This is a genomic window from Clostridioides sp. GD02404 (assembly GCF_045898275.1).
GTDB classification, from domain to species: domain Bacteria; phylum Bacillota; class Clostridia; order Peptostreptococcales; family Peptostreptococcaceae; genus Clostridioides; species Clostridioides difficile_A.
Genome location: NZ_JBJOCA010000006.1, coordinates 1 through 57,671, shown reverse-complemented (window position 1 = coordinate 57,671; position 57,671 = coordinate 1). Strand labels below are relative to the sequence as shown.

The window sequence follows — 57,671 nt, the reverse complement described above, 5'->3', positions numbered from 1 at the left end:
ATTAAATTATAAATCAAACAAGATAGCACATCAAGTAACATATAAAATACTTATATTATGTAATATTATAAAAAATTTGGATAAAAGTTAATTTTTACTCTTATCCAAATTCATCTAACTTAAATTAAGTACTTATCTTTTCTTCATATAATAATAAACTGGCAAACCTAATAGTGTTATAAATATTCCACCTAAAGATATTACTGTTGAAGTCAACAATTGATTTATTATTACAAACATACCTCCCAGTATAGCTATGATTGGTATTATTGGATATAAAGGAACTCTATATGGTCTGTGTAAATCAGGTTTTTCTCTTCTAAGCCTCATAACTCCTATAAAAGTCAGTACATAAAATACCCATATTGAAAATATAGTTAAATCTGTAAGAAGATTAAATTGGCCAGATAAGGCATATACACAGGCTAATACAGTTATAAGTAATATTGAATTTACAGGAGAACCTCCAGAATTTACTTTTAAAAGAGCTTTAGATGCTGGTAAAGTTCCCATTTCAGCTAATGTATATGGTATTCTTGAACCTGTCAATAAGTACCCATTCAATGTACCAAATACTGATATTAATATACCAACAGTTATTACTTTTCCACCTAAGTTTCCAAATAATCTTGTTGCTACTAATGTAGCTGGGGAAGTAACTGTTGCTAATTCACTTGCTGGCACTACCCAAAGGTAAGCTATATTTATTATAATATAAACTGCCATAACTAACGATAAGCCACCAACTATTGCTCTTGGCAAATCTTTCTCTGGAGACTTCATTTCTCCTGATATAGCCCCAACATTTATCCATCCATCATATGCAAATAACGTTGCTATTAGGACTTGTCCAAGTGCGTTTGATACACTAACACCATCACCTACAAATGGACTTAACACTTCACTACTTTGACCTTTAATAAACCCAAAAATTATTATTAAAATTAAAGGTATCATTTTTCCAACAGTTGCTACTGTCTGAACTTTCCCTCCTAAGGATGAGCCTATTATATTTAGTACTGCTAAAAATAGTATAACTCCAATTGCTATAGGAAGTACATTAGCCATATTATTTGGACTCATGCCCAAAAGTTCAGATGCTTGTTGAGCAAAGATTACTCCTAGCGCCGCTGATGTTCCTGGGAAAAATAATACAGTTTGCATCCATCCAGTTAAAAAACCTAACTTTTCTCCATATATCTCTTCAATATAAATCATCATACCACCAGTTTTTGGTATAGCAGCTGAGATTTCTGTAGCTGTAAGACCTGCAGTTATTGTTATAAATCCACCTAAAAGCCATGCTATAATACCTAGACCTGGAGCTCCATTAGTTGTAGTGTATATTGCTTGTGGCTTAAAAAAAACTCCCGAACCTATAACCATACCTACAACAGTAGAAAGAGCTGCTGAAAGACCAATAGTCTTTTGTAGTTGAGTACGCATACTGTCCCTCCTCACTGTTTTATAGTGCATAAAATATTAATTTTATAAATTATGGTTTTAGTATTCCCAAAGTTTTTTTTTATATTAATCTGCTAATTTTAGATTAAGTTTCTATACATTTAAAAAAGATACTATCTCAATGTTTAAAACAATCTCTAAAAATCATTTATTTTTCTAAATAAGTACTCTATTTTCAGCTTTTTAAATTAATTAAACTAAAATTTTTATACTCTATTCTAAAATGTATATATATTTAATACTTCTTCTTTCAGTATTTCTTTTTCATTTAGTTCTGGATTATTTATAACTATTTCAAGCATCTTATTTAATATATGTCCCATATCTTTACCTGGTTTTACACCTATAGATATCAAATCTCTTCCATTAATAGCTAAATCCTTAATATTGAAGCATTCATTTTGATTTATTATATGTCTAAATTCTTTTTCACACTCAATAAGGTTTAATATCTTTCTTTTTGCATATTTTGGATTTTTAGCAAGTGTATCTGCCCAATTAACCTTTATTAAATCTTCAAATAGTTCAACATCCTCAAGTTTATTTAATAACTTTTTAATTATTTTCCGTTTTGGCTCTATTCTATAATCATGATATTGTATTAATAACAAAACTTTATTAATAGTATAATTATCGTACTTGAGTCTCTTTAAAATCCTCTTTGCAATCTTCACAGATTCTCTACTATGATTATAAAAGTGGTCAATTCCATTTTTATCAGTCGTTTTAGTTACTTTTTTTCCTAAATCATGAAACAACATTGTAAGTTTTAAATATAATTCATCCTCAATTACTTCTGTGGCCATTAAAGTATGTTTTTGTACATCATAAATATGATATGGATTATGTTGTGTAATCTCTTCTAATTCACATATTTCAGGGATTATAAATTTCAACAAACCTGTTGAATTTAATAATTCTAATTTAGATGAATCAGATACTAGTATTTTGTTTAATTCTGTTTGGATTCTTTCTATAGAAACATTTTTAATCAAGTCTGCTTTTTTGTAGATACTTTGCTTAGTCCCCTCAGCTATTTTAAAACTTAGTTGTGCTGAAAACCTAACTGCTCTAAGCATTCTAAGTGCATCTTCTTCAAATCTATCTACTGGATTTCCAACACAACGTATATACTTATTTCGTATATCTTCATACCCATTAAATGGGTCAACCAATCCATTCTTTGCATTGTATGCAATTGCATTGATAGTAAAATCCCTTCTCGATAGGTCCTTAATTATGTTATTTGTAAATTCTATTGAATCTGGATGTCTACCATCACTATAATTTCCATCTATTCTGTAAGTTGTCACTTCAAATGGTTCATGCTCAATAATAACTGTTACAGTGCCATGTTGTATACCAGTTGGAATTGTTTTTTTAAATAGCTCTACTACTTCTTCTGGTCTAGCACTAGTTGTTATGTCCCAGTCATTTGGAATCCTTTCTAACAAACAATCTCTGACACATCCTCCAACTACATATGCTTCATGACCATGTTTTTCTAATTCTTTAATTATACAATCTACTTTTTTAGGAATTTCTATATTAATCATAAATATCACCTTTTTATTTTTCTCTAATATACTCTTGTTTATATTTTCTATGAGTTTACTTAAAATATACCACAAAAAAGCTAGATTAATTTAGAAATAATTCTAAAATCACTCTAGCTTTTAAATATCCTTATCTAAATTTATAAAAATTTACTCATCTAATTTAAGTACAGACATAAATGCTTTTTGAGGAACTTCAACAGAACCAATTTGTCTCATACGCTTCTTACCTTCTTTTTGTTTTTCAAGAAGTTTCTTCTTACGAGATATATCCCCACCATAACATTTAGCAAGTACATCTTTTCTTAACGCACTTATTGTCTCTCTTGCTATAACCTTATTACCAACAGCAGCTTGTATAGGTATAGCAAATTGATGTCTTGGAATTTCACCTTTTAGTTTCTCACACATTGCCTTTCCTCTAGGGAATGCTCGAGTTTCATGAACAATAAAACTAAGTGCGTCAACTTGCTCTTTATTAATTAATACGTCAAGTTTTACAAGTGTAGATGCCACATAACCTTTAACTTCATAATCAAGAGAACCATAACCTCTAGTTCTTGATTTCAAAGCATCAAAGAAATCGTAAACAACCTCATTAAGAGGAAGGTCATAGTGAAGCATTACTCTTCTCTCATCTATATATTCCATATTTAACATGTTTCCACGTCTCTCTTGACAAAGTTCCATAACTACACCTACATAGTCTTTAGGAACTATTATATCTCCTTTTACTATAGGTTCTTCTATCATCTTTATCTCAGATGGCTCTGGCAGGTTTGCAGGATTTTGTATCATTACAACTTCTCCATCAATTTTTGTAACTCTGTATATAACTGATGGTGCTGTTGTAATTATATCAAGATTAAATTCTCTCTCAAGTCTTTCTTGCATTATCTCCATATGTAAAAGACCTAAGAAACCACATCTAAAACCAAATCCTAATGCTGCTGAAGTCTCAGCTTCATACTCAAGTGCAGCATCATTTACTTGAAGCTTTTCAAGAGCATCTCTTACATTTTCATATTTTTCTCCTTCTCCTGGATATATACCACAGTATACCATTGGAGTAGCTTTTTTATATCCTGGTAAAGGTTCATCTGTAGGATTGTTTGAATCTGTTATTGTATCTCCCACACGACAACTTCTTATATCTTTTATACTGGCTGCAATATAACCAACATCACCTGCTGATAATTCACTAAGCTCAGTTTGACCTGGAGCCATAACACCAACTTCAGTTACTTCAAACTTTTTATTAGTGTTCATCATTTTTATTGTCATGCCTTTTTTTGCAGTTCCTTCAAATACCCTAACATAAGCTACAACACCTTTATAAGCATCATAGTAAGAATCGAATATCAATGCCTTTAATGGTGCTTCATTATCTCCTTTAGGTGGCGGAACATTTTTTACAATATCTTCTAAAACATCTTCTATGTTTAAACCAGTCTTAGCAGAAATAAGAGGTGCTTCACTTGAGTCAAGTCCTATTAAATCTTCTATTTCATGTTTTACTTCCTCTGGTCTTGCACTTGGTAAATCTATTTTATTTATTATTGGTAATATTTCTAAATCTTGGTCTATAGCAAGATAAACATTAGCTAAGGTTTGTGCCTCAACACCTTGAGCTGCATCAACTACCAGTAATGCCCCTTCGCATGCAGCCAAACTTCTTGATACCTCATAGTTAAAGTCTACATGTCCAGGAGTATCTATAAGATTTAAATAATATTCATTTCCATCCTTCGCTTTATACATTAATCTTATGTTTTGAAGCTTTATAGTAATTCCTCTTTCTCTTTCAAGGTCCATATTGTCAAGCAATTGACTTTTCATGTCCCTTTCACTAACAAGCCCCGTTTGTTGTATTAATCTATCAGCTAAGGTAGACTTTCCATGGTCTATATGTGCAATTATACTAAAATTTCTAGTTCTACTTTGTTTATTGTCCACCTTAAAATTCCCTCCTCTTAATTATTCTTATAGTTATTATTTTACATTATATAAAAACTCTTTATATATCAAATTTAAAATTTTTGAATATAAACTAATTGGCATTAAACAAAATTATCCACATTATATGTGGATTATCAAGTCTAACACTAAATATTATATAATATCATAAACTTAAAGTAAATCCTATAAGACACAGTTAATGCATTTTTATTTTCTACACTAGGAACATATAACTAAAATAAGGCTTATTTTAATCAATAAACCTTATTCACTTATTACTACTTATTAAATTTTTTGAGGATTCCATCTATATCAAAGTTTGTTATATCAAAATTCAAATTTGTTATATCAAAATTAATACTTGGAAAATCATATTGTTTCATACCTAACATACTTTTTGCATTACTATCTACTATAAAGACACAAACTGATGTCCCTATAATCATAGTAATCAAAAACACAATTTTCATAATATACTTATATTTTCTTAATTTACTTTTACTTTCTATATTTTTTTCTAATCGGCTCATTTAACATGCTCCTAATTATACCTGACAATCTAATTTTTTTGTTTAAAATATTCATCTAAAATCTCAGCTAGATACTTTGTAGTAGCTTTCGATTCTTCTATACTTGTTGCATTATTTCCTATTTCTACTAGCATATGATTCTTAACTGCAAATTGATTAAATCTAGCATAGTCTTTTTCTACTATTGGAGACACCAAACCAGGGTATTTCTTTTCAGCAAAAGCAGTTATATCATCTGCTAAAGCTCTAAGTTGTGTTCTATTTGTATTTTTACCTCCTACAACAAAGAAAAACTTTGCTACTCTCTCTCCATTTATCATAGTTGTATATTTTAAATGGTCTTTTTCTTTAGTGGCTGGATTAGTTAAATCCCTAGCATCTCTATGTAAATCTATTGCTATGTCCACTGAATTATATTTAGGGAGTATACTTTTTATTGTTTTTAAGCTACTTGCATAAGAATTATTATAAGATGGATAGTCATGGTACTTAGTTGTATGCACTACACCCCACCCCTTACTATCTAAAGCACTAGTCAATGCACTTCCTACTTCCATTACTGAATTTTTCTTATCTCTTGAATGATAATTTCCATCAGGTGAATTTGAATAAGTTTCACATCCATGAGTATGATATATTAAAATCCTTGGATTTTCTTTAGTTACTCTTAAATCATCCTTGTATTCTGAACTAGATGTAGTGTTAGTTTCAGTTGTATCAGAATTTTTTGATTCAATATCTGGTACATTCTCTTTACCAACATAAAGTTTTATATATTCTTTTTCACTTTCTTTTTTATTATCAATTTTACTTACATCTTCAGATTTTTCATTTTCGTTTTTGCTTTCTTTATTTACTTCTTTATTTTTATTATTCTTTTTATCTTCTGTATTATTTCCTTCGACTTTAGCTTCTGGATAAGATGAATTTACTAGAAACTTTAAAAAATCATCTTGATTCAAAGCCAATGATTTTCCTGGTAAAATGCATGCTAATATAAAAGTCAAGGTTACTACTTTAATGCATTTTTTAAACATAATTGTTCCTCCTTATTTTATACCAATCTACCTGGATGTAAAGACCTATTTAAGCCTTCGCTTATTATTATAGATAGATTTTCGATTGTATCATCTATATCCTTTGGTGTTACTATTAAATTTTTGTCATATGGGTCTAATGAATCTTTTATTAGATGATATTTTTCTTCTTCTTTAAGTTTTTTTAACATTTCATAAAAACTTTCTGTTTCTTCTGATTGAGCTATTAAATTGTCTATTGCCATATCTAAAACATCTATAGTAAGAGTTGCTGCATCAACCACAGTTGGTACACCTATTGCAATAACTTCTACTCCTAAAGTTTCCTTAGTTAGAGATTTTCTAGTATTTCCAACACCTCCACCAGGTGATATTCCTGCTGTTGATATTTGTATAGTAGAATTTACTCTTTCCATTTTTCTTGAAGCCAATGCATCTATTGCTACTACTCTATCTGGCTTAACCTTCTCAACCAATGACTTTACTACTTCACTAGTCTCTATTCCAGTAACACCCATAACTCCTGGGCTTAAAGCTGATACTTCAGTGAAATCATCATCATAGTCTTTATTATAATTTTTAAAAAGATGTCTAGTTACAAGTGTTTTTGATACACTCTTTGGTCCTAACGCATCAGAAGTAATATTTCTATTCCCAAGACCAATTACCAATGTTTTTTTATTTTTGTCTTGTCCAAATATATCTACTAACTCTTCTTTTAAATAATTTATCATTTCTTCTCTTGACTCATCATCATCAAACTTCATAAGATTACTTTCCAGAGTTATATACTTTCCTATATCTTTATTCATTATCTCTGCGCCTTGCCTGTCTATTACTTCAACTTTTGTTACAATACAATTTTCTAATTCTTTCGTTTCTATTTTTACACCAGGAATACTACTTCCTTCTTGAGACTTTTCACACATTTCACTAGCTTCTAAAGCTAAATCTGTTCTTACGCTAATCATATAAACCTCCAGTATAAATTAAATGCTAATTATAATTGTTAACAAAATTTAGTATTTTATAACAAAAAACTATAAATTTATTTAAAACAAGTAAAATTAAGGCTTTCAATGTAAGAAAATTGAGATTGGTCAGTAATTTGTCAGTAAACATTCTTATCTATCATTTATTTACAAATGTAAAAAGGTAGCAACTATTTATATAGGCGCTACCTTTTCATCTATTTATCATTTTCCTATTAAGTTTTCATTCGTTATATAGATTACCCTATAACCACCTTACTCCTTTATTCTTGTTGAAAAAATGGTTCAGCAATTTCCAACCATTCATTTGGAAGATAAAGAGATAAATATCCATGATTATAATCCTTAGCTTCATAAATTTGGCAAGTACTAACAAAAGACTTAAACATCTTTGCAGAGTTTTTAACACATTTCATTTCTTTTTCTCCATACCAGTACATTACTTCTGCTTTGGTGGTTTTTATACTCTCTTTAAGCGTATATTTCATCATATAAGTACGATATATATTGTAAAATGTTTCTTTTCTGACATGTGGCATATCTTGCATATAATATTTTTTAATTTTCTCTGGATACTGCATATTTTTAGGTAACAATTTTGGCATCATAGCAATTTGAAAACGACAAGCTTTCTCACTGAATAAAAGTCCTCCAAAAAATCGAATACCAGCAATACAAAATCGTGCCATAGTAGGTCTTGGGTAGCAGATACTTCCATCAATAATTGCTTTTTTAGCAATATCAGGTTTTCTAGATAAAAGCTCCATTACAATTTGACCACCCAGTGATACCCCACACAGAGCAAAAAGGTGTCCATCACACTTTTCATCTATATATACCATCAACTTGTCTGCTGTATCCTCAGTGGAAATGTATGTTGTTTCATATTCTTCTCCATGACCATCCAATGTAGGAAGTATCACATAATAATTTTTGGACAAAATTTCTGCTTGTCGTAAATAGTTCCACCAAGCATTCCCTCCTCCATGAATCAACATAATATGTGGTTTGTTTTCATTTCCAAATTCATGAAATTTCATACGTAACCTCCTTCTATAAAGATGAGATGTATACTATTTTGTCTTATCATTATCAACTGGTGGAGAAGATATAATTGAAAGTTTTCTAAGTTTTAGATTTGACTTAGGCTTCTGCTCTACATATGGCTTCAATAAATCAGCCATACTTTTAAGAAGATTTTCATATTCGTCATCACTCATATATAGTAATGCTGAAGTAAAAAATACATTATCTTTTTTATGTTCTTGCTCTTTTCTACTAAAATACTCATTCATTTCCTGCATCAATCCTACATGAAATGCTGTTGAAAGTGCAACAAATGTTTCTCCTTCCATATCTGCTGTATATTCTTTTAGTGCATAAACTTTTTCAATAGTGCCACGCACACGATTTTCTTTTACCACTTCAATCATGTTGTTCTCTTCTAAAATTTTTACATGATGATAAACTGTTGCACGAGGTATATCATTTAGATACTTTACAATGTCAGATGTTCGAACACTACCATGAAGTCTAATATACTGTAAAATACGAAGTCTAACAGGATTTAAAATCAATTTTGCTATGTCCATCTTATCATCCCTTTCTTTAGTCTATAAAAATATTATAGTCTAATTTTTTAGATTATTCAAGTATATGATATAAATAGTAATTATAACTTAAATTGTATTTTTATTAATCCATTTTATAGATATAAAAATATCAAATAATCTATTTATATAGGAGTATAGAAAAGAGTTGTCACACTAAAAAAAGTAATTTTTAGTGCAACAACCCTTTGTGGATTTAAATAATTTATTCTACTATTCTTTTTGAGTTTTAAGAGCTTCACTTAGAGATATTTTATCAATTTTTCTAGCACACATAAATTTGGATACTTCAAATGTAAGAATTATTATAACAAAACCAATTATCACATAAGATAAATTGAGTCTTGCTTCTAAAGCTATATCTAATGATTCAAATATCTTAAATATTACTTTTATTATAGAGTAACCTATAGGAACTCCTATAATATATCCAAGGACTACATATATTCTTGAGCCGTTAAACATCATTGAGTTTATTTCTTTCTTTTTATATCCAAACACCTTCATAAGGGCTATATGATTTTTATTTTCATCTATACTTATAGATGCAACTACATATATGATAATTACACCTATAATAAATGCTACAAATGCTATTCCATATATAAAGGCTGACATTAATTGCATATAGTCTTCTAACATATTAGTTATATTGTTTGGTGTATTTATCATATATACCATATCTTTGTTAATTTCAATTGGTGTTTTTGACATAATCGCATTATATGAACCTTTTTCCAATCCCATCATCTGATTAAAGCTATTTAATGAAGTAAATACATAATCTCCTGAATTGGTCTGAGCGATATCAGTGATTTTTATAGAATACTCCTTATCATCAACTATATTAATAAAAGATAACTTATCTCCAATACTAAGGTTATATTTTTTTGCCATTATAGATGTAATAATAAACTTGTTATCATCTATACTTATTTCATTTCCCTTTTTATCCTTTAAACTAATCATCTGTGAATTTTTATTTCCACCTATTAACTCAAAGTCATTATTCATTTCACTATCAAGTACGAACTTAACTCCTGATACTCCTTCTCCACCTATAGGTGGTTTATCTGTACTTAATTGCTTTAGTATATACTCATACTTATAACTAATTACATCATTTCTTTCTTGATTTATCATATAATCCATAGAACATTTAGCAATAAACCCATACATTAAAAATACTGTAGCTATAGAAACTCCAATTACCAAAAATGCTAAACGAGATATTGACCGTAATTGTTCTCTTATAGCAAATTTATTTTTAAATTTTAAATTATTCAAAGTCAACTTTCTTTCAATTATATTTACCTTTTGTCTCTTATTTTCATTTTTCATTAGCAACACTGGTGACAATTTTAATACTTTATTAATTGATAAATAACTTCCAATAATTGAAAACACCATACATAAAACTATACCCAGTATAAAATAAATAGGACTATATGACATTTTTTCTATTGGTATTGGGAAAAACGTAAGGAATAAATCAAATAGATACTTCTGTACTATAATACCAATTATCCCACCAATTACTCCTGAGATGCTTGAAAGTATTATAGGATAGTTCATGTAATGAATCATTATTTCTTTTTTTCTATAACCTAAGGCATATAAAGTACCTATGTTTGCCATCTCATTTTTCATCATTCTACCTAAAACAATACTTATTAATACAACTGTTATTAGTAATATGACTGTAGGTAAAATAACTGAATAAACACTTATTGCTGTTACTTCGATATCTAACATTGATATTTTCATATTATTCTTAGCATAAGTCCAATCAATTATATTTACTTCATTACTGTTCAGGTAGTTTTTAAGATTTTTTGACTGTGTATATATCTCTCTATTTTTATTATATTTTACTGAATATAAATAATCTCCACTTACCATATCTTCTTTATTTAAAATACCTATACCAAAATTCTTTGGATTATTAATCACATCTCCATCTTTTTCAAGTATATAAGCATAATTTGGTACACCAATATATCCTGATATTCTATAAGAAGTATTTCCAATATGATATTCATCCCCAATATTTAATTTATTAGATTTAGCAAATTGAGGGTCTAGTGCTATTTCTCCAACTCTTGGCATAGCACCTTCTAATACTGCTGTAATATTCACTTTTTTATTTGGTGTAAATAATCTTAATGCTTTATCACCATATTTATATTCTTTTACAAGCGTCTCTTGAAACTTTAAATCAAACGTATCTTCTATTTCTCTTATATTATCAATTTTGTTACTAGTATAAAATTCCAAATCTTCTTGAACATTATTTTTTACATACATGTCCTTATTATGCTTTAAGTTTTGAGCTGTAATAGTTAAAGCAACAAACAGAAATACTGATAATATCAACATATATAACATACCTATGTATTGCCCTCTATTTTCTTTCATTGCACGTAATATACTTTTATTTAGCTTCATTACCACTCCACTCCCTTTGCATCAATAGGGTCATTATTAATAATATAGTCTTTAACTTCTCCACTTCTAAATTTGTATATTCTATTTGCCATTTCACCTATTGCTGCATTGTGTGTAATTATTAAAATTGTAGTATTAAACTTTCTATTTATTTCTTGTACAAGAGAAAGTACATCAATAGCAGACTCATAATCTAGGGCTCCTGTCAATTCGTCACAAAGTAATATTGCTGGATTTTTTATTATAGCTCTTGCTACTGCTACACGTTGTTGTTGTCCACCAGATAATTCTCTTGGAAATCTATTTTTCTTATCTATTAATCCTACTGATTCTAATACTTCATTAATATCAAGTGGTAATTTACTAATATTTTGTATTATTTCTATATTTTCTAGTACTGTTAAATGTGGAATAAGATTGTATGACTGAAATATAAAACCTGTCTTTTCTCGTCTGTATTCAACTAATTCATCATCTGATAATTTAACAATATCAATACCATCTACAATCACTTCACCGCTATCAGCACTGTCTAATCCTCCAAGAATATTCATCAAGGTAGATTTACCACTTCCTGAAGGTCCTAATATTACACCTATCTCCCCTTTATTTAACGAAATATTCGCATTTTTTAATGCTATGGTTTCTATATCCTCACTCTTATATGATTTACATAAGTTATTGATTTCAATAAACATTATTTTACTCCTTATAGTATAATTTTTTATAAAAATTTATATAACCTTCAACTTCATCAAATAAACTCTTCAAATCATTTTCATAATTCTCATATGATAGTTTTTCTATCCATTTCATTGATAGTCCATCAAAAGTAAGTTCAATCGCTTTTATTGCCATATCAATATCTATATCATCTCTAAATTTTGTCTTATCATAATCCCCCATAAAACTTAATACTAATTGATTTTTGTTCATAGATATATCATTTAACCATTTTTTTGCTATTTTTGAATCATCTAAGTATAAGGTTTTAAAGAATTTAAAAACATATGGATTTTTCTTAAGTATTTTAAACTTAGTATGCACTGCATATCTGTACAGTTCAAAAAAATCAGTTTCATTAATTTCTTTTTGATTCAATATCTCGTCTTTAATGATGTTTATTTGATAATTACAAAGGTATATGTATAGACTTTCTTTATTTTTAAAATATTGAAATATAGAGCCTTTTGATATACCTGCTTTTGATACTATATTATCTATCGTTGCACTTTTATATCCTTTGCTTGCAAATTCTTCTATTGCAGAATTTACTATTCGTCGTTTTTTTTCCTTGTTGAGATTTTCAAACGTCTTATTCAATTTGATACCTCCTTATCCAGTAATATGACTATATTAGTCATATTATAATTATATTGTTTATGACTGAATTAGTCAATAATATGAATACACTTGATACTATTGAGAAAATAGAAATTACTAGTGACAACGAAATTTCCACAGTTAATAATTCTTTTTATATTTTAATAATATAAATCTTTCTTATATATTATTTTTCTCCCTAAATAATGGGCTATAAAATAAAAAATCATCTTAATCAATGGAAAATTTATCATAATAGGCTATATAACTTTATATTTTTATAAATTTTTTTACTAAATCTATAAAAATGAGCAATTTCTTGTATTATCTTATAATAATTGGAAATACTATCAAAATGTATGTTAATAGTTTGTGTTATCTCAAAATATTTGTTGCAAAAATGAAGTATTAATTTATATACATTAAAATATTTAAAACACAACATAACCCAACCTAAAAACAAGATATTGCAAATTATTTATACACAATCTACAATCTAAAAAATCAAAATAAAAAACATTATTAAAATATATAAATAATAATCCTTGATTTTTAGATTTATTTCTGTTAAAATCTAATATGTTGACGATGAATATGATAAAAAAATACAGGGAGGTGAACACGGTGGCAAATATAAAATCAGCTAAGAAAAGAATAGGTGTTATCGAAAAGAAAACTGCTTTAAATAGAGTTAGAAAATCTCAAATAAAAACTGCAATAAGAAGATTCGAAGATGCTGTTGCAGCTGGAAACAGAGAGGATGCTGTTGCTAAGTTCCAATACGCTCAAAAAAGAATATACCAAGTAGCTTCTAAAGGAACTATACATAAGAATGCTGCAGCTAGAAAAGTAGCTAAATTAGCTCAAAAATTAAACGGTATGAACGCTTAATTACCAGTTTATATTTCTTATATATAATAACCCCTATGTAGGGGTTTTTTATTTTGGAAATTTATACAATAAAAAATAAATAGTTAGAATAACTCTACTATTTATTTTCTATATATTATTAATTTATATAATTTGTCTTTTACAATATCTACTGACCAACATTTCTATTGCTAAAGTATCTCTTATAAGACCTGTTTTTATTTTATAATCACTTTCTAATATATAATTTAAGATTTCTACAATTATATCATCAGAAAAATTCTTAGTTTGCTTCAATGCTTTTCCTACAACAAATTGATGCATTTTTAGTTTGTCAGCTATGAGTTTTGTTGAATATCCATCAAGTTGTAATTGTCTTACTTGCATCACTATTTTAAATTGTCTTGCTATCATAGAAAATATCCCTAAAACAGACTCGCCTTCTTGTATCATATCATTCAATATTTTCATTGCATTAGAAGCATTTTGTTCTCCAATATAATCAATTAATTTAAATATATCATTCTCAACTTTTTTTTGAGATAATTTATCAATTACTTCGTTAGTTACATTATTACCCTTACCAACAAATGAACTTATTTTATTTATCTCGTTTTCCAAATCAGATAAAGTCTTTTCACTACTCTTGTCTCTGTATCCTTCTTGCTCGATGAAATACATTATTTGAGAATTTTCTATTATAACTTCATTTAGAGCAAAAGATTTTTTTATCCACTTAAATAAATCCATATCAGAAAGTTTATCACAATCAAAAACAATTCCATTACTTCCAATTTTCTTAACTAAAGATTTTCTTTTGTCAACATCTCCATACACAACAAAAACTATAGTGGTAGTATCTGGAGTATTGTCTAAATGCTCTATTAAGTATTTCTCATCACTATCAGTAAAATTCTTTTTCTTTCCTTTTAGTAATTCAAAATCTTTTATTATTACTATTTTTCTATCATCCATAAATGGAAGTGTTTCTATAGAGCTTATAAGCTGATTTAAGACTATTTCCTTTCCATCTATTATATCTAAATTAAAATCAAGCATTCCCTCGTTTAAACTCTCTTTAAATGCCTTTATTGCATTTTCGATTAAATAATACTCTCTTCCATAAAAAAGATACATTTTTTCAAAATTATTCTCTTTTACATTCCTTATAATATCCTTGTAATCCATTTTCTTGCTCCTTTATCTCTTTTCCTTCTATGTAAAATATGTAAAAAAACACTCCTATGTAATAAATCACTACAATATAAAATTTAGGATTTTCTATATTAATATATGCAAAATTTAAGTTGCTGAGCTTATATAGTAAAAAAAATATACTTTCTATCAACGAACTATTAAAAAAGGATATAATTTTAGCTATAACTACACTTACTTTAAATACTATTAAGCTTGCAATACTCAAATACATTATTACACCTACAAATGGTACTATAATCAAATTTCCTATAATTGAAAGTAATGGTATGCCCTTAAATGTATAATAAATTATAGGTAGAGTTAATATATTTGATGATATTGTCAATGATACCATACTTAATTTTACAATACTATTTATTCTATTATAGAATATTAATATAGAAAGTGTAGCTAAAAAAGACAATTGAAAGCTTACATTATATATAACATAGGGGTTATTCATAATTAAAACTATCCCTATTAGAGACAATGTTGATATACCATCCTTTTTTCTATCAATAAATATTGACAAATAGAACACTACAACAAATGTTATAGACCTAATTATGGATGGAGACGCACCTACCATTATACAATATAAAGTTATAAAAATCGACAATATTAATAATTTATACAATTTATTTATACCTCTTAATAAAAAAGATATAATTACACAAAGTATACCTGTATGAAGGCCAGATATAGATATTATATGACTAGTTCCTGTTCTAGTGAACATTTCTTTTTGTTCATCAGTCAGATTTTCAACTTCAGCTAATAATATAGAATTTATGAAATCAGAATTTTTCTTATATAAATATCTGTAAGTCTTACTTACATAAAGCTTTATTTTTCCAACTAAAGAATATATTTTATTTTTACCAATAACTTTATAGTTATTTATATATATTATACCTCTATATCCAGTGCTTTTTATATATCTTCCATAATCAAAATCATCATACTTCATCTTGTCTAAACTCTTAAATTTTCCTGTAATACTAACTTCTTGTCCAATTTTCAAATTTTTATTTCTTGAATAATCATTTATTAAAAAAACACCTACCTTATATTGATTGTATTTTTTCTTTTCACTTTTACCTTTAACAGCTCCCTGTATAGTTATTATCTTATCATTAAGTTCTTCATCTTTCTTTTTGCTATTTGTGGTCATAAATGATATAACTATTACAAATATTAATATAATTAATAAAGGCCTTCTTATTTGAATTATAATCACTCCTATATAAAAACATATTATCTAGATTATTTTCAAATAGTAAATTTTTAAACAATATAAATTATTATATAAAAAGAATACGCCAAAAGACTTTGAAAATCTTTTGGCGTATTCTTTTTATATATATTCATTTATATAGTTATTTTTTTTAGAAAAAATACACTTAAGTATTTCTATTGTTTCTTTTGAAACACCTTCCAAATTATTTAAGAAAATAGCTTCCTCTACATCTATATACGAAAATGCTAGCTGTGTTAAGGCATTTATATCTAATTTAATATCAAAGCCGTCTTGGGACTCTTCTATGGCTTTTTTATCTAATTTTTCTATAGATACCTTATGATTCTTTATAGAAACTTTAAATAGACCATTATTTTCATCTATAAACTTGTCTTCTATTAATAAATTAATCGAACCACTAATATCCTTATCCACAACTATATCCTCTATAAATTTCTTTACATTTATAACTCTTCCCATCATAAAAGGTTTTATTTTTATCTCACAATCTTTAGGGTTGTCTAATATAAATCTTATTTTGTCTATTATAGGAGCAGATATAGTAGCTATCTTACATTGAGTATTGTGATTGTATATAAATTTAAGCATTGATTTAAGAGCATCTATATTCTTATAAAATAACTCTCTAACAAACATTTTGTCTCCTTGAAGAAAATAAACTATATATCCATCTTTTTCATTACCTTCATGAATGTATAAAAGTCCATCTTCACTTTGAATTTCTTTAAATAAGTTTTCATAATAATGTTCATCTTTTAACACATTACCATTAACCCCATTTAAAAAAGCTCTATCTATTTGTATTAAATCATCAATTTGTGATACATCAGCTTTTATCATCTTTCCACTTAACTTAAAATTTTTTAAGTCATCTGTATTAAGTGTATATTCAATCTGGTCATAACAGTGTTCATACCCAAATCTTCTATAAAGTCTATAATCGATTGGCATTAATATAGAAACTAATTGTCCTTTTTTATACAATTCATTTAAAGTAAATTTAATAACTTTACTCATATATCCAGCTCCTCTTCCTTCTGGAAGTGTGGAAACCCCTACTACATACGATGTATTGTATACCTTATTGTTTAGTATTAACTTATACTGATTTAGCTGAAGAGAGGAAACAACTTTTCCTTCATCTAAAGCTACTACAGTATTTTCATATTTATACTTATCCTCAAAATAGAACTTCATAAAACTATCACTATCATTAAAACAATAACTCCAAATTTCTTTTATACTTTCTATTTCTTCCTCTTTAGCATACCTAATCTCCATATAGCCTACTAAGCCTCCCTAACACTGTACTTTTCAACAAATCTACAAGGATGATAAGAAAGTTTAGCCTTTCTTAGACCTTCAATACCTAAATCTTCTTCTCTATTTACAAATTCAACATCTTTAAATTCATTTACTAAAAATTGTTGGTTTATAAATGGATATAGACCTCTTATATCAGGATTAGCTTTTTCTATATGAATAAGTGCCATATTTTTGTTTAAAAGCTCTCCTATACTGAATGCTTCTAATTTTCCATCCACATAAACACCAAATACTTTTACTCTATCTTTTAGTACATCATAATGGTTAAATATCTTTTTGATACCTACCAATTCATCATCCATACTTTCATCAAATTCATCATTTTCTTCCTTATTACTTTCCCATTCTTTCATTAATACTAAACATTCATTGAAGTTTTCTTTATCTAATAATTTAACTTCATATCTACCTGCATATTCTTTTAAGAAATAATTTATATGATTTCTCTTCTTCTGGTTCTTCTTACCAGCTAGAGTTCTTAAACTTTCTGCATCATAGATATAGTCAAATAAATCTCTTTCTTCTATATACTCAAATCTATTTGGATACTTTTCTTTTAAAAATTCTACTACTTCAGTAGTAATACCTCTTAAGTATATCTTTTTATTATTTTTAGAAAAATATTCAAGTACAAAATCTACAACTTCTGGAAGTTTTTCTCTTTTAGCTAGTGGTAATATTGAGAAACTATCCCCTTCGTATTCACCAACTAAAACAGCAAAATCTTCTCCTATATAATATCCAGTCTTATAAACATGTTGCCACATATATAAAGTACTAAAACAGTACTCACAAGCTTCATAATCTACTAAATCAAAATATGGGTCTAGCTCCTTTTTTGAATTTAGTTCAATATCTTTGAAAAACATAAAATCCTCCTACCTTTTTTATTGCTTAATTTTTTAAATTTTATATCTATAAAAACTCCAATTTTATTTTGGTATTAATTTCATTTATATTGTTTAAAATATAAAATATAATAAGTCATATATATCTTATATTACCCATCATAAATTTATATAAACATGTAATGACTGGAGTGATTTTTTTATTGAGAAATAAAATTTTTTTATTAATACTTATTATAATATCACTTTTAAGCGGTTGTGACAAAAAATCTCTACTATCTATACATATGATAGATGTGGGACAAGGTGATAGTATTTTAGTACAAACACCCACAAATAAAAATATATTAATTGATGGAGGTGATGAAGATAGCGGAAATATAGTTACTAGTTATTTGAAACATAAAAAAATAAAAACTATTGATATAATAATAGCCACACATCCAGATTCAGACCATATAGGAAGTCTTGATAATGTCATAAAAAAATTTAATGTAAGTTCTATATATATGCCTGAACAATCAACAAGTAGTGAATCTTATCAAAATCTAATAAATTCTTGTACTGACAAAAACCTCTCTATTCAATATCTCTATAAAGATGATACTTTAAATATCGATAACAATATAAATATATATGTATTAAGTCCATCATATATACAAGAAGAATCAAATTTAAATTCAATAGTTTTTGAACTAACTTTTAATAATAACTCATTTTTATTTATGGGTGATGCAGAAGAATCAATTGAAAAAGAAATCTTACATTCTTTTGAACTGAACAATATTAATTTTATAAAAATAGGTCACCATGGAAGTAATTCATCATCATCTTTAGAATTTATAAAAAGAATTAATCCAGATATAGCTGCTATATCATGTGGATATAAAAATCAATATGGTCATCCTCATAAAGAAGTTCTCAACAATTTGAAACAAAACCATGTATCGATTTATAGAACAGATAAAATAGGTGATATTGTTTTTTATAGTGATGGAGAAATTATATTTACAAAACATAAATATGAGATAGATACATAAAAAAATAAAACTATAACTACATAATATAATTAGGCTAAAAGTATCAATATAAAATAGTTTTACATTGATACTTTTAGCCTTCAAAATACGTATTTAAACCTTATAAATTAAAATATTTAAACTTATTGTTCTAATAATTCATTCACTATTACAGATGCAATTATTAGCCCTCCTACAGATGGTACGAATGATACACTACCTGGTGTTACTTTTCTCCCATTCATTACTTTCTTTTTAAGTTCTATTGGTTGTTCAGTTGAATATACTACTTTTAATTTTTTAATTCCTCTATCTCTAAGTTCTTTCCTCATAACTTTGGCTAAAGGACAAGTACTTGTTTTGTGTATATCAGTAATGACTATTTTAGTTGGGTCTAATTTATTTCCCATACCCATAGAACTTATTATTTTTAAGCCTTTTTTTTCACAGGTTTCAATTAGATGTATTTTAGAGCTTACCATATCTATTGCATCCACAACATAATCATATCTTTCAGTCAATATTTCATCACTAGTATCTTTATTGTAAAGGCTTCTTATTTTTTTTATATTGATATTAGGATTTATATCCAAGATTCTATCTTCCATTACATCTACTTTATACTTTCCTACAGTTGAATGTAAAGCTGGTATTTGTCTATTTATATTAGTTATATCTACATCATCAAAATCCACAATAGTAAGATTACCAACTCCGGCCCTCGCTAGAGCCTCAACAGTAAAACTACCAACTCCTCCGACTCCAAATACTATTACATTTGAACTCTTAAGTTTTTCTATTCCATCATCTCCAACTAAAAAACTAGTTCTCGTTGTAAAATTATTTTCCATTTTTTCACTCTCCTAGATTTTTATCTAAACAATAATAGTATTATAAAATATACATTATATAATACTCAGATATTATATATCATTAAAAATAAATTTAAAAAGGTATCTTTTAATATTAAAAGATACCTTTTACATACTGGCGGGAATGCGTGGGAATCGAACCCACCTAAGAGGCTCTTAACCCCTCATACTAGTTTTGAAGACTAGAGGGCACACCGGCACCCATCCACTCCCATAGTGAAATGCTTCTCAACGAAATCTATAATATCATATATTTTGACTCTTTGCAACAATTTTTATAGATTTATTTGATAGTAAGTTATAATTTAAATAGCTTTTATCTATACATGGTTAAAATTTACTTTTTATTATGTGCTTAAAATTAAAAACTGGAAATTATATTTTATGTATATATAAAGAGCTCCTCTCTATATTAATTAAAATATAATTTCCAGTATAAATATAAATTATCTAATTATTTTAATATACGTATATCTATAGTTTTTCTTCCCCAGTTATAAACTGTCTTTGAGTCATTCATAAATATATCAATTTTATTTCCTTTTATTGCTCCACCACAGTCTTCTGCAGTAAATACCATGTCAAATTGAGGTATATAAACCTTAGTTCCATATGGTATAACCTTAGGGTCTACAGCTATCGTTCCCCACTTAGGCTTTGTTCCTGTAGCAGTTATACTATGACCAGTATATGCAGTTGCTACCACTCTCATATTTTTACCATTGTTACTACTACTATTACTAGATGATGATGAAGCCATTCTTCTTGAGTTTTCTCCCCTTGATGAAGCTACTTGCATCTCTACTTTTGTTCCTTTGCTTACAACTTTGTTTACAGGCTCAGCTTTAACAACCTTTTTCACAAATTCCTTTTCTACTTTCTTTCCATTGTGATAAGTTTCTTTATATATTAATTCACTTTTCCCAGATTTTCCTTCTTCTTTAACTTCAGAGTCTCCCTTTGATAAAGAACCATCTTCAACAACTGTAACTTCAAATGGAATATCTTTAGTTTCTACAACTGTTTTTTCTTTTACATCAATTACTTCTATTTTATCTCCATTAGATAATTTTGAGTTTTCATCTAAAGTAACTATATCATTTGCATCATAGCTAATGTTTTGAGATTCTAAAAGGTCTCCTACATTAGAACTAAATGTTGATATAGTTCTTTCTTCTCCCTTTACTACTAATGTTACTTGTTTATTAAGTGCAGAGTACCCTGATAATATCCCAACTGATAAAACAACCGCCATTACCGAGACTTTAGCATTACTCAATTTTTTAAAATTCATATAAACTTTCCTCCCTCAAATTTTTTTACACTATATATTTTGCTTCATAAAATTCTGCTTTGTAGATTTCTTTTTTTGTTTGTGTTTTTTGTGTAACTAAATTGTAACTATTTTTTAAAGAGTTGTCAACTTGACAAAAAAATAGAAATATGTATGCATAGTATTTTCAACTATTCAAACATATTTCTATAAGTTACAACAATGTAATTGTTTGTTGTTGTTTTGTTATCATTTTGTTACCTTTTAATTTTATATATTTTCTATTTGCCAATTGATAGGTTCTTTTCCTAACTTTTCAAGAATTTCATTTATCTTAGAGAAGTGTTTACATCCAAAAAAACCTTTACTTGCTGATAATGGACTTGGATGAGGTGCTTCTAAAATATAATGCTTACTTGTATCAATCAATTCTACTTTTTTACGTGCATTACTTCCCCATAATACGAAAATAACTGGGTCTTCACGTTCGCTTAAAATAGAGATTACTCTATCTGTGAAAATTTCCCATCCTTTATTTTTATGAGAATTAGCTTCATGTGCTCTAACAGTAAGAGCAGTATTTAAAAGTAATACTCCTTGGTCTGCCCAAGGCATCAAATATCCATTGTTAGGTATAAAACACCCTAAATCTTCTTTTAATTCTTTATACATATTTAATAAAGATGGTGGAGTTTTCACTTGTGGTTGAACTGAAAAAGCTAAACCATGAGCTTGATTATCTCCATGATAGGGGTCTTGTCCCAGTATCAAAACTTTTGTATCTTTATATGAAGTATGTTTCAAAGCTTCATATATATTATGCATATTCGGGAATATTTGACGTGTTTTATACTCTTCTATAAGAAATTTTCTTAAATTTAAGTAGTAATCTTTTTCAAATTCTTCTTTCAATAATTCATTCCAATCATTTTCTAGGTTAACCATATTTATCACCAATTCCTTTCAATTGTTTTTATTATTTTATTTAGAAATTATATCTTCTTGATTATCATCCTTTTCATTTGTATTTATTTTTATGCTAACTCTATTAGGTATACAAACTATGCTTTGACTTGGTTTATTTATAAAACCAGTATGTACACAAACCTCGTCAGGACATGAAGCATCTACTATTTCTACCCCTTTATCATGAATCTTTACTATATTATACCCCCCTCTATTCTCTATTTTAAATTCTTCTTTGGCATCTATTGGAACAGTTTTATACAATTTATTATCTACATAAATCTCAATATTTCCAGCATTTTTAGAATTTATAACATTTATTATTCCATAACATGCTGTAATAACAACTAAAATGCCTAAAATAAGAAGAATGTCTTTTTTCTTCATTTTTTGTCCTCCTATGAAATTATGTTATAATAAAATAATAACACAATTTCATAGGAGGAATATACCATGAATAAGAAAAAAATCACATTTATTTTTGTGATATTGATTTTAGCATTAATTTTATTTTCATTTTTTAGGAGTTCAAGCCAGAATACTAAATATAGTAAAACTAGCTATTACCTTGGTACAGTGAATGAAGTTACTGTATTTAATATAAAAGAATCCAAAAGTGATAAAATCTTAAATGAATGTGATTCAATTTTAAGATATATTGATAATAAAATGAGCACTCATATACCAGGCAGTGATGTTTCTAAAATAAATGATAATGCTGGAAAGAATTTTGTCAAAGTTTCAGATGATACGTTTTTCGTTGTAAAAGAGGCAATACAATATTCCAAACTATCAAGTGGATATTTTGACATAACAATTGGTCCAGTATCAAACTTATGGGCAATTGGAACAGATAAAGCTAAAGTTCCAAGTGATTCTGAAATAAAAGAGCTTTTGCCTCTAATTGATTATAAAAACATTGTATTAGATGAAAAAAATAAATCTATAAAATTGACCAAAGAAAACATGAAAATTGATTTAGGCGCAATAGCTAAAGGGTATGCTGCTGATAAAATTGTGTCCCATTTAAAATCAGAAGGTGTACAAAAAGGTTTAGTTAATTTAGGAGGCAATATATTTACTTTAGAAAATGGTAAAAATGATAAGCCTTTTAAAATCGGCATTCAAGACCCAACTAGTAAAAATGGAGAATCTATAGGAAATATAGAAACCACAAACAAATCTGTTGTTACATCTGGAATTTATGAAAGATTTATAGAAAAGGATGGCAAAATATATCATCACATGCTAAATCCATCTACAGGTTATCCTTTTGAAAATAGCTTAAGTAGTGTAACAATAATATCTGATAAATCTATTAATTGTGATGCTTTATCTACTTCTACATTTGGACTTGGACTTGAAAAAGGTATGAATTTAATTAATAGTATTGATAATGTAGATGCTATATTTATAACTAAGGATAAAAAAGTATACTTAACTGATGGTATAAAAGATAACTTCAAACTTACTGACAAAGCTTTTTCTATTGAAAAACTAAATAAGTAGTAAACTCATACTCTAAATACTTACCATAGGTATATATACTTATCTAAAACAAATCTACATAAACCATGTTATAAGAAATAAATTATACTGGCAAAGATAAACTTAAGACTTTAACAACAATAAAAAAGCACCTTATTATATTAAAGGTGCTTTTCATAACATTCTAGTAATTATTACAAACAATTTATATTTTACTCTATAAAATTTTCTTCATCATATTTTTTAATACATAATCGCTCAAACAATATCATAATTATTGAAACAAAACTTACTTATCTTGTTTTTTAGAATTATTTTATAAAGACTTTAAAAATAAATCCATCCTATTTAAAGCTTCAACCACATTTTCTTTTTGAGTTCCTAAGTTTATTCTAACATAATTCTCTCCATCTTTTACAAAATGGCTTCCATCCTCCAATAATACTCCTGTATCAATAGCCAGTTTATCAGTAAATTCACTCGCGCTTATTCCTAGCCCACTTATATCCATCCACGCCAAATAAGACGACTCCATCTTCATCAATTTTATATTATCATATTTTTCTACCCAAGCTTCTAAAAGTTCATAATTTGATTTTATATATTTGTTTACATCACTCAACCACTCACGACATTCATTATAAGCACTTATCAATCCTATAATTCCAAACACATTTGGAGAAGTTATAGAGTTTTGTTTTAGTTTATCTCTGAATATCTCTCTTATATCCTTATTTATAACGATTGAGTAAGAAGTCTTTAATCCTCCAAGATTAAACCCTTTATTTGGTGATGTCAATAGAATAACATTTTCTAAAAGCTCTTTTTCAATTTTAAGTATTGAATTAAATTCACCATAATGAATATGTTCTGCATGTACTTCATCTGCAACCAAAATAACATTGTTTTCTTTACATATGGTTGCTACTTTTTCCATCTCCTCAATCGACCATATTCTTCCAGATGGATTATGTGGTGTACAAAACATCATTAACTTAGGTTTATTTTCTTTAATTTGAGCCTCTAATTTATCAAAGTTTATATAATATCTATCATTTATAATATCTAATGTATTACAAACTATATTTACACCTTGCTTTTTGGCTGATGATTCAAAAGGGTCATAAACTGGTGTATTTAATATTATACTATCCCCCTTTTGACAAAAAGCTTGTACTACATAGTGAAGTGTCGATACAGTTCCATAAGTCAATGTAATCCATTCTCTTTCTACCTTTACCTTATGCATATCATTTTGCCATCTGATAACTGAATCATAAAATTCATCATAACAGTATGTATATCCAAACACACCTCTTTTTACAGCTTCAATAAATTTATTTTCTATTTCTGTTGGTATTTTAAAATCCATATCAGCAATCCACATTGGTACAAAATCTTCTCTAATATCTCCAAACTTATCTCTTATAATATTTAAATCCCATTTTCTACACTTTTCACTTACTCTATCTGGTCTATCATCAAAATTATACATTTAAATTTACCTCTTCTTTTCTAATTATCTTACTTATTATAAAATATTTGTCTAATTAACTTTTAATTTACAACTATTAAATCTTTAGTAGATGTAGTCAACCTCATACATCCATCTTGTGTTATAAGTACATCATCTTCTATTCTTACTCCCCCAAGATTTGGTATATATATGCCTGGCTCTATAGTTATAATCATACCTTCCTTTAATACTTCTTTTGATTCAGAAGCTAATGCAGGATATTCATGAACCATAATACCTACACCATGACCTAAATTATGACCAAAATTATCAGCATATCCATATGAACCAATTATATCTCTTGCAACTTTATCTATTTCACCAGTAGTCATACCTGGTTTTAAAACCTTTATACACTCTTCATTAGCTTCTTTTACTATATTATATATTTCTTGTAACTCTTTATTTACAGTACCCATACATATAGTTCTAGTAATATCAGAACAATAATTATTGTATTTAGCACCAAAATCAAAAGTAACAAAATCTCCATACTCTATAATTTTTTCACTGGCTTTTCCATGAGGCAATGCTCCTCTCAATCCAGATGCTACTATAGTATCAAAAGACTCTTTTTGACCACCCAACTCTTTTATAAATCTAACAATTTCATTTTCCACTTGTTTTTCAGTCATACCAACTTTTATAAAATCAATTATATGATAAAATGTAGCATCGACTATTTCACAAGCTTTTTTTATATATTTTATTTCATCATCGTCTTTTTCTTTTCTTAAAGTAGATAAATCAACCGATTTTAAAGTTACACTTAACCTTTGACTCATATTCTTATATGAATCAAAAGATACTTCACTTCCTTCAAATCCAATTTCTTTTATATTTTGATTTTCGCAAATTTCATTGACTATATCAAAGTAGGTTCTGTTTTTATCCATTAATATGACATCAAATAAATTTGATTTTCTTTTGATTTCTTCAAAGTATCTAAAATCTACTATTATATATTGTTTCCTTTTAGTTATAAAAACATAACCTGATGAACTAAATAGATTCCCAATGTAAAATTTATTGGTAGAACTATTAATAAGAATACCTTCTATATCATATTCTTCTAAATACTTTCTTATTTTTTCTATTTTACTCATATTTTTTATCCACCACCTTTAATTAATATATAGGTAAGGCTGGTAATATTAATTAAAACAATATTACCAGCCAAAGTTATCATAAATAAACTTAAATGTTAGTCTATATAATCCACAACAAGTTTACCATCTTTTATTAATTTATTTCTATAGAATATATTTCCTACAGCTATGAATATAGCACCAACTGCTATACCTATGATATACCCAAACAAGTTATCAACTAGAGGCCATGCCCATATAGCTGACTCTGGGAACCATTGAATTGCACCTAGAACTATACCTGTAATAGCTCCTATTACACTTCCCACTATGTTTAAAGGTATAACAAAACCTGGTCTTTCAAGTGCAAATGGTATTGCTCCCTCAGATATACCCATAAATGATAGGAATATAGAAGTCTTTCCTGCTTGATAGAATTGTCTATCATATACTCTTCTTCCTACTAATCTTTTATCTAATAAAGTTGTTAATCCTAATCCAATTGGAGGAACAACTATAGCTATTGTTCTTGCCGTTATTGGTAGTACATTCTCTGTAGTTAAACCAAGTGCAACGAATCCTGCTGCTTTATTTATTGGTCCTCCTAAGTCAAATGCTGTAGCTGCTGCTAAAGCTGTTGCATATACATACTCTCCAGCTGCTCCTGCTGCTGTTAAGAAGTTTTTCATACTTTCATTAATTAAACCACCAATTGGAGTTATTATAAATATCATCAATATCATACAAGTTAATGATGCTATTAGTGGTATTAAAAATGTTGTCTTAAAAGCTAACCAGTTATGAGAAACTTTTATAGATTTATTTAACCATTTTACAAAGTATCCTATTATAAATGCTATTAATATCGCACCTAAAAATCCTGATGCAACTGGAACAACTTCCGTCCATTGACCATCCACAAATTGTGGCACACCTACAGGTTTATTAGCTATATATCCACCTATAAAACCTGCAATTAAAGCTGTTTTTCCACCTATAGAATTTGCACAAAATGCTGCAAATAGTGGTATTGCAAATCCAAACAAAGTAAATCCGAAATTTGACATTAATTGTGCCATATTTAAAAGAGTAAGTTTAAACCCTGTAAAATCACCTGAATTCATAGCATCAACTATACCTACAGATGGGTCAAGTCCTAATATGGCATATGGTATTAATTGAGATAAGGCTCCTATAAGTCCACCCATTACTAAAACTGGTATCATATATGATATACCTGTCATTATATGTTTACTTATTTCCTTCCATTTTCCATTTCCCTTTGATTGAGTTGGATTAGATGGAGTAGGTTTTCCTACATTGTTTCCTCCTGTTGTAGAAGCACCTGAACTGTTTATAACTTTTTTCTTAATTGCCATTCTATTTCCTCCACAATAAATTTATTATATTCCTAAATCTTCTTCGATTTCTTTTATAACACCTTCTGCATTTTTTATAGCTTCTTGTAACTCAACTTCATATACTTCACAACCATCAAATCTTTCCATGCCTTCTGGAGTTATTGCTACTGCATGTATTATCATAGTTGCACCTAATATATCATCTCTTGTTAACTCATTTTGTACACCATCTGCACCTTGAGTTTCAACTTTAGCTTCATAACCTAGTGCCTTTGCAGCTTGTTCTATTGCCTCTGCTGCCATGAAAGTGTGAGCTAGTCCCATTGGACAAGCACATAATGCTACTAATTTTTTATTCATTTTAAATTCCTCCTACTTTTCAATTAATTATTTGTTTTATTTTAGCCTTAGCGTTTAATTATAAACCCAAAGCTTCATTTATTAATTTAGATATTTCTTCAACATTATCACTCTTTAAAAGAGAATCTTTAAAGTCTTTATTTATTAATTTTCTTGAAAGAGATGATAATAATTTAAGATGAATATTCTCTTTACTTTTTCCTGGCATAAGTAAGCTTATTGCCAATTTAACCTTATCTTCATCTTCATTCCAAACAACATCATCAGTAAATTTCAATACTACCACTGCTGGATTTTCAATTGCATCATTTTTAGTATGAGGTATTGCGATAGATTCACCTAAATTTGTAGTAAATTGTTCTTCCCTAGCCATTAACCCTTCATATACTAAATTTTCGTCATTTGTTAAGTTTAATTCTTTAGCTTTTTTTGCTATAAATTTTAAAACCTCAATCTTAGACTTAGTATCAACATTTAAAAATACATATTCTGTGTTAAATATGTTTGTTTCCATTATTAATTTCCTCCTTAATTACCTATCAGTGCCATTAATTTATTAAAGTCACATATTTTAATAATTCCTCTTACTCCACCTTCATCTTTTATAAAATTATAAAGGTATTTAAATATTGAAAAATTATGTTTTTCTTTAGTGTTAAAAAATACCATAAATACTAGTTGAACTTCTTGTTTATCCCAAACTATTGGATTTTCAAGTATACCAACTCCTATTATAGATTTTTTATCTCCCTTCACAATTGTGTGAGGTATTGCTACTAGATTTCCTATCTCAGTTGATGAGATATTTTCTCTGTCTATTATGCTTTCTATTGAGCTTTCTTCTATAAAATCTCTTTCTTTTAGTTTGTTTGAAAGAGAAAGTATAACTTCTTCTTTCGTACTAGCCTTTATACTAAAAAAAGCTTTTTCATCAAACATATTACTTATTATCTTTCTTCTTTCCTCTTTTTCGTAAAATGCTTTGTTTACGTTTTCAATTAAGCTATCATCAAATATATTTTCGATATACAAGACAGGTTTTTCATAACCTTTTAATTCAACAGTAGACACTATTAAATCAACATCTTGGCTTATAGCCATATCAAGATATCTAACTGGATAAACACCTACAACGTTTAAGTCACTTATATTTTGCTTTAATTTTTCAGAAATAAGTTGACCTGTTCCTATCCCATAATGGCAGACTATACAAATCTTCTTACTAGTATTTTTTTTCATTCTTTCATTTGAAGCAGCAAAATGAATAGCTATATATCCAAGTTCATCTTCATCAAGTTTTAAATTAAACTCAGTTTCTAGTTTGTTTGATAAAAACACAGCTAGATTAAAAGCTATTGGGAACTTTTCTTTTATCTGATGAAGCAGAGGATTATTAGATTTTATATTAGCTTTAGCCCTATTTAAAAATCTCTTTATATGGTCAGATATTGAAACCATAAACTCTTCATCTTTCGTATAATCACTTCCAGAAATAAGTAATATATCTTGAAGTGCACTATTTATAACATTATTTATTCGTTCCTCAATTTCACTTGTATTTTTTCTTCCTTGTGTACCTTTATATGCGATTACACCAGAGTAATTTGAAATATAAATCACTTCATCTTCAATAAGTTTAAATCCAACCTTATCAGATATTTCTTTCATTAAGCTTTCTATAAAAGAGTAATTATGAAATCTATAACTTGTATCTATTAGATTTATATTGTTACTATGTCCTCTCTTACTTCTAAACACAGAAACAATTATCTTTGAAAGCAGAAGATTAAAATCTTTATCTGAAATTATTGTATCTTTCTCTCTTAAATGTTTTTCTAAAATACTTTCTATACAGTGTATATCGTTTTCACTAATGTCATCTAAAAGCACCTTGATTTTACTTTTTTCATCCAGTTTTATTGCATAGTCAGTAATCAATTGTCTTATATTAATTTCTTCACCATGTATATAGCTTCCATAGTAAGGTTTAGATTTTATAACTAAGTCATACTTTTCAAGTTTTCTTTTAAGCTTACTGGACAATTTGTTTATAGCAGCTATACTTAGATTTAATTCTTCTGCCATTGCTTCTATACTCATATAATTTCTATTAATAAGCATACATATTATATTTGACATTCTTGATTCTTCAGAGTCATCTAAAAAACCATCAATATATTTATTTGCTTCTTTAACAGCTCTTGCTATATTGCTTTTAGAGCCACTTAGCTTATATCCTATACCTCTAGAAGAAGCTATTACCAAATCATACTTGCTTAAAATACTATTTAAATCTGCTATATATCTTTTAATAGTTTTTGTAGACACATCCAATTTGATAGCTAATTCATTTGATGTCATATATCCGTCTTTATTGCTTAAACTTTTTACTATTACTGCATGTTTCTTAGTTATCATTGTATCACCTTCTCTTTGATTTCAATTATATATCAAGTAAAATTTTAATTGTATATATAATATGTCTATATAAGGGACATTTTGTATTTATATATTATTGCATAATTCAACTATCGCCTCTGCATATATGGCTATTGAAGTTATAAATCTATCTAAGCTAGCAAATTCATTTGCACTATGGACATTTCCAAAACTACCATCAGGAAATTCACAACCAAATATTACTGAATTATTCATTTCAGAAGCATAACTTCCTGCACTAGTTACCCTAACATCATTTTTTAAATCTCCAGAGTACTTTATATATATATCATGCAAAGTTTTTACAATCTTTGAATTTCTATCTATATAATTTGCTTGCTTTAAATTTTCCCCAATAATCTCGAATTTATTAATATTATTTGTCTTCATATACAAATTAAATTTTTTTATTATTGCCTCGACTGTTAATACTTCTGGATATCTGACACTTAAAACTAATTCTAACTTTCCATCTATTATGTTTATTATTGTTGGAACCATCGATAAAATCCCACATTTACCTTCAATATCTAAGCCAAATAATCTTCCATCTGTATTATCTTTATTTATTAACTTATCTAAACTTTTTGTCCAATCTTCATCAATATTTTCTGATAAAAATTTAATTGCACCTAGTATAGGATTGATTGCTTTCTCAGGCTTAGATGAATGTCCACCTTTGCCATGTATAACATAATCTCCATTATTATAACTTATTGAAGTATTATTAAAATCACAGCATATATTATCTTTACACAAATTTTTCATATTTTTTATATATACTTTATCTGGTATTGTGTTAAACTCTATTCCGCCACTTATGTATAAAGACTTATCCTCTATCTCTGAAATTAACTTTATTGTTGCCCCACCTTTTTCTCCATTTAGTACAGGAAATTTAGCATCTGGAGTAAATCCACATATACCATAAGGCTCTTTGCTATAATAATGCTTTATACATCTAAATCCACTTTCTTCATTTCCCCCAGCAATTAATCTAACCTTTCTTTTTAAATCAATATTTAGATTTTTTATCATTTTTAATGCTAAAAAATTTACTATCATAGGTCCTTTATTATCTGATACCCCTCTAGCAACCAATTTATCTCCTATAATATTTAATTTAAATGGCTCACTATCCCATCCTTCTCCTGGATTTACAACATCACAGTGTCCAAATATATCTACAAATTCTTTTCCATCTCCATATTCAATTTGAACAGCATGATTATCTATATTTTTGACCTTGAAATTGTTTTCTCTACCTAGATTTTCAAACCAATTTAATGCATCATAGACTCCTTTTCCAAAAGGCATATCTTCAGATACAGTTTTGTCATCATAAAATGACGGTATGCTCACCCATTCTTTCAACAGTTTTAAAAATTCTTTTTCATACTTTTTACTTTCTTCTTTAAATAATTCCATAATTATCACTCCAATTTAGAACTTTATATTATATATCATAGTTTATCTTATTTGATAACTCCTTATACTTTATGTCATTTCAAGGGACAAAACTTTTTTACTATTGATTTTATAATCTATTTATATATAATTATTTGTAGGATAAATTTAATATCATAGGAGGAACAAAATTATGGAACCATTATTTTTAAAACCTATTTTTATGGATAGAATATGGGGTGGTACTGCACTTAAAGATAAATTTAATTATGAAATAACTTCGCCAACAACTGGTGAATGTTGGGCTATAAGTTCTCATAAAAATGGAGATTGCTTAATAGAAAATGGAGAATACAAAGGCAAAAGTCTATCTGAATTGTGGGACAAAAACAGAGAATTATTTGGAAATACACCTGGAGATAAATTTCCTTTGCTTACAAAAATATTAGATGCAAATGATAATTTATCCGTTCAAGTTCATCCAAATGATGAATATGCAAAGAAAAATGAAGGTGGAGAATTAGGAAAAACAGAGTGTTGGTATGTAATAGATTGTTCTGATGATGCAGAAATTATAATAGGTCATAATGCAAAATCTCATAAAGAATTTGTAGATATGATAAAGAATAATGAATGGGACAAACTGCTTAGAAAGGTTAATATAAAAAAAGGAGATTTTTTCTACGTTCCTAGTGGTACTATACATGCCATATGCAAAGGTACATTAATTTTAGAAACTCAACAAAATTCAGACACTACTTATAGAGTATATGATTATGATAGAACTGATAATTCAGGCAACAAACGTGAACTTCATGTTCAAAAATCCATAGATGTTACGAATGTTCCTCATATAAATCTTGATACTGATTATAAAACTGTATCAACATCAGACTTTAAATGTACAACATTTGTATCAAATGAATTTTTTAGCGTTTATAAATTAGATATCTTTGGAAAATGTAATTTTACACATGATACACCTTTTTCCTTATATAGTGTATTGGAAGGTAATGGAAAACTAATACACAATTCGGTAGAATATGATTTAAAAAAGGGTATGCATTTTATATTACCAAATAACTTTGGAGATTTTAGCTTTGAAGGTAATTTGGAGATTATATGCTCTCATATTTAGATACAAAATATAACTAAAAATAGGCTATCATAATAGCTTAATTTATGATAGCCTATTTTTTATAAAATACTTACTAAAGCATATAGTATTTTGATTTAGAATTTGCTTATAAGAGTCTTTAATAATATATATCAGAAAATTCTATTTTTATTTTTTCTTCAATATTATAGATTCTCTTGTCTTCTGTATAATGTTCACTATTAAAACTCTTCATTGGAAGTGAAATCAAGAATTCTGTTCCTTTGTTTACTTCACTTATTACTTCTATATCTCCACCATGAAGACTTACTAGATTCTTAACTATAGCAAGCCCTATTCCACTTCCTTCAGTATTTCTAGATAAAGTCTTATCAACTTGTGAAAATTCTTCAAAAATCAATTCCAGTTTATCTTGAGGGATTCCAACTCCTGTATCCTTTACACTTATGATTACTTTATCTATTTTATAATAAATATTTACATATATCCATCCTCCATTGTCAGTAAACTTAATGCAGTTTGACAATAGATTCAATATAATTCTCTCAATTTCAACCTTGTCTATATAGACATTAATTTCTTCAAGCTCTGTATCAAACAGAATCTTTATATCTTTTCTACTTGTATACTCTTCTATATTCATAAATAGGTCTTCTATTACAGATACAATATTGTATTTTGCAAGTTTTAATGTATAGAATCCAGACTCCATCTTTGTTAAATCTATAATATTATTTATTAGTCTTTGAAGCCTATAAGAGCTTTGTCTCACTAAATCTACATGAGATTTAATATTATTGTTGTAATCTTTTATCTTCTCACTTCTATAGAAAGAGTCTACTAATTGATTTGAACTTGATATAACATTTAGTGGAGTTTTTAACTCATGAGACATATTTGCGAAAAACTCAGTTTTTATTTTATCTGTTTTAAATCTTTCAAGCAGTTCTTTTTCTGCTTGTTCTGAATATTTTTTATGTGCCAAGTCTTTTATAATAAGCATTATGTATCTAGTATTATATATAGCAAAAGGTAATGCACTTAATTCTACTTCTACTATATCATCATAACTATTTATCAACTCATACTCTAGTAAAGATATACTCCTATTCTCATTTAAAACCTTAGACATATTATCAGTAAATTTCATTTTTTCTTCAGTATTTGCATTCATTAATAGCTTAATGTTAGAATCTTTTATATCATCTATATTTGTAAAAGCTAGCATATCTAAAAATGACTTATTTGCATAGTTTACACTCAAATCATCTTTTAGTAAACATATCCCATCAGGTAATATATCTATAAATCTTGAATAAGATGATTGACTTTCTTCAAGTTTTATTTGAGATATTTTTCGAGAAGTAGTATCACGTATCACAATAATAGTTTTATCTGTACCTGCATTAGTATACTGAGAAAAACTCATTTCAACATACTTTACCTCACCATTTATTAAATACCTTTTTTCTGCACTTTCTTTGCCTTTACATATTGAAGAAAAATCAATACTTTCCAAATTATTTTTAAAAATTTCTCTACATGCATTATTCACATATATTTTATTACTACCTTCAAGTACTACTATCCCATCTCCAACACTTTCTAAAAAATCTCTACTTCTCTTATTGGCTTCAATAAGTTTACGTTCATATTCCTTTTTCTTAGTCTTATCTTTTAATACACATAATACCCCTTCTATTTGTGAAGTAATAATTAAAGGGGCAAATATAGCTTGATAAACCTTATTATCACTAGTATTAATAAACTTTTCCACATTCTTTTCATTGTCAAATACAGAATGAATACTATCTATTAAATCGTGGAAATTTTTTATTTTATCGCCTAATTTATCCTGTTCTTTATAATCTCCAAAAATATTTCTAAAACTCTTGTTTGCATATGTAATTACTCCATCTTTACTAAACACAACTATGCTATTTACTGCAACATCCAAAGTAGATTGGAGTTTAGATTCTCTTTTTATAAGTATCCCTTTAAGCTCCTCTATCTTTTCTGTTTCATAAATTAGTTTTTTGTTTTTTTCTTTTAAGCTCTCCGTTTTTATTGTTAACTCTTCATTTGTATCATGCAATTCTAATGCTGTTTTCTTAATATTCTTAGATACTATGTAATTATATAAATAATATAAGGCTACATTTATTATTATCTGAGATAATATCTCCTCTATATGCCTATCAGCAATCACCATATGTAATAAATTTGGAGCCCTTGATAAGATTATTATTATTATTATTCTATTAAAAAACTTTTTTTCATTGTATTCCCATTTGCTTTCATTTGAACTTGAGTTTAATTCAATTCCACTTACAATAGCAGTAATTATCATGAATACAGATGTTATAACTCCTAAAGCATATTGTAATTCATCATTTTCTAGATAATTAAACATTCTAGATATTATGAATAAAGATACTACAGTTAAAGTAATACTTGCTATGAATAAAACTACACTAGAGTTGATTTGTTTATTATCCCTAACAAATTTAAAACTTAAGTATACACCAAGTATAGGAAATAAATCGGTTATTGCTGATATTGTGATATTAGTCTCAATCACAGACTCTGTTCTAATTCCCAAGCAATTAAATAAATATACACATTCTAATGCTCCAGTAGCTATAAAAATTAATCCTAAAAATGTAGAAAATGAATCTACTTTAAACTTAGTTGTATTAAATATAACCATTCCTGTAGCTATTAAAAATGTAGCATATATTGCATGTAATAAAGTTTCATATTTATCTATATCTTTTATAATAAATAATAAAAGTACTGAGCCCATTATTATAAATAAAAGGCTCATGTCTTCTCTTTCTTTTATATCTGGATTTACATCAGGTATTATATTCTTCAATACTTTACACTTCCTCTTAATTAATATTTTATACTAATTAATTTATACGATACTCGACATTATAATTCCTTCTTTATACCTCAAAGCAAAAACAGACATTTTCCGCTAAAACAAAATTCTTTTGTTTTCTACTCTCTTAGTTATCTTGTTTCTATCGAAGTTTTCCAGTATAATCATACAATTTTTTCTACTAGAATCAATCAAATCTCTGTATTCTCCTAGTGTTATTTCTTTATTCTCTTTTATATAATTTATTAAGGTCTTCTTTGCATTTTCATAAATACCTTTGTCCATTATATACAAATCATCTAATTTCTCTACCTTATTACCTATCATTGACTCTAATACTTCAGCATAGTTATTATTTCCTTCAGAAACTTCATCTATTGTCAATATCGAAGAAACTCCACATGATTTTAATCTTTTTTCTATCTTTTTTGCTATTTCTTTTTGTTTGTCATTTAAAACAACCTCAAAGTCAAATAGGGATACTATATTATTTTCTATTTTTATGATATTTTCTGTAGATAATCTTTCTAACAAAATATCCATTTCTCTAGTCTTAAAATTACTTTCTATTTTAGACCTTACTTCTTCTTTTAATATTCCTTTTCTCAATCTATATTTCTTATGGTATTCATTTAAAAGATTCACTATATTTTCTTTTAATTTATTATATTGATTTATATGCATATACATGTTACCTATAATAAATACTTTACTTTCTGATATAAGTGTTTCAAGAGCTTTTTTTACATGCTCTTCATGGGCACCACTATAACTCATTATTTCTTTTATATTTGGATAATTTTTTAGGTTCCTTTTTAGATATTCTTCTATTATATCTTTAAGTTCGCCTTTTTCTTTTATTTTTAATGCTTCTATAACCTTTTCATCAAATCTCTTATGTTTTTTAGGAGATGGGTCGATTATTACACCTCCACCAATAGTTTCCATTGGAGAATATCGTCTAACTACAAAGGTGTCACCTTTTTTGGACACTATACTTTCTTCAAGTCTTAACTGAACATAACCACTCTCTCCACTTTCGATTAACTCTTTATCTAATGGAACTGCTCTACAAAGTATTTCTCTAGTGCCATGATACAGTCTTAATCTATCCCAATGTTTTAACCCTTTGTCCAAATGATTTACCAGTGATAATTTCACATCTAGCATCATTGATTCTTCTAATGAATTTGGTGCAGCCAAAACATCTCCTCTATTTATATCTTCAACTTTTACATTTGATATATTGATTGCTGTTCTTTGCCCTGCATAAGCTGTATCTTTATTTTCTCCATGAACTTGTATACTTCTTATCTTTGTTTTTAATACTTGTGGATATATAACCAAATCATCTTCTATACTTATCTTTCCTTCTATTAAAGTTCCTGTTATTACAGTACCAAATCCTTTTATTGAAAATACTCTGTCTATATTAAGTCTCGATGGAGAATTTTCGTTTTTATCCTCTATATCATCACTCATTTTATCTATTTTTTCAATAAGGGTATCTATACCTTTTTTAGATACAGAATCAACTTCAATTATTTCTGCGTTTTCAAGAAAAGTTCCTTTTATTTTCTCACAAATGTCTTCTTTTACCAATTCTCTAAATTCTTCGTCTACAGTATCAGACTTAGTTAGAACCACTATTCCATTTTTTATATTTAAAAAACTTAAAATATCTAAATGCTCAACTGTTTGTGGCATAACTCCTTCGTCTGCTGCTACAACAAGTAATACAATATCAAGACCAGATGCTCCAGCCAACATGTTTTTTATAAACTTCTCATGTCCTGGTACATCTACAATGCCAGCTCTTTTCTTATTTGGTAAATCAAAATAAGTAAATCCTAAATTTATTGAAATACCTCTCTTTTTTTCTTCATCTAATGTATCAGTTTCTCTTCCAGTCAATGCTTTTATAAGAGTTGTTTTTCCGTGGTCAATATGACCTGCTGTTCCAATTACTACATTTTTCATTTTTTGCCCCCTATCAAAACTTCAATACTTCTAATTACAAATTAAATTTAATATCAATATTACCTCAGATTTATTTAATTAAAGGCTTTTCTTAATTCTTCAACTATTACATCAAACTCATCATCAAATATAGTTCTTACATCTAATACATATTTATTATCGTATACTCTAGCTATTATATGAGCTTCACTAAGTCTTAACTTCTTTTCTAAAGCTGACACATTCATATGTTCAGGAGTTATTGTTACTACCTTTGTACTTATAGTTTCAAGAGGCATAGACCCTCCTCCCACTTGTGAAAATCCATCTTCTATATTTATAATTGCATTCAAATTTAATGCAGTTATTTTTTCAAATAGCCTATTTGCTTTTGCTTCTAATTCTTCTATTTTATATGTTAACATTTTTAAAGTTGGTATACCTTCTATTGCCTTTGTTTCATCTAAATACATTCTCAAGGTTGCTTCAAGAGCACATATTGTAAGTTTATCAACCCTAAGAGCTCTAGTAAGCTGATTTTTCTTCATTTTTTCTATATATTCTTTTTTGCCAACTATAATCCCTGCTTGTGGACCTCCAAGCATCTTATCTCCACTAAACGTTACTACATCTGCACCTTGTCGTATAGAATCTAATACAGTTGGTTCATAAGATAACCCATATTTTGATAAGTCTATAAATACTCCACTTCCTAAGTCTTCTATTACAGGTAATTTATATTTTTTACCTAAATTAACTAACTCTTCTATAGAAACACTCTCTGTGAATCCCATAATCCTATAGTTACTTGTATGAACTTTCATTAATACGTTTGTATCTTCTGTAATTGCCTCTTTATAATCTTTTAAATGAGTTTTATTAGTTGAACCAACTTCAACAAGTTCTGCACCACTAAGAGCCATTATACTTGGAATTCTAAATGAGCCACCTACCTCAACTAATTCTCCACGAGATACGATTGCTTCTCCTCCTTTAGCCATTGTGCTAAGTACAAGAAGTACTGCTGCTGCATTATTATTTACAACTAGTACATCTTCTGCACCTGTAAGTCTTTTTATTGTGCTAGTTAAATGAGAATATCTTGAACCTCTTTCTCCATTGTCCAAATCATATTCTAAGTTTGAATATCTTGAAGCAGCACACCATAATTCATCTTTTATATCTTCACTAAGTAAAGACCTCCCTAAATTTGTGTGAACAACTGTACCAGTTGCATTTATAACCTTTTTTAATGATAGTGAATAATTTAATTTAACTCTGTCTATCGCAGATTCTATTATTTCATCAAACTCTATTGTTACAGAATTTGACGCATCTTCTTTCAATCTTAATATAAACTGTCTTTTAAAATCGATTACTTCTCTAACAGATTCTAAAACTAAGCTTCTTGGATATTCATTTATTATTTCTACAATTCTATTATCACTTAATACTTCATCAACTGAAGGTAACATTGCAAATAATTCTCTTTTGCTCAAAACAATCACTCTTTCTCTATAATATTTTATAAAACGGTAATATATTTTTCCCCTTTTGGAACTACAGAACCTATAATTTTTGCTTCTATCGCTCCATTTAATTTCATATCTTTCACAAGTTCCTCTGCAAGTTCTTCTTTTACAGAAATTAATAATCCTCCTGATGTTTGTGGGTCGTATAAAATATCTTGAACTGCTACTTCCACATCACCTACAACTTCTACATCTTTAGATACATAATGCATGTTTTTGTACATGCCAGCAGGTATAATTCCCATTTGTGCCATTTCTATTGCACCTTCAATAATTGGTACATGGTTTGATTCAATTTCAATACTTACTTCAGAAGCTTTAGCCATTTCTAAGGTATGACCAAGTAAACCAAACCCTGTTATATCTGTAACTGAATTTACATCAAATTTATCAAAACTCATTGCTGCGTATTTATTTAAATGTATCATTATTTCTACTACTTTATCTGCTATGTGTTGTTCTACCATACCTTCTTTCATAGCAGTATTTAATACACCTACTCCAATTGGTTTTGTTATAATTAACTTATCGCCAGGCTTTGCAGTAGCATTTGACAAAACTTTATCTGGATTTACAATTCCAGAAACTGAAAGACCATACTTAGGCTCCTTGTCATCTACAGTATGTCCTCCAACTAAAAGTGCTCCACTTTCTTTTACTTTATCAAATCCACCTTTTAATATTTCTGCAAGCACATCCATATCATGGCATGATGGGAAACAAACAATATTCATTGCAACCAAAGGTTTGCCTCCCATAGCGTATACATCTGATAGAGAATTTGATGCAGCAATCTGCCCAAATACATATGGGTCATCTACCATTGGTGTAAAGAAATCCAAGGTCTGAATAAGTGCCATATCATCATTTAATTTATAAACAGCAGCATCATCTGCTGTATCTAATCCTACTAATAGGTTTTCTATATTATCATTTTTAGGTAATTGAGATAAAACTGATGCCAGAACCTCTGGCCCTATTTTAGCAGCTCAACCACCTGCTGTTGTCATCTCTGTAAGTTTTTTTTGTTCTTTTTTCATAAAAGTGCCTCCTTTACTAAATTTCCACATATACACACATATACATACATATTTATAATACCATATCTATAAGTAAGTTTTGTATTATATTTTAGTCTACACAAATTAAATCTTTTATATTTTCATATTTTTTATCTCCAATACCATTTACATTTTTTATGTCCTCGATTGAATTAAATTGTCCATTTTCTTCTCTATACTGTAAAATTTTATTAGCAGTAGCTTCTCCAACTCCAGGAAGAGAATCTAGTTCTTCTATTGTTGCTACATTTATGTTTGTTTTTTCTTCTTTAGATGCATTTTTATTATTTTTGGTTTTAGATTCTTTTTTTAATTCGTCGTTTTGATTTGGTCCATTGGAATCATTATTACTTGTCACAGATATCATCTCCCCTATTTTAGGTATTATGTAATGTTGCTCATCTTCTAGCTTTATAGATAAATTAACTCCATTTAAATCGGCTTCACTCGTTGTTCCTCCCAATAATTCTACAGCATCATAAAGTCTCTTATCTGTTTCTATGGTTACAATACCTGGTCTATTTACTGCTCCACTTATGTATATAGTTATTTTTTTATTTTGAACACTTTTATCTATGTCTTTGACTACTTTATTGTGACCATCCTCTTCAGTTTTAATTGAGTTGTCTACATTATGTTTTTTTTCATTAAGTGAATTTTTTTTACTTACAACATAAATATCATCGTTAAAAATATTCGATTTATAAACGATTACTGAAGATAATATTAAAAAACAGAAAACAAAAAATGAAATAAACTTTACCTTTTTTTTCATATATTAACCACTCCTTTCTTTTAATTATTGACAAATATATGCTATACTAAAAGATGAATTTAAAATTTGGAGGTTCACAATGAAAAGAAATTTATCACTTTTATTAATCTGTTTATTGATATTCACTTCATTTTTAGGAAGTTCTAATATCTCTTTTGCAGATGATGAACCAGCTATAGTTGCCAAACATGCAGTTTTAATGGACTATGAAACTGGAAAAATATTATACAATAAAGATGGAGATTCCAAACTTTATCCAGCTTCAACAACTAAAGCATGGACAGCTTGCATAGTTCTAAAAAAGGTTAAAGATTTAAATCAAGTAATAGAGATTAAAAATCTACCTCAAATAGATGGTTCTAGTATGTATCTAAAAGAAGGAGAATCCTTTACTGTAAGAGAGTTACTAAATGCTCTTTTAGTTCATTCTGCTAATGATGCCGCTTTTGTATTAGCTAGATATGTGGGTGGTGGAGATGTACAAAAATTCGTTGACCTTATGAATTCTGAGGCAAAAAAAATTGGAGCTAATAATACTCACTTTAATAATCCTCATGGATTGCCTGACCCTAATCACTACACTACAGCTCATGATATGGCTCTTATAGCTAGAGAAGCCATGCATAATGATATTTTTAGACAAATTGTAAAGACTAAATCACTTAAATTTGAGGCTACAAAAGCATACCCTTATGAAAGATATTTTGTAAACACTAATAAGTTTTTGACATCACATGCTAAGATTACATATAAAGGTCAACCTATAGATATAAAATATGATATAGTTGATGGTATAAAAACTGGATTTACTGATGCTGCTGGTAAATGTCTTTTATCTAGTGCTGTAAAAGATGAAAGAAGAGTTATCTCTGCTGTATTTAACTCAACTAATGCCGATTTATATTTAGACTCACGAATCTTGATTGATTATGGATTTGATAATTTTAAGTGTGCCACTATTGTTGATAAGGAAAAATATGCTGATACTAAAAAAGTATTATTTACAAAACAGCATGAATTAGTTTATGAACCAAAAAATAGTTATAAGATATTTTTAGGAAAAAATGAATCTCAAAGTAACTATGATGTTAAAACAGAACTAAACAAAATTGATTTACCTATAAAAAAAGGAGCTAAGGTTGGTACTTTAAATATATACAATGGTGATAAGCTAGAAAATAGTATAGACCTAGTTGCAAAAAACAACCTTGACAGTAGTATTCCATTTATAACTAGTAATGATACTTTAATGACTTTAATTAAGATTGTTGAAGGAATTTTAGTACTTTTAATTTTATTTATAATAGCTTCAATCATCAAGAAGAAAAACAAAAAAAATAACAGAAAAAAATCCAAAAGAAATATGAAAAAATAGTAATTATAAGAAAAAAATTAAATCTATTTCTTCTTATAAAATAGGTACTGTTATAGTAATATGTATTTAATTTATTGAGACAAGCTCTCAAGATTATTAAATATAAAATACTATGACAGTACCTTTAATTTAAATTTATGTATTTTTCTGTTTTTGTTTATCATTAAGTTTACATTTTGAACAATTTCCAAGACATTCATCGACCATATCTAGACATTCATTAAATGCTACCTTACTACTATTCTTATGTCTTACAATTAATATATCTTGTTTTTTAGCTTGAGACTCAACCGTTCTAGACATCTTATGTGAAACTGTTGATGTGAGTATAACAACTGCATCTGGTTTTCCTATAGAATTATTTAATTTAGAAGACATAGTCGTATATACCTTTGTCTTATAACCTTTTTTCTTGGCCATAACCATATAATCTTTTTCCATTCTTTCATGACCACCAATCACTAATAAGTTCATTAGATTTCCTCCCATTTATTTGATATTGATTTTCATTATTATTTATATTATATATAATAGTATCTTGAAATAAATTTGTCAATACTTATTGATATTAATTATCATTTTAATAATAATTTTTTTACTTATATTTATTTCCAATATTACTCTTTTTAAATTTACTACTTTTACGTATAATAAATTTTTATACAAAAAAAGCTGTAGATTTGAATGTCATCACCCAAATTTACAGCTTTTTGAAATTTAATATATTATTTTAAATTCTTTTTTATTCCTTTATTTAATATACTCTCATAGTCGATAAAGTCATAAATGTCTTCCTTAAATGCATCTGAAAACTTATGTAATTCTTCTAATGTTAAATCTTCTATTGCCTTTTTATTGTCTTCACAATATATAACGATACTTCCTACTATTCCATGTGCATCTCTAAAAGCAACATTATTTTTAACCAAGTAGTCAGCAACTTCTGTTGCATTTAAAAATCCATTCTTTACTGCTTGTTTCATTTTGTCTTCATTTACTTTTAATGTAGCTATCATTCTATCCATTATCTGTATGCACATTTCAATAGTATGTACACTATCAAAAAAACCTTCTTTATCTTCTTGCATATCTTTATTATATGCTAATGGTATACCCTTCATTACTGTAAAAAGACCAAACAGATTTCCATATACTCTTCCAGTCTTTCCTCTTATAAGTTCCGCTCCATCAGGATTTTTCTTTTGAGGCATTATACTACTTCCTGTAGTATATAAATCATCTATCTCAACAAAGCCAAATTCTTGAGAACTCCAAAGTATCAACTCTTCACTCAATCTACTTAAGTGCATCATTATAATTGAAAAATCACTCATTAACTCTAATAAATAATCTCTATCACTTACTCCATCCATAAAATTATCTACTACTTTTTTAAATCCTAATTGCTCACAAGTTATATTTCTATCTATATCGTGTGTAGTTCCTGCCAAAGCTCCACAACCTAAAGGTGATTCATCTAATATTTCTATAGCATTTTTTATTCTTTTCTCATCTCTATCAAACATACTATAATACGCCATCAAATGATGTTTAAATGTTACTACTTGTGCTCTTTGAAGATGAGTATAACCTGGCATCATCACTGGATTTTTATCAGCAACATCTTTTATAGTTGCTTTAAATTCAGATATTAAATCTACCAAATCATTTGCCTTTTCTTTAGCATACAATCTCATATCAACTGCAACTTGGTCATTTCTACTACGTGCTGTATGAAGTTTCTTACCAACATCGCCAATTCTTTGAATTAAATTTATCTCAGTAAAACTATGTATATCTTCATATTCTCCATCTAATGCTAACTTTCCATTTTCTATATCTTCAAAGATTCCTTTTAAGCCTTCTGTTATAGTCTTTCCTTCTTCCTCTGTTAAAAGACCACATTTTACTTGCATATGAACATGTGCTATACTTCCTTCAATATCCTTTTTATACAGTACACAATCATAACCAAAAGATTTATTAAATTCTTCCATAAGTTGATTTTCCGCTTTTCTAAAGCGTCCACCCCATAATTTCATACCTTTCACCTCATATTTTAAATTTTTTTATTTTAATTATAATATTTACATCTAAGTTAAAATTAAAAAATCTCTTGGTCAAAAAGACCAAGAGACGAAATATTCCGTGTTACCACTCTAGTTGATAAACAAAGTTTACCCACTCTATTCTCTTAAGGCGAGATTACCTACTACCATACTAAATTTCAAGTAGTATTCTCCAAAGCTCTTTTCAATATAAAGTGTTATCATTAGGCTCACACCATTCCTAACTCGCTGAGATTTTCTTTATACCTACTCTCTTCTTCACTGAATCTAAGTTTTTTATGTTTTATCTATTTGTATTATAATTACTATCAATAAAATAGTCAACCTCTTTTTTCCTGTATATACATTTTTTAAGAGTTAAGTGTTTTTTTTAACTCTAAGAATTTATAAATTGCCTTTGCAACTCCACTATCTTGATTGGTATCTGTAACATAATCAGCTTCTTGTTTAATTAATTCTTCTGCATTTCCCATAGCTATTCCAAGACCAGCAAATTTTATCATCTCTATATCATTATAGTTATCTCCAAATGCAATTATATCTTCTCTATCTATATTCATCTTTTCAGCTAAAAACTTAACTGCATTGCCTTTATCAACACCTTCATTCATAACTTCAATATTGTTTGGCCACGAAGAAGTTATCTTTATACCTTGAACCTTTATCAATTCTTTTCTTATATCATCTAAAATAGACGGATTTTTTTCTTCTATGATTACAAATTTTAGTATATCATTTTTTAAGATTTCTTCTCTTAAATCGTCTTTTACAATTACTTTTGTCTCATTACCTAAAAATATACTTAACTTGTCCTCACGTCCCTCTATTTTTCTTGAAAGCATGGAATCTATACTATTACACTGATAGTAAATATCGTATTTGTCCAATACATCTAATATATTTAAACACGTTTTTGTGTCAATTTTATTTGAATATATTATATTTCCATTTTGCTCTCTTATCAATGAACCATTACAAGCTATTATTGGCATATCTTCTTTAAGAAAATCTACATTGCATTTAGCTGAATCGAAGGCTCTTCCTGTTGCTAAAGTTACATTAATACCACTCTCTATAACTTCTTGTAGTGCAGTTTTATTTTCATCTGTAACTTTATGATTATTTCCTAATAAAGTTCCATCCATATCTGTTACAATTAATTTATATCCCATAATCCAACTCCATAACTTTTTATTGTATACCTCTATTTCCTTAATATAATCTAAAGAATTACCCTTATTAAATTATATCATAACTTTCTACTTAAACTATTTCAATTTACAAAATTAATAACATTCATTTAACCCCTTTTAAGAGAAAAATAAATCGTTTCTTGTAGTATTTTTCTGAATATTTTCAATTTATAGTCTTATAATGCTAGAAATTTTACAATATATGATATATAATCATATTAAATAAAGTGAGCTATTATAATATTTATATTCATTTTTTACTATTATATATTTTCAAAATATTTTAAATCTAGCGACTTTTGTAACATTTATTATTGACTAAATAAGGAGTGATGAACTATGAAATTAAAAATTAACAAAGCTATTGAAATGCAGTTGAAAAAAAGTTATGCAATAGAATCTGGGCATTCAGAAGATGTATTTGAGATAGACTGTGGTGAAGGTATAAATACAGTTTCTTACTCAAATAAAGCTGTAGAAGCTTTTAATGCTTTAGAATTTGATATGATAAGAGGATACCCTCATTCAATTGCCTTAAAAGACAATATAGTTGATTATTGGAAAGACTTTATAGCATTAGATATTGATAGAATCTGTTTGGCAGATGGTTCTATACATGTTATTTACCTTTTAAATAGACTATTTATTGAAAAAGGAGATAAGGTTTTAGGATATTCTCCTCAGTTCTCTGAATATGAAACAGATATAAAAATGCATGGTGCTACTTATGATTATGTTCTTTTAAAGAAAGAGGATAATTTCAAATTTAATGAAAAAGAATTTATTGAAAAAATAAATCCAGAATATAAAGTAATTTACATAGACAATCCAAATAATCCTACAGGACAAATTATACCTTTATCATCAATTGAAAATATAGTAAAAGAAGCATCTAAATATAATATCGCAGTTATGGTAGATGAAGCTTATGGTGAATACATGCCAAAAGAAAATTCAGCTGTAAAACTTCTAAATAATTATGATAATGTAATTGTCTTAAAAACATTTTCAAAAGGTTTTGGTTTAGCAGGACTAAGAGCAGGATATGCAGTTCTTCCAAAAGAACTTGTTGACCCTATTAAAAAGATTTCTACTCCTTACGAAGTATCTGAAATATCTCGTAGTATTGCAGCCAATTTACTAGATGATGTTCAATTTATAGAAGAATTAAAGGAAAAAACACAAGCTATAAAAAATCAATTATTAATTCCTTGGAAAAACCTTAATATAGCTGAAACTAATGATACTGTATCAATAATGACAGTTGAACATAAAAACAAAGACATAGATTTACAACAAGAATTTGCAAAGTTAAAAATAAGAGTTATATCTGGTAGTGACTTCACTGGACTTGATAAAAATTTTATAAGATTTAGAATGCCAGAAGAAAAGGAACTTCCTGAAGTTATAAAAGCATTCCAAATAATCGATAATATAGAGTAAATTATATAGGGGGCATATTGTTAAAATCAATATGCCCCTTTAATTTTTAAATTATTTTACTGTATTTCTGTTAATTAACTTATTAAGCTCCATTAGTATTGATGAAATCAATGCTAGACCTAGACAAATTCCTAATTGATACAGTCCAAACACTTCTGGTATAGAGAATATGCCTCTTAATACTGGTATTAGCGTTAAAGAGTAAAGTCCAAAACAAATTACAACTGCTCCTATAACATACTTATTACTAAAAAAACCTAACTTTATTACGGTTTGATTATTAGAACGTGCAGGTAATGTCTGCATTATTCTAGCTAATATTAATGTTGAGAATGCCATAGCTACTCCAAGTTCTGGAGATACTTGTAATCCTATATACTGTGCAATAATTGTAACTACACCTATTATACAACCTCTTATAGCTACTGCCTTCAATGTCCCTCCTGCTAGTATACTTTCATCTGGATGTCTAGGAGGTTTATCCATTATATTTTTTTCTGACTTTTCAAATCCCAACGCAATTGCTGGTAAAGAGTCATTTACTAAGTTTATAAATAAAAGTTGTAAAGCTGTAAATGGATTCGACCAACCTGCAAACACTGCAAACAATATAGCTACTATAGCTCCTAAGTTTCCTGCAAATAAATAAGTAATTGCTTTTATTATATTGCTATATACTGTTCTACCAACTTCAACAGCATTTACTATACTTGCAAAGTTATCATCAACTAATACCATGGCAGAGGCATCTTTTGCTACATCAGTACCACTTCCCATACCTATACCTATATCTGCTTGTTTCAATGCTGGTGCATCATTTACACCATCACCAGTCATAGCAGTTATATTGTTTTTATGTTGCCACGCTTTTACTATACGAATTTTATTTTCTGGTGATACTCTGGCATACACACTTATATTTTCCAATTTTTCATATAATTCTTCTTCACTCAAAGCATCAAGTTCTTTTCCAGTAAGAGCTAAGTCCCCATCTTCCATTATACCAATTTCTTTTGCAATTGCCGCTGCTGTTGTTTTATGGTCACCAGTTATCATAACAGTTTTTATCCCAGCACTCTTTGCTTCTTTTACAGCATCCATCACTTCTTCTCTTGGTGGGTCTATCATTGCCATTATTCCAACCAATGTCATATCATGTTCATCATCAATTGAAGGTGTAAAGCCTTCTTCTGGAACATCTTTTATTGCGAAAGCTAATACTCTAAGTGCTCTATTTGAAAATTCTTCATTTTTATGCTTATATTCTTCTATTATCTCATCTGTTATATCTACTTTTGAACCATTTTTTAAAGCATATTTACATCTACTAAATACAATATCTGGGGCACCCTTTGTAAACATTATATAATCTCCATATATGCTATTTACAGTAGACATAAGCTTTCTATCTGAGTCAAATGGAATTTCATTGATTCTAACATACTTACTTCTTAATTTATCATAATCTAAATCATTTTTACTTGAATAATTTATCAATGCTACTTCTGTTGGGTCACCAACTTCTTTACCATCACTAGTTATATGAGAATCATTACAAAGTGTGGAAACCATAGTCAATAATTTAGCATGATAAGAATAGTTTACCTTTTCTTTATTTAACTCATCATTATTAGTTCCATACATGTAATAATCAACAACTGTCATTTTATTTTGTGTAAGAGTACCTGTTTTATCAGTACATATAACACTTGTTGAACCTAAAGTTTCTACTGCTGGTAATTTTCTTATTATAGCTTGTTTTTTTGCCATGCTGTTTGTTCCAACAGCTAATACGATAGTTACTATTGATGATAAAGCTTCTGGTATAGCTGCTACTGCCACTGCTACAGAGAACATGAATGAATCGAGAATTATCTGTGTCATTTCACCATTTCCAGCCATAAAGTAATTTCTTGCCACTTGAATTATAAATATTAAAAGAGCAAGTATTACAATACCTACACCAAGTTTTTTACTAAAGTCTTCTATTTTTTGTTGTAATGGTGTAAGTTTATTTTCAGCACTTTCCAAAAGGCCAGCTATTTTACCCATTTCAGTATTCATACCTGTTCCAGTTACTACAAAAGAACCTCTACCGTAAACAACTACAGCACCACTAAATACCATATTTTTCTGGTCGCCTAAGCTTACATCTTCACTTATTTGCTCTGTATGCTTTAAAACTGGCTCTGATTCTCCAGTTAACATACCTTCTACCACCTTTAGAGATTGTGCTTCTATAAGTCTTCCATCTGCTGGTATGTAATCGCCAGCTTCTAAGAATACAATATCTCCAACTACTAAATCTTTTGCTGGAATTGTCATTTTTTTATTGTCTCTTATTACTTTTGCATTTGGTGCAGATAAATTTTTCAAACTTTCTAATGAACTTTCTGCTTTTTTCGTTTGTACGACACCTAAAACTGAGTTTATAATAATAACTGCAAAAATTATTATAGACTCTACAGTTTCACCTAAAAATATTTGTACTAAAGCAGCTATTAATAGAATTATTACTAGTGGGTCTTTAAAACTTTCTAAGAAAAGCTTATACGTAGGAACTTTATCTGCTTCTTTTAATTCATTAGCTCCATTTTTTTCTAACAGCTCTTCTGCTTTTTCTTTGCTCAAACCAGATAAGCTTGAGTCTAAATTTTTAATTACTTCTTGATAAGTACTTTTGTAAGACATTTGTTGCCCTCCTCTTTAATAAATTTATTTTATGTTTGGGGGCTCTTATGTATACTTGAAATTTAAATTTTTTTAAATAAAAATTCCTTGAATAAAAAAAGACCCCAAAACAAACATACTTAATGCTTATTTTGAAGGTCTTGCTATCAAGGAATTCCTTGCTAATTAACCGAGTATTTCTACTGTCTTGACGATTAATTACCACTTTCGTGTAAGCTACTCCCCTTCGAGTAGTTATCTTAAATTGTATTTACATTATATCACCTTATGTAATTAATAGTCTAGCTTATTTTTTATTTTAACCTAAATTTAACAAACTATAACTTAATTTAAATGTAAGTATTCTTCTAAAGTCAAATCATTCATTGCAAAGTTTTTGCTATGTTCAGTTCCAACATATCTATAATGCCAAGATTCATACATATATCCAGTTATATTCTCTTTGCCTTTTGGATATCTAAGTATAAAACCATACTTATATGCATTTTCATACAACCACTTAGCTTCTTTTGTATTATTAAACTTCTGATTTGCCCAACTAGATTGGTCATTTCCTCCAATATCAAAAGCAAGTCCAGTTTGATGTTCACTTTCTCCAGGCTTAGCTGAAAATCTATTTGCCTCTTTTTCACCATGTTCTTTTGCATACGACTTAAATAATTTATCTTGATATTCATAACTTCTATATGTACTAAAAGCTTTTAAATTTAAACCTGACTTTTGAGCGTCTTTATTCATTTTATAAAAAGCATCTTTTGCTTCACTACTTTCTTGTGGAGAATATTCTTTAGGTAAGCTATACTCCTTATTTGCTACTATAATATTATTTATTGATAATACATTTACGCCCTTCCTGTATTTACTTAATTCAGATGTTATGATTTTCTTTCCTGCACTAGAACTATCAATAAACATTCCTATAAAAACTATAAATAGAGCAAAAACTATGGCTATACAAGTTTTCTTTTTCATATACTACACCTCCATAATTAGTATTTGATACAGAAAAATTTCAAGACATTTTCTTTCTTAGTATAATCATACCACTAATTTATTGCAATATATTTAAAGTATTCTTACGAAATTCTTAATTTCTTCTCTATATGACTAAAAACAACAACAAATTTTTCAAAATTCTCAGGTTAATGGTACATATATTGATTTTTTTTCCAAATAGTGTATAATATATCTATAGAAACTCTCAAGTACTCTTTAGTACCTTATGTTTTTATATGAAGGGAGATAGTAAAGTGACGGATAAACAAAGGCTCATTATAACTATTGCACAAAGAATTTTTGACCAGAAAGGTTTTCAAAATACTTCGATACTAGATATTGTAAAAGAATGTAAAATGTCTAAAGCTACTTTTTATAAACATTTTGAAACTAAAGAAATTTTTATCTGCGAAATAATCAATTATTATGATGAAAAATTCTTGGAAATTATACATTCTATTAATGAAAATAAGGATATCCCATCATCTGAGAAGTTAAGAAGAAAGATAATTGCTGTATGGGAAAATATTTTTTCTAGAACTACTATAAACACCTATATAAGAGAAAACTTTTCTGAGGCGCAACGTAATACTACGAGTAAATTACAAAAAAAAACTCGAGCTAACTTATTGAATGAATACAAACTCAGTTTATTCGATAACTACGGGGATAAAATAGAAAACAATATATTCGATTTAGTTTTCTTATTGGATGCACTAATTCATCAGTTTACGTATATTATTCACATACAAAAAAGAGAAGTGAATGTATACTTTATTGCTGAATTCACTATACAAATTTTAGATTTAGTTGTAGAAAATATTAATAATCTAAATCCTTTAATTGAAAAATCAATGTTTTTATATGAACAAGAAGATGAAGCCTACTTTTCCATTCATAATAAATCGCTATTTTTTAAAACGATACAAGATATAGAAGAACTAATAAAAACGGATACTTCACTCCTTGAAAACCCCAAGCTACTAGAGGCAACAAAAAAATTATATATTGAGGAAAAAAATCAACAATATGATTCTTTAATCATGGATGCAATGATTACATACTTAGAAAAAGAAGACATTTTGAGACCAAAAGTACTTTTGTTGAACAGTATTAAAAATCAATTAAAAAAGGAGACGTTATAAATCATGGAAACCCAGAGTAATAACAAAAAAGGAAATTTAATAATAGCAATCGTAATGACTGGTGCTTTTATAAGCTCTCTTAGCCAGACATTATTATCAACTGCATTACCTAATATAATGTCAGATTTTAAAATTACTGCTGATGTTGGTCAGTGGTTAACAACAATTTATCTACTTATTGCAGGTATTATTGTACCTACAACAGCTTACTTGATAAATAGGTTTAGTACTAGAAAATTATTCATTTCATCAATGACTATATTTTCCCTAGGATGTGTCATTGCACTTTTTTCTAACAGCTTTTCAACTATGCTAGTTGCTCGTGTATTACAAGCAGTTGGTTCTGGTTCTTTAATGCCACTACTACAGGTCATTATACTCTATTTATGTCCTGTTGAAAAACGTGGTACAGCTATGAGTTTAGTTGGTATCACAGTAGGATTTGCTCCAGCTATAGGACCAACTTTATCTGGATGGTTGGTAGATTCATTTGGTTGGCATAGTTTATTTTTACTTCTTTCACCTATAGCTATATTAGATGTTATACTTTCATTTATTCTATTGAAAAATGTTGGAGAAGCTCAAAAACTAAAATTGGATATACCTTCAATAATACTATCTTCTCTAGGATTTGGTGGTTTATTGATTGGATTTACTAATCAAGGTAATTATGGCTGGACTAATATTGCCACATATTTACCAATAATTATAGGAATTATATCATTAATATTATTTACATTACGTCAATTAAAATCTAAAGAACCATTTTTAGAATTAAGAGTTTTCAAAAACAAACCATTCCTAATTTCTACAGTATTGATTATGATTGTGTATGCTTCAATGATGTCTGCTACATTAATGATTCCTCTATATATACAATCTGTAAGAGGTTTTTCTGCACTAGTTTCAGGTTCTTTAATGATGCCAGGTGCTATACTGATGGTTGCATTAAATCCAATTGCAGGTCGCCATTTAGATAAATATGGACCTCAAGCTTTATCAATATTAGGAACTGGCTGTTTATTTTTAGGAACTTTGTCTTTTGCTTTTTTAGGTAAAGATACGTCTTTAATTCATGTATCATTAATGTATTGTATACGTATGATTGGCATTTCACTAGTTCTAATGCCATTAACTACTTGGGGACTTAAAACTCTGGATAGGGAACTTATATCTCATGCTACAGCAATAAATAGTACACTTAGACAAATATCTGGTGCTATAGGCTCTGCTGTACTTATTACTATAATGACATCTGCTACAAAAAAAGCTCATATGAGTTCAGCTATTCTGTCTAACATACATGGAATGGATGTTGCATTTTCAACAGCTGCTACTCTTGCATTTATTGGTTTAGTTATTTCTATATGTTTTATAAAAGAACGTCAAATTATTAGAGGCTAACAAAAAGAAGTTAATAAAAAAGGAGTTGTCACATGAACAGTTTAAGTTTGCTATGTGATAACTACTTTTTATTTATTTTAATTATCATATTTTTAATTATGCTATATTTTACTATATAGGCTCTATACATTGAACACTCAGTTATTTTTGCCAAAATAATTATTTCTAATTTTACATACATTTTTTGTCATTATTTTTCTAATAAAATGCACATAGATGAAGTTTTTTAATTTTGATAGATGTTGTGAATGAGTAGAGAAAAATACATCTGGTGAAGAAAAAACACCATAATCATATGCTATAGCTTCTTTTTGAATAAAAGTATCTTTACCATCCCAATCAATAGATGTGTTTTTCAAATCATTTGTGGCTATTGCATACTTTTTGAATGTTCCATTCTGATTAATAAATTTCTTCTGAATTGCTTCTAAATATTTTTTATCAGTTATTACTCCCTCTAGAGCAATCCATTTATCTTGATAAAATACCTCTACCCAAGTATGAAGAATATATTTTGGTGCTAATAATGAAATCAATTTAGATGTAGCACCTCGTTGAAAGTCTTTTGTTACATTAAAAGCATGAAGCCTACAAGGGATATTCACTGAACGCAATAATGCCATTAAAAGAGTAGCTTTTGTATTACATTGTCCCATACCTTCATTTAGTACCTGTGTTGCCTTCAACATATCAGAAGCATTATAGCCAAATAAAATATCATTTTGGACAAACTCATAAATATATTTTATTTTATGAAAATCATCTAAATCTAACCACTTCTTAAGTGATACCAAAAACTTAAGTTGTGGGTCACTATAGTTTAGCATTTTTGTTTCTTCTAAATATTCTTTATTCATAATAAATCCCCTTTCTTAATACAACTTCATTATATAACGAGAATATTTAATATACTTTCAAAAACTCGCTATCTTTTAAAGATAAAGAAACGGGCATTCCCATCATACGCTTAACTGTTCCTGCAAAGTGTGATGGAGTGTCGAATCCAGCAATCATAGAAGCTTCAGTAACATTTTTTCCAGAAAGCAATTCTCCAAAAGCACACTCCATTTGATGAAGTAAAATATAGCTTTTTAAAGGTATCCCAATTTGCTCTTTAAACAAATGTGATAATCTACTTGCTGATAGTGCCACTTTATCTGCAAAGTTTGAAATCGTATGATTATCACATTTACAAGTATGTAATAATTGAAGCAATTCTGTAATTCTATCATCATAGTATTTGATAGTTTCAGGGAAATTCAAATAGTTGTTAAGCATTTTCATAAACTTTAAATACTGTTCTTCACTAGATTGATATATCAAAAAAGTTCCTTGTTGACGTAATTCATCTAATCCATCTTTTTCACATATCCAATATCCAAAATCATTCATTTTTGAGGTAAACTGTTCCGCAAATATAGATGTAGGTTCAATAAGAGCAGAATAACAAACTTTTTTTCTTGCTGAAAATGAGTGAGAGATATTTTTATCTACTACGATACAATTACATTTAACTAATTTTTCATTGACTGTTATTTCAATGCTGTCTTCTATTCCTATAAATAGTTGTAACATCCAATGGCTATGTTTATCTGCCTCTAAATGATTTGTAATCATACTAATTCTATCTTCTTGCCAAAAAATTTTATTTATAATGTTCATTGTATCACTTCCTTCTTCTAAAAATATCACTCTTTATTTTAATAGATTGTCCTATATTTGTGAATACATTTTGATAAAAGACCTGCAAAAAGGCATGAATCCTTAGGATAAAAATACCCAAGAATTCATGCCTAATCTAATAGCTACATGTTCCAAATTATATATTCTTATAATACAGCTATTACTTCTATTTCAACTTTAACGTCTTTTGGTAATCTAGCAACTTCTACACAAGCTCTTGCTGGTTTATTTTCTCCAAAATATTCAGCATAAACTTCGTTTATAGCTCCAAATTCATTCATATCTTTTATAAATACTGTAGTTTTAACTACATTTGAAAAATCAGCTCCACTTTCAGCTAATATAGCTTTAAGATTTTTTAAAGATTGAGCAGTTTGAGCTTGTACATCTCCTTCAACTACTTCCATAGTCTCTGGTACAAGAGGAACTTGTCCAGATACAAATAATAAGTTTCCAGCTTTTATAGCTTGAGAATATGGTCCTAAAGCTGCTGGTGCATCATTAGTATGTATTACTTCATGTTTCATTTTAAAATCCTCCTAATTCGTTAATCTGATACATATAAAATGTATCTTCATACACTATTATACTATTTTTCTTGTATATTATATACACTTTTTACTATAATTCTATAATTTTAAAACCTTTGTCTTCTATAGCTTTCTTTATTTTAGCTATATGGTCATAATCTATTGTCTCTAGTATAAATTCCGCACTTTGTTTTCCTAGAGCTTCTCCTGCTGATAATTTACCTTGATTAGCACTTAAAATGTTTCCACCATTCTCACTTATTATTCTAGTTAATTCAGCAAAGTTTCCTGGCTTGTCTTCCATAATTGTACTAAATGAATATCTTCTTCCTTCTTTAGCTAGAGCAACACCTATTATTCTATATAATGTATTTATGTCTATGTTACCACCAGATATTATACAAACTACATTTTCATCTTTTGCTGGTACATACTTACCACTTAATATAGCAGCTGTACATACAGCTCCAGCACCTTCTGAAACTATTTTTTGACTTTCCATCATAAATAATATTGATTCTGCAATTTCTGTTTCTTCAACCACAACTATTTCATCGACTAATTCGTTTATTATTTCAAAAGTTAAATCTCCTGGAGTTTTAACAGCTATACCATCAGCTATTGTAGTATCATTAAATGCTGTTGTTACTTTTCCATTTTTAACTGATTCTTTCATTGAAGGTATATTTGCAGTTTGAACACCAACTATTTTCACATTAGGATTTAATGCTTTTGCAGCTACAGCTACACCAGAGATGATTCCACCTCCACCAACTGGGCATAATATAGTATCAACTTTATTGTCTAATTGTTCGAAAATCTCAAGAGATATAGTTCCTTGTCCTGCTATAACATATTTATCATTGAATGGATGTAAGAAAGTTGCTCCTGTTTCTTTTTGTATTTCAACAGCTTTTGCATACGCGTCATCATAAACTGCACCATTTAAAACTACTTCTGCTCCATAACCTTTAGTTGCACTAACTTTTGCTAAAGGTGCAGTTGCTGGCATTACTATTGTAGATTTTATACCAGTCATTTTTGCCCCTAATGCAACACCTTGAGCATGATTTCCTGCACTTGAAGCTATAACTCCATTTGCTTTTTCTTCATCTGTTAAACTTGCTATTTTGTTACAAGCTCCTCTTAATTTAAAAGAACCTGTTTTTTGAAGATTCTCACATTTATAGAACACATTTGCTCCTGTTTTTTCGCTAAGTTTAACACTTTCAAGTAAGTCAGTTCTTTTTACTATGTTTTTGATGGTCTCTCTAGCTTCTTTCACATCTGTTAAGGTAACGTTTATCATTTTATTCCACTCCCGTAAATCCAATTTTTGTTTATTACTTTCTATATAATTCTATATCTTTTTTTTTTAAAAATCAACATGTAAACGATTTTTATAATTTTTTAATTAATCACAAAAAAACTAAAAATACAACAATTGAATACAATAAACACATATCTTCAATTCGTTTAAATTACATTAAATGATAATTTAAAAATATATTTTACAATTTTATCAAAATAACAATGTATTCTTTATTATTTTTATTAAAATTTGTATTTTATATTATTTTATTTACTTACAAACTATTTTT

Annotated in this window: 48 protein-coding genes, 1 tRNA gene and 1 other annotated feature; of the genes, 8 read left to right on the top strand and 41 right to left on the bottom strand. The window is 28.0% G+C overall.

The window, feature by feature from the left end; all coding sequences use genetic code 11:
* Nucleotides 1-132: 132 nt before the first annotated feature.
* The 11 genes from Q3287_RS05470 to Q3287_RS05420 all read right to left on the bottom strand — a co-directional run bounded on the left by Q3287_RS05470 (nt 133) and on the right by Q3287_RS05420 (nt 12,919).
* Complete coding sequence (locus Q3287_RS05470) at nt 133-1,446, bottom strand: APC family permease (protein ID WP_054271067.1); 1,314 nt, start codon at nt 1,444-1,446, stop codon at nt 133-135.
* A 236-nt stretch (nt 1,447-1,682) separates the two neighbouring features.
* Nucleotides 1,683-3,020, bottom strand: a complete 1,338-nt coding sequence (locus Q3287_RS05465) for a CCA tRNA nucleotidyltransferase (protein ID WP_407963638.1) — start codon at nt 3,018-3,020, stop codon at nt 1,683-1,685.
* Nucleotides 3,021-3,170: 150 nt separating this feature from the next.
* On the bottom strand, nt 3,171-4,976 hold the full coding sequence (lepA, locus tag Q3287_RS05460; RefSeq protein WP_054271068.1) for a translation elongation factor 4: 1,806 nt from the start codon (nt 4,974-4,976) through the stop codon (nt 3,171-3,173).
* 281 nt (nt 4,977-5,257) lie between these two features.
* Entirely contained in the window at nt 5,258-5,509 is a 252-nt protein-coding gene (locus Q3287_RS05455; protein ID WP_054277194.1) for a hypothetical protein, read from the bottom strand.
* 29 nt (nt 5,510-5,538) lie between these two features.
* Nucleotides 5,539-6,546, bottom strand: coding sequence for a stage II sporulation protein P (spoIIP, locus tag Q3287_RS05450; protein WP_407963637.1), 1,008 nt, complete (start codon nt 6,544-6,546; stop codon nt 5,539-5,541).
* A gap of 17 nt (nt 6,547-6,563) precedes the next feature.
* Entirely contained in the window at nt 6,564-7,517 is a 954-nt protein-coding gene (gpr, locus tag Q3287_RS05445) for a GPR endopeptidase (protein ID WP_054271077.1), read from the bottom strand.
* Between the two features lie 284 nt (nt 7,518-7,801).
* Nucleotides 7,802-8,578 (bottom strand): alpha/beta fold hydrolase, encoded by a 777-nt coding sequence (locus tag Q3287_RS05440; RefSeq protein WP_407963636.1) that lies wholly within the window; start codon nt 8,576-8,578, stop codon nt 7,802-7,804.
* Nucleotides 8,579-8,611: 33 nt separating this feature from the next.
* Nucleotides 8,612-9,130, bottom strand: a complete 519-nt coding sequence (locus Q3287_RS05435; RefSeq protein WP_054277197.1) for a helix-turn-helix domain-containing protein — start codon at nt 9,128-9,130, stop codon at nt 8,612-8,614.
* Nucleotides 9,131-9,361: 231 nt separating this feature from the next.
* A complete protein-coding gene (locus Q3287_RS05430) occupies nt 9,362-11,596 on the bottom strand; it encodes an FtsX-like permease family protein (RefSeq protein WP_407963635.1) in 2,235 nt (744 codons plus the stop codon).
* Nucleotides 11,596-12,294, bottom strand: a complete 699-nt coding sequence (locus Q3287_RS05425; protein ID WP_407963634.1) for an ABC transporter ATP-binding protein — start codon at nt 12,292-12,294, stop codon at nt 11,596-11,598. The genes Q3287_RS05430 and Q3287_RS05425 overlap by 1 nt, the downstream gene beginning before the upstream one ends.
* A 4-nt stretch (nt 12,295-12,298) precedes the next feature.
* On the bottom strand, nt 12,299-12,919 hold the full coding sequence (locus tag Q3287_RS05420) for a TetR/AcrR family transcriptional regulator (RefSeq protein ID WP_407963633.1): 621 nt from the start codon (nt 12,917-12,919) through the stop codon (nt 12,299-12,301).
* Nucleotides 12,920-13,543: 624 nt separating this feature from the next.
* On the opposite strand from Q3287_RS05420, the gene rpsT reads away from it, so the two are divergent.
* Complete coding sequence (gene rpsT, locus Q3287_RS05415; RefSeq protein WP_021385419.1) at nt 13,544-13,810, top strand: 30S ribosomal protein S20; 267 nt, start codon at nt 13,544-13,546, stop codon at nt 13,808-13,810.
* Nucleotides 13,811-13,933: 123 nt separating this feature from the next.
* Here rpsT and holA read toward each other — a convergent pair whose 3' ends face one another.
* The 4 genes from holA to Q3287_RS05395 form a co-directional block, all read right to left on the bottom strand.
* Nucleotides 13,934-14,977, bottom strand: a complete 1,044-nt coding sequence (gene holA, locus Q3287_RS05410) for a DNA polymerase III subunit delta (protein ID WP_054277201.1) — start codon at nt 14,975-14,977, stop codon at nt 13,934-13,936.
* Nucleotides 14,937-16,232, bottom strand: a complete 1,296-nt coding sequence (locus tag Q3287_RS05405; RefSeq protein ID WP_407963668.1) for a ComEC/Rec2 family competence protein — start codon at nt 16,230-16,232, stop codon at nt 14,937-14,939. The genes holA and Q3287_RS05405 overlap by 41 nt, the downstream gene beginning before the upstream one ends.
* Nucleotides 16,233-16,343: 111 nt before the next feature.
* Complete coding sequence (gene eis, locus Q3287_RS05400; RefSeq protein WP_407963632.1) at nt 16,344-17,528, bottom strand: enhanced intracellular survival protein Eis; 1,185 nt, start codon at nt 17,526-17,528, stop codon at nt 16,344-16,346.
* Between the two features lie 8 nt (nt 17,529-17,536).
* On the bottom strand, nt 17,537-18,442 hold the full coding sequence (locus Q3287_RS05395; protein ID WP_021385469.1) for a DUF2156 domain-containing protein: 906 nt from the start codon (nt 18,440-18,442) through the stop codon (nt 17,537-17,539).
* A gap of 182 nt (nt 18,443-18,624) precedes the next feature.
* Between Q3287_RS05395 and Q3287_RS05390 the strand changes: the two genes are divergently transcribed.
* Complete coding sequence (locus Q3287_RS05390; RefSeq protein ID WP_407963631.1) at nt 18,625-19,461, top strand: ComEC/Rec2 family competence protein; 837 nt, start codon at nt 18,625-18,627, stop codon at nt 19,459-19,461.
* 122 nt (nt 19,462-19,583) lie between these two features.
* Here the strand turns inward: Q3287_RS05390 and Q3287_RS05385 are convergent, their stop codons facing one another.
* The 5 genes from Q3287_RS05385 to Q3287_RS05365 form a co-directional block, all read right to left on the bottom strand.
* The gene (locus Q3287_RS05385) at nt 19,584-20,291 is read right to left on the bottom strand and encodes a ThiF family adenylyltransferase (RefSeq protein ID WP_054277204.1); all 708 of its coding nucleotides are present in this window, start codon (nt 20,289-20,291) and stop codon (nt 19,584-19,586) included.
* Between the two features lie 137 nt (nt 20,292-20,428).
* Nucleotides 20,429-20,525 (bottom strand) — tRNA-Sec (locus Q3287_RS05380).
* Nucleotides 20,526-20,766: 241 nt separating this feature from the next.
* On the bottom strand, nt 20,767-21,606 hold the full coding sequence (locus tag Q3287_RS05375; RefSeq protein ID WP_054277205.1) for a G5 domain-containing protein: 840 nt from the start codon (nt 21,604-21,606) through the stop codon (nt 20,767-20,769).
* A gap of 249 nt (nt 21,607-21,855) precedes the next feature.
* Nucleotides 21,856-22,530 (bottom strand): uracil-DNA glycosylase, encoded by a 675-nt coding sequence (locus tag Q3287_RS05370; protein WP_021385356.1) that lies wholly within the window; start codon nt 22,528-22,530, stop codon nt 21,856-21,858.
* A 36-nt stretch (nt 22,531-22,566) separates the two neighbouring features.
* Nucleotides 22,567-22,938 carry a NusG domain II-containing protein gene (locus Q3287_RS05365; protein ID WP_407963630.1) on the bottom strand — a complete coding sequence of 124 codons (372 nt, stop codon included), beginning with the start codon at nt 22,936-22,938 and terminating at the stop codon, nt 22,567-22,569.
* A gap of 66 nt (nt 22,939-23,004) precedes the next feature.
* On the opposite strand from Q3287_RS05365, the gene Q3287_RS05360 reads away from it, so the two are divergent.
* A complete protein-coding gene (locus Q3287_RS05360; protein ID WP_407963629.1) occupies nt 23,005-24,060 on the top strand; it encodes an FAD:protein FMN transferase in 1,056 nt (351 codons plus the stop codon).
* A 295-nt stretch (nt 24,061-24,355) separates the two neighbouring features.
* Here the strand turns inward: Q3287_RS05360 and Q3287_RS05355 are convergent, their stop codons facing one another.
* From Q3287_RS05355 to Q3287_RS05325, 7 genes are all read right to left on the bottom strand, one after another.
* On the bottom strand, nt 24,356-25,534 hold the full coding sequence (locus Q3287_RS05355; RefSeq protein WP_407963628.1) for a MalY/PatB family protein: 1,179 nt from the start codon (nt 25,532-25,534) through the stop codon (nt 24,356-24,358).
* A gap of 62 nt (nt 25,535-25,596) precedes the next feature.
* Nucleotides 25,597-26,661: an aminopeptidase P family protein gene (locus tag Q3287_RS05350; RefSeq protein ID WP_407963627.1), complete on the bottom strand. Its 1,065-nt coding sequence runs from the start codon at nt 26,659-26,661 to the stop codon at nt 25,597-25,599.
* A gap of 98 nt (nt 26,662-26,759) precedes the next feature.
* Nucleotides 26,760-28,022 (bottom strand): PTS fructose transporter subunit IIC, encoded by a 1,263-nt coding sequence (locus Q3287_RS05345; protein WP_054271093.1) that lies wholly within the window; start codon nt 28,020-28,022, stop codon nt 26,760-26,762.
* A gap of 24 nt (nt 28,023-28,046) precedes the next feature.
* Nucleotides 28,047-28,364, bottom strand: coding sequence for a PTS fructose transporter subunit IIB (locus Q3287_RS05340; protein ID WP_003416512.1), 318 nt, complete (start codon nt 28,362-28,364; stop codon nt 28,047-28,049).
* A gap of 58 nt (nt 28,365-28,422) precedes the next feature.
* A complete protein-coding gene (locus Q3287_RS05335) occupies nt 28,423-28,878 on the bottom strand; it encodes a PTS sugar transporter subunit IIA (protein WP_054277209.1) in 456 nt (151 codons plus the stop codon).
* 14 nt (nt 28,879-28,892) lie between these two features.
* Nucleotides 28,893-30,782: a BglG family transcription antiterminator gene (locus Q3287_RS05330; protein ID WP_054277210.1), complete on the bottom strand. Its 1,890-nt coding sequence runs from the start codon at nt 30,780-30,782 to the stop codon at nt 28,893-28,895.
* An 87-nt stretch (nt 30,783-30,869) separates the two neighbouring features.
* Complete coding sequence (locus tag Q3287_RS05325) at nt 30,870-32,231, bottom strand: Sapep family Mn(2+)-dependent dipeptidase (RefSeq protein WP_407963626.1); 1,362 nt, start codon at nt 32,229-32,231, stop codon at nt 30,870-30,872.
* A 172-nt stretch (nt 32,232-32,403) separates the two neighbouring features.
* Between Q3287_RS05325 and manA the strand changes: the two genes are divergently transcribed.
* Complete coding sequence (gene manA / locus Q3287_RS05320) at nt 32,404-33,348, top strand: mannose-6-phosphate isomerase, class I (RefSeq protein WP_054271097.1); 945 nt, start codon at nt 32,404-32,406, stop codon at nt 33,346-33,348.
* A gap of 118 nt (nt 33,349-33,466) precedes the next feature.
* Here the strand turns inward: manA and Q3287_RS05315 are convergent, their stop codons facing one another.
* The 5 genes from Q3287_RS05315 to Q3287_RS05295 all read right to left on the bottom strand — a co-directional run bounded on the left by Q3287_RS05315 (nt 33,467) and on the right by Q3287_RS05295 (nt 41,541).
* Nucleotides 33,467-36,205 carry an ATP-binding protein gene (locus Q3287_RS05315; protein WP_407963625.1) on the bottom strand — a complete coding sequence of 913 codons (2,739 nt, stop codon included), beginning with the start codon at nt 36,203-36,205 and terminating at the stop codon, nt 33,467-33,469.
* A 105-nt stretch (nt 36,206-36,310) separates the two neighbouring features.
* Nucleotides 36,311-38,194, bottom strand: coding sequence for a selenocysteine-specific translation elongation factor (selB, locus tag Q3287_RS05310; RefSeq protein WP_054277214.1), 1,884 nt, complete (start codon nt 38,192-38,194; stop codon nt 36,311-36,313).
* Nucleotides 38,195-38,268: 74 nt separating this feature from the next.
* Complete coding sequence (gene selA / locus Q3287_RS05305; RefSeq protein ID WP_054277326.1) at nt 38,269-39,648, bottom strand: L-seryl-tRNA(Sec) selenium transferase; 1,380 nt, start codon at nt 39,646-39,648, stop codon at nt 38,269-38,271.
* 50 nt (nt 39,649-39,698) lie between these two features.
* On the bottom strand, nt 39,699-40,745 hold the full coding sequence (selD, locus tag Q3287_RS05300) for a selenide, water dikinase SelD (RefSeq protein WP_079739767.1): 1,047 nt from the start codon (nt 40,743-40,745) through the stop codon (nt 39,699-39,701).
* Between the two features lie 91 nt (nt 40,746-40,836).
* Nucleotides 40,837-41,541: a helix-hairpin-helix domain-containing protein gene (locus Q3287_RS05295; protein WP_407963624.1), complete on the bottom strand. Its 705-nt coding sequence runs from the start codon at nt 41,539-41,541 to the stop codon at nt 40,837-40,839.
* A 79-nt stretch (nt 41,542-41,620) separates the two neighbouring features.
* Here Q3287_RS05295 and Q3287_RS05290 point away from each other — a divergent pair, with 79 nt between their 5' ends.
* On the top strand, nt 41,621-42,916 hold the full coding sequence (locus Q3287_RS05290) for a D-alanyl-D-alanine carboxypeptidase family protein (RefSeq protein WP_407963623.1): 1,296 nt from the start codon (nt 41,621-41,623) through the stop codon (nt 42,914-42,916).
* 135 nt (nt 42,917-43,051) lie between these two features.
* On the opposite strand, the gene Q3287_RS05285 is transcribed toward Q3287_RS05290, so the two are convergent.
* From Q3287_RS05285 to Q3287_RS05275, 3 genes are all read right to left on the bottom strand, one after another.
* On the bottom strand, nt 43,052-43,390 hold the full coding sequence (locus Q3287_RS05285) for a DUF2325 domain-containing protein (RefSeq protein ID WP_021385441.1): 339 nt from the start codon (nt 43,388-43,390) through the stop codon (nt 43,052-43,054).
* 251 nt (nt 43,391-43,641) lie between these two features.
* Nucleotides 43,642-44,958 carry an argininosuccinate lyase gene (gene argH, locus Q3287_RS05280; RefSeq protein ID WP_074178451.1) on the bottom strand — a complete coding sequence of 439 codons (1,317 nt, stop codon included), beginning with the start codon at nt 44,956-44,958 and terminating at the stop codon, nt 43,642-43,644.
* 87 nt (nt 44,959-45,045) lie between these two features.
* Nucleotides 45,046-45,256: a binding site (T-box leader), on the bottom strand.
* 79 nt (nt 45,257-45,335) lie between these two features.
* Nucleotides 45,336-46,157, bottom strand: a complete 822-nt coding sequence (locus tag Q3287_RS05275) for a Cof-type HAD-IIB family hydrolase (RefSeq protein ID WP_054277219.1) — start codon at nt 46,155-46,157, stop codon at nt 45,336-45,338.
* A 360-nt stretch (nt 46,158-46,517) separates the two neighbouring features.
* On the opposite strand from Q3287_RS05275, the gene Q3287_RS05270 reads away from it, so the two are divergent.
* Nucleotides 46,518-47,621 (top strand): pyridoxal phosphate-dependent aminotransferase, encoded by a 1,104-nt coding sequence (locus Q3287_RS05270; protein WP_407963622.1) that lies wholly within the window; start codon nt 46,518-46,520, stop codon nt 47,619-47,621.
* 51 nt (nt 47,622-47,672) lie between these two features.
* Here Q3287_RS05270 and Q3287_RS05265 read toward each other — a convergent pair whose 3' ends face one another.
* Together Q3287_RS05265 and Q3287_RS05260 are read right to left on the bottom strand one after the other, a co-directional pair.
* Nucleotides 47,673-50,312, bottom strand: a complete 2,640-nt coding sequence (locus Q3287_RS05265; protein WP_054271106.1) for a cation-translocating P-type ATPase — start codon at nt 50,310-50,312, stop codon at nt 47,673-47,675.
* 324 nt (nt 50,313-50,636) lie between these two features.
* Complete coding sequence (locus tag Q3287_RS05260) at nt 50,637-51,284, bottom strand: D-alanyl-D-alanine carboxypeptidase family protein (protein ID WP_054271107.1); 648 nt, start codon at nt 51,282-51,284, stop codon at nt 50,637-50,639.
* A 278-nt stretch (nt 51,285-51,562) separates the two neighbouring features.
* Here Q3287_RS05260 and Q3287_RS05255 point away from each other — a divergent pair, with 278 nt between their 5' ends.
* Complete coding sequence (locus tag Q3287_RS05255; RefSeq protein WP_074178455.1) at nt 51,563-52,453, top strand: TetR/AcrR family transcriptional regulator; 891 nt, start codon at nt 51,563-51,565, stop codon at nt 52,451-52,453.
* A gap of 3 nt (nt 52,454-52,456) precedes the next feature.
* A complete protein-coding gene (locus Q3287_RS05250; RefSeq protein WP_407963621.1) occupies nt 52,457-53,857 on the top strand; it encodes an MDR family MFS transporter in 1,401 nt (466 codons plus the stop codon).
* Nucleotides 53,858-53,994: 137 nt separating this feature from the next.
* On the opposite strand, the gene Q3287_RS05245 is transcribed toward Q3287_RS05250, so the two are convergent.
* From Q3287_RS05245 to ilvA, 4 genes are all read right to left on the bottom strand, one after another.
* Complete coding sequence (locus Q3287_RS05245; RefSeq protein ID WP_407963620.1) at nt 53,995-54,714, bottom strand: transglutaminase-like domain-containing protein; 720 nt, start codon at nt 54,712-54,714, stop codon at nt 53,995-53,997.
* A gap of 46 nt (nt 54,715-54,760) precedes the next feature.
* Nucleotides 54,761-55,519, bottom strand: a complete 759-nt coding sequence (locus tag Q3287_RS05240; protein ID WP_407963619.1) for a helix-turn-helix transcriptional regulator — start codon at nt 55,517-55,519, stop codon at nt 54,761-54,763.
* A 167-nt stretch (nt 55,520-55,686) separates the two neighbouring features.
* Nucleotides 55,687-56,067 carry a RidA family protein gene (locus Q3287_RS05235; protein ID WP_003416451.1) on the bottom strand — a complete coding sequence of 127 codons (381 nt, stop codon included), beginning with the start codon at nt 56,065-56,067 and terminating at the stop codon, nt 55,687-55,689.
* Between the two features lie 94 nt (nt 56,068-56,161).
* Complete coding sequence (ilvA, locus tag Q3287_RS05230; RefSeq protein WP_054271112.1) at nt 56,162-57,379, bottom strand: threonine ammonia-lyase; 1,218 nt, start codon at nt 57,377-57,379, stop codon at nt 56,162-56,164.
* Between the last annotated feature and the right edge of the window lie 292 nt (nt 57,380-57,671).

What these genes read in the sequence shown, in the direction of transcription:
- Q3287_RS05470 (WP_054271067.1), bottom strand. Translation starts at nt 1,446, where the DNA reads ATGCGTACTCAACTACAAAAGACTATTGGTCTTTCAGCAGCTCTTTCT.
- Q3287_RS05465 (WP_407963638.1), bottom strand. Translation starts at nt 3,020, where the DNA reads ATGATTAATATAGAAATTCCTAAAAAAGTAGATTGTATAATTAAAGAA.
- Q3287_RS05455 (WP_054277194.1), bottom strand. Translation starts at nt 5,509, where the DNA reads ATGAGCCGATTAGAAAAAAATATAGAAAGTAAAAGTAAATTAAGAAAA.
- spoIIP (WP_407963637.1), bottom strand. Translation starts at nt 6,546, where the DNA reads ATGTTTAAAAAATGCATTAAAGTAGTAACCTTGACTTTTATATTAGCA.
- gpr (WP_054271077.1), bottom strand. Translation starts at nt 7,517, where the DNA reads ATGATTAGCGTAAGAACAGATTTAGCTTTAGAAGCTAGTGAAATGTGT.
- Q3287_RS05440 (WP_407963636.1), bottom strand. Translation starts at nt 8,578, where the DNA reads ATGAAATTTCATGAATTTGGAAATGAAAACAAACCACATATTATGTTG.
- Q3287_RS05435 (WP_054277197.1), bottom strand. Translation starts at nt 9,130, where the DNA reads ATGGACATAGCAAAATTGATTTTAAATCCTGTTAGACTTCGTATTTTA.
- Q3287_RS05430 (WP_407963635.1), bottom strand. Translation starts at nt 11,596, where the DNA reads ATGAAGCTAAATAAAAGTATATTACGTGCAATGAAAGAAAATAGAGGG.
- Q3287_RS05425 (WP_407963634.1), bottom strand. Translation starts at nt 12,294, where the DNA reads ATGTTTATTGAAATCAATAACTTATGTAAATCATATAAGAGTGAGGAT.
- holA (WP_054277201.1), bottom strand. Translation starts at nt 14,977, where the DNA reads ATGGATTACAAGGATATTATAAGGAATGTAAAAGAGAATAATTTTGAA.
- eis (WP_407963632.1), bottom strand. Translation starts at nt 17,528, where the DNA reads ATGGAGATTAGGTATGCTAAAGAGGAAGAAATAGAAAGTATAAAAGAA.
- Q3287_RS05395 (WP_021385469.1), bottom strand. Translation starts at nt 18,442, where the DNA reads ATGTTTTTCAAAGATATTGAACTAAATTCAAAAAAGGAGCTAGACCCA.
- Q3287_RS05385 (WP_054277204.1), bottom strand. Translation starts at nt 20,291, where the DNA reads ATGGAAAATAATTTTACAACGAGAACTAGTTTTTTAGTTGGAGATGAT.
- Q3287_RS05375 (WP_054277205.1), bottom strand. Translation starts at nt 21,606, where the DNA reads ATGAATTTTAAAAAATTGAGTAATGCTAAAGTCTCGGTAATGGCGGTT.
- Q3287_RS05370 (WP_021385356.1), bottom strand. Translation starts at nt 22,530, where the DNA reads ATGGTTAACCTAGAAAATGATTGGAATGAATTATTGAAAGAAGAATTT.
- Q3287_RS05365 (WP_407963630.1), bottom strand. Translation starts at nt 22,938, where the DNA reads ATGAAGAAAAAAGACATTCTTCTTATTTTAGGCATTTTAGTTGTTATT.
- Q3287_RS05360 (WP_407963629.1), top strand. Translation starts at nt 23,005, where the DNA reads ATGAATAAGAAAAAAATCACATTTATTTTTGTGATATTGATTTTAGCA.
- Q3287_RS05355 (WP_407963628.1), bottom strand. Translation starts at nt 25,534, where the DNA reads ATGTATAATTTTGATGATAGACCAGATAGAGTAAGTGAAAAGTGTAGA.
- Q3287_RS05350 (WP_407963627.1), bottom strand. Translation starts at nt 26,661, where the DNA reads ATGAGTAAAATAGAAAAAATAAGAAAGTATTTAGAAGAATATGATATA.
- Q3287_RS05345 (WP_054271093.1), bottom strand. Translation starts at nt 28,022, where the DNA reads ATGGCAATTAAGAAAAAAGTTATAAACAGTTCAGGTGCTTCTACAACA.
- Q3287_RS05340 (WP_003416512.1), bottom strand. Translation starts at nt 28,364, where the DNA reads ATGAATAAAAAATTAGTAGCATTATGTGCTTGTCCAATGGGACTAGCT.
- Q3287_RS05335 (WP_054277209.1), bottom strand. Translation starts at nt 28,878, where the DNA reads ATGGAAACAAACATATTTAACACAGAATATGTATTTTTAAATGTTGAT.
- Q3287_RS05330 (WP_054277210.1), bottom strand. Translation starts at nt 30,782, where the DNA reads ATGATAACTAAGAAACATGCAGTAATAGTAAAAAGTTTAAGCAATAAA.
- Q3287_RS05325 (WP_407963626.1), bottom strand. Translation starts at nt 32,231, where the DNA reads ATGGAATTATTTAAAGAAGAAAGTAAAAAGTATGAAAAAGAATTTTTA.
- manA (WP_054271097.1), top strand. Translation starts at nt 32,404, where the DNA reads ATGGAACCATTATTTTTAAAACCTATTTTTATGGATAGAATATGGGGT.
- selB (WP_054277214.1), bottom strand. Translation starts at nt 38,194, where the DNA reads ATGAAAAATGTAGTAATTGGAACAGCAGGTCATATTGACCACGGAAAA.
- selA (WP_054277326.1), bottom strand. Translation starts at nt 39,648, where the DNA reads ATGTTACCTTCAGTTGATGAAGTATTAAGTGATAATAGAATTGTAGAA.
- Q3287_RS05295 (WP_407963624.1), bottom strand. Translation starts at nt 41,541, where the DNA reads ATGAAAAAAAAGGTAAAGTTTATTTCATTTTTTGTTTTCTGTTTTTTA.
- Q3287_RS05290 (WP_407963623.1), top strand. Translation starts at nt 41,621, where the DNA reads ATGAAAAGAAATTTATCACTTTTATTAATCTGTTTATTGATATTCACT.
- Q3287_RS05285 (WP_021385441.1), bottom strand. Translation starts at nt 43,390, where the DNA reads ATGAACTTATTAGTGATTGGTGGTCATGAAAGAATGGAAAAAGATTAT.
- argH (WP_074178451.1), bottom strand. Translation starts at nt 44,958, where the DNA reads ATGAAATTATGGGGTGGACGCTTTAGAAAAGCGGAAAATCAACTTATG.
- Q3287_RS05275 (WP_054277219.1), bottom strand. Translation starts at nt 46,157, where the DNA reads ATGGGATATAAATTAATTGTAACAGATATGGATGGAACTTTATTAGGA.
- Q3287_RS05270 (WP_407963622.1), top strand. Translation starts at nt 46,518, where the DNA reads ATGAAATTAAAAATTAACAAAGCTATTGAAATGCAGTTGAAAAAAAGT.
- Q3287_RS05265 (WP_054271106.1), bottom strand. Translation starts at nt 50,312, where the DNA reads ATGTCTTACAAAAGTACTTATCAAGAAGTAATTAAAAATTTAGACTCA.
- Q3287_RS05260 (WP_054271107.1), bottom strand. Translation starts at nt 51,284, where the DNA reads ATGAAAAAGAAAACTTGTATAGCCATAGTTTTTGCTCTATTTATAGTT.
- Q3287_RS05250 (WP_407963621.1), top strand. Translation starts at nt 52,457, where the DNA reads ATGGAAACCCAGAGTAATAACAAAAAAGGAAATTTAATAATAGCAATC.
- Q3287_RS05245 (WP_407963620.1), bottom strand. Translation starts at nt 54,714, where the DNA reads ATGAATAAAGAATATTTAGAAGAAACAAAAATGCTAAACTATAGTGAC.
- Q3287_RS05240 (WP_407963619.1), bottom strand. Translation starts at nt 55,519, where the DNA reads ATGAACATTATAAATAAAATTTTTTGGCAAGAAGATAGAATTAGTATG.
- Q3287_RS05235 (WP_003416451.1), bottom strand. Translation starts at nt 56,067, where the DNA reads ATGAAACATGAAGTAATACATACTAATGATGCACCAGCAGCTTTAGGA.
- ilvA (WP_054271112.1), bottom strand. Translation starts at nt 57,379, where the DNA reads ATGATAAACGTTACCTTAACAGATGTGAAAGAAGCTAGAGAGACCATC.